The 55,990-nt window shown below is 67.3% G+C and carries 50 protein-coding genes and 1 pseudogene (2 of these 51 only partly in view); 13 read left to right on the top strand and 38 right to left on the bottom strand.

Translation table 11 applies throughout. The features are described from left to right. The 6 genes in view from CupriaWKF_RS24080 to CupriaWKF_RS24105 are tightly spaced (at most 27 nt apart) and all read right to left on the bottom strand, a layout consistent with a single transcriptional unit that may run on beyond the window. A protein-coding gene (locus tag CupriaWKF_RS24080; protein ID WP_276100966.1) for a chemotaxis response regulator protein-glutamate methylesterase crosses the window boundary here: on the bottom strand, positions 1–827 show its 5' portion. Its footprint begins 199 nt before the window's first position; 827 of the gene's 1,026 nt are visible here — the first part of the coding sequence; the start codon lies at positions 825–827; the stop codon falls past the left edge of the window. Next, a complete protein-coding gene (locus CupriaWKF_RS24085) occupies positions 824–3,100 on the bottom strand; it encodes a hybrid sensor histidine kinase/response regulator (protein WP_276100967.1) in 2,277 nt (758 codons plus the stop codon). Before CupriaWKF_RS24085 ends, CupriaWKF_RS24080 begins: the two co-directional genes overlap by 4 nt. Then, the gene (locus tag CupriaWKF_RS24090; protein WP_276100968.1) at positions 3,097–3,786 is read right to left on the bottom strand and encodes a chemotaxis protein CheW; all 690 of its coding nucleotides are present in this window, start codon (positions 3,784–3,786) and stop codon (positions 3,097–3,099) included. Before CupriaWKF_RS24090 ends, CupriaWKF_RS24085 begins: the two co-directional genes overlap by 4 nt. Positions 3,787–3,788: 2 nt before the next feature. Beyond that, the gene (locus CupriaWKF_RS24095; protein ID WP_276100969.1) at positions 3,789–5,051 is read right to left on the bottom strand and encodes a CheR family methyltransferase; all 1,263 of its coding nucleotides are present in this window, start codon (positions 5,049–5,051) and stop codon (positions 3,789–3,791) included. After that, positions 5,048–5,536, bottom strand: a complete 489-nt coding sequence (locus CupriaWKF_RS24100; protein WP_276100970.1) for a chemotaxis protein CheW — start codon at positions 5,534–5,536, stop codon at positions 5,048–5,050. Before CupriaWKF_RS24100 ends, CupriaWKF_RS24095 begins: the two co-directional genes overlap by 4 nt. Positions 5,537–5,563: 27 nt before the next feature. Next, on the bottom strand, positions 5,564–7,123 hold the full coding sequence (locus CupriaWKF_RS24105; RefSeq protein WP_276103189.1) for a methyl-accepting chemotaxis protein: 1,560 nt from the start codon (positions 7,121–7,123) through the stop codon (positions 5,564–5,566). Between the two features lie 317 nt (positions 7,124–7,440). Between CupriaWKF_RS24105 and CupriaWKF_RS24110 the strand changes: the two genes are divergently transcribed. Next, entirely contained in the window at positions 7,441–8,769 is a 1,329-nt protein-coding gene (locus CupriaWKF_RS24110; protein WP_276103190.1) for a bifunctional diguanylate cyclase/phosphodiesterase, read from the top strand. A gap of 277 nt (positions 8,770–9,046) precedes the next feature. Then, the gene (locus CupriaWKF_RS24115; RefSeq protein ID WP_276100971.1) at positions 9,047–12,028 is read left to right on the top strand and encodes a DUF6600 domain-containing protein; all 2,982 of its coding nucleotides are present in this window, start codon (positions 9,047–9,049) and stop codon (positions 12,026–12,028) included. A gap of 75 nt (positions 12,029–12,103) precedes the next feature. Here CupriaWKF_RS24115 and CupriaWKF_RS24120 read toward each other — a convergent pair whose 3' ends face one another. From CupriaWKF_RS24120 to CupriaWKF_RS24160, 9 genes are all read right to left on the bottom strand, one after another. Continuing rightward, positions 12,104–13,276: an ABC transporter substrate-binding protein gene (locus CupriaWKF_RS24120; protein ID WP_276100972.1), complete on the bottom strand. Its 1,173-nt coding sequence runs from the start codon at positions 13,274–13,276 to the stop codon at positions 12,104–12,106. Between the two features lie 58 nt (positions 13,277–13,334). After that, positions 13,335–14,042 carry an ABC transporter ATP-binding protein gene (locus CupriaWKF_RS24125; RefSeq protein ID WP_276100973.1) on the bottom strand — a complete coding sequence of 236 codons (708 nt, stop codon included), beginning with the start codon at positions 14,040–14,042 and terminating at the stop codon, positions 13,335–13,337. Continuing rightward, entirely contained in the window at positions 14,029–14,793 is a 765-nt protein-coding gene (locus CupriaWKF_RS24130; RefSeq protein WP_224079194.1) for an ABC transporter ATP-binding protein, read from the bottom strand. The genes CupriaWKF_RS24125 and CupriaWKF_RS24130 overlap by 14 nt, the downstream gene beginning before the upstream one ends. Then, a complete protein-coding gene (locus tag CupriaWKF_RS24135; RefSeq protein WP_276100974.1) occupies positions 14,786–15,808 on the bottom strand; it encodes a branched-chain amino acid ABC transporter permease in 1,023 nt (340 codons plus the stop codon). The genes CupriaWKF_RS24130 and CupriaWKF_RS24135 overlap by 8 nt, the downstream gene beginning before the upstream one ends. Positions 15,809–15,819: 11 nt before the next feature. Continuing rightward, a complete protein-coding gene (locus tag CupriaWKF_RS24140; protein ID WP_276100975.1) occupies positions 15,820–16,683 on the bottom strand; it encodes a branched-chain amino acid ABC transporter permease in 864 nt (287 codons plus the stop codon). 518 nt (positions 16,684–17,201) lie between these two features. Then, positions 17,202–17,549, bottom strand: coding sequence for a YkgJ family cysteine cluster protein (locus CupriaWKF_RS24145; protein ID WP_346348607.1), 348 nt, complete (start codon positions 17,547–17,549; stop codon positions 17,202–17,204). 57 nt (positions 17,550–17,606) lie between these two features. Further along, entirely contained in the window at positions 17,607–18,758 is a 1,152-nt protein-coding gene (locus tag CupriaWKF_RS24150) for a DUF1275 domain-containing transporter (protein WP_276100977.1), read from the bottom strand. Between the two features lie 39 nt (positions 18,759–18,797). Further along, the gene (locus tag CupriaWKF_RS24155) at positions 18,798–19,628 is read right to left on the bottom strand and encodes a fused MFS/spermidine synthase (protein WP_276100978.1); all 831 of its coding nucleotides are present in this window, start codon (positions 19,626–19,628) and stop codon (positions 18,798–18,800) included. A gap of 13 nt (positions 19,629–19,641) precedes the next feature. Then, positions 19,642–19,914: an HPr family phosphocarrier protein gene (locus CupriaWKF_RS24160; protein WP_276100979.1), complete on the bottom strand. Its 273-nt coding sequence runs from the start codon at positions 19,912–19,914 to the stop codon at positions 19,642–19,644. A gap of 186 nt (positions 19,915–20,100) precedes the next feature. Between CupriaWKF_RS24160 and CupriaWKF_RS24165 the strand changes: the two genes are divergently transcribed. Next, positions 20,101–20,301 (top strand): CopG family transcriptional regulator, encoded by a 201-nt coding sequence (locus tag CupriaWKF_RS24165; RefSeq protein ID WP_276100980.1) that lies wholly within the window; start codon positions 20,101–20,103, stop codon positions 20,299–20,301. A 30-nt stretch (positions 20,302–20,331) separates the two neighbouring features. Here CupriaWKF_RS24165 and CupriaWKF_RS24170 read toward each other — a convergent pair whose 3' ends face one another. The 7 genes and pseudogenes from CupriaWKF_RS24170 to CupriaWKF_RS34385 form a co-directional block, all read right to left on the bottom strand. Next, complete coding sequence (locus tag CupriaWKF_RS24170) at positions 20,332–20,862, bottom strand: formate hydrogenlyase (protein ID WP_276100981.1); 531 nt, start codon at positions 20,860–20,862, stop codon at positions 20,332–20,334. After that, the gene (locus CupriaWKF_RS24175) at positions 20,862–22,412 is read right to left on the bottom strand and encodes an NADH-quinone oxidoreductase subunit C (RefSeq protein ID WP_276100982.1); all 1,551 of its coding nucleotides are present in this window, start codon (positions 22,410–22,412) and stop codon (positions 20,862–20,864) included. The genes CupriaWKF_RS24170 and CupriaWKF_RS24175 overlap by 1 nt, the downstream gene beginning before the upstream one ends. 4 nt (positions 22,413–22,416) lie before the next feature. After that, positions 22,417–23,871, bottom strand: coding sequence for a hydrogenase 4 subunit F (locus tag CupriaWKF_RS24180; protein ID WP_276100983.1), 1,455 nt, complete (start codon positions 23,869–23,871; stop codon positions 22,417–22,419). A gap of 1 nt (position 23,872) precedes the next feature. Then, positions 23,873–24,532, bottom strand: coding sequence for a formate hydrogenlyase (locus CupriaWKF_RS24185; RefSeq protein WP_276100984.1), 660 nt, complete (start codon positions 24,530–24,532; stop codon positions 23,873–23,875). 10 nt (positions 24,533–24,542) lie between these two features. After that, complete coding sequence (locus CupriaWKF_RS24190; RefSeq protein WP_276100985.1) at positions 24,543–25,490, bottom strand: NADH-quinone oxidoreductase subunit H; 948 nt, start codon at positions 25,488–25,490, stop codon at positions 24,543–24,545. A 10-nt stretch (positions 25,491–25,500) separates the two neighbouring features. Next, positions 25,501–27,522: a hydrogenase 4 subunit B gene (gene hyfB / locus CupriaWKF_RS24195; protein WP_276100986.1), complete on the bottom strand. Its 2,022-nt coding sequence runs from the start codon at positions 27,520–27,522 to the stop codon at positions 25,501–25,503. A gap of 129 nt (positions 27,523–27,651) precedes the next feature. After that, positions 27,652–27,801 (bottom strand): annotated as a pseudogene (locus CupriaWKF_RS34385) (ribbon-helix-helix protein, CopG family); the annotation flags it as partial. Between the two features lie 260 nt (positions 27,802–28,061). Here CupriaWKF_RS34385 and CupriaWKF_RS24205 point away from each other — a divergent pair. The 3 genes from CupriaWKF_RS24205 (at position 28,062) to CupriaWKF_RS24215 (ending at position 30,853) form a co-directional block, all read left to right on the top strand. Next, positions 28,062–28,973 (top strand): IclR family transcriptional regulator, encoded by a 912-nt coding sequence (locus CupriaWKF_RS24205; protein ID WP_276100988.1) that lies wholly within the window; start codon positions 28,062–28,064, stop codon positions 28,971–28,973. Between the two features lie 28 nt (positions 28,974–29,001). Beyond that, positions 29,002–29,814, top strand: a complete 813-nt coding sequence (locus CupriaWKF_RS24210) for an SDR family oxidoreductase (RefSeq protein ID WP_276100989.1) — start codon at positions 29,002–29,004, stop codon at positions 29,812–29,814. Between the two features lie 64 nt (positions 29,815–29,878). Then, complete coding sequence (locus CupriaWKF_RS24215) at positions 29,879–30,853, top strand: tripartite tricarboxylate transporter substrate binding protein (protein ID WP_276100990.1); 975 nt, start codon at positions 29,879–29,881, stop codon at positions 30,851–30,853. Positions 30,854–30,884: 31 nt separating this feature from the next. On the opposite strand, the gene CupriaWKF_RS24220 is transcribed toward CupriaWKF_RS24215, so the two are convergent. The 8 genes from CupriaWKF_RS24220 to CupriaWKF_RS24255 all read right to left on the bottom strand — a co-directional run bounded on the left by CupriaWKF_RS24220 (position 30,885) and on the right by CupriaWKF_RS24255 (position 41,543). Further along, positions 30,885–31,772 carry a carbohydrate ABC transporter permease gene (locus CupriaWKF_RS24220; protein WP_276100991.1) on the bottom strand — a complete coding sequence of 296 codons (888 nt, stop codon included), beginning with the start codon at positions 31,770–31,772 and terminating at the stop codon, positions 30,885–30,887. Position 31,773: 1 nt separating this feature from the next. Next, positions 31,774–32,709, bottom strand: coding sequence for a sugar ABC transporter permease (locus CupriaWKF_RS24225; RefSeq protein WP_276100992.1), 936 nt, complete (start codon positions 32,707–32,709; stop codon positions 31,774–31,776). Next, entirely contained in the window at positions 32,706–33,737 is a 1,032-nt protein-coding gene (locus CupriaWKF_RS24230) for an ABC transporter ATP-binding protein (RefSeq protein ID WP_276100993.1), read from the bottom strand. Before CupriaWKF_RS24230 ends, CupriaWKF_RS24225 begins: the two co-directional genes overlap by 4 nt. Before the next feature lie 30 nt (positions 33,738–33,767). After that, on the bottom strand, positions 33,768–35,165 hold the full coding sequence (locus CupriaWKF_RS24235) for an extracellular solute-binding protein (protein WP_276100994.1): 1,398 nt from the start codon (positions 35,163–35,165) through the stop codon (positions 33,768–33,770). 214 nt (positions 35,166–35,379) lie between these two features. Next, positions 35,380–35,817, bottom strand: a complete 438-nt coding sequence (locus tag CupriaWKF_RS24240; RefSeq protein ID WP_276100995.1) for a universal stress protein — start codon at positions 35,815–35,817, stop codon at positions 35,380–35,382. 105 nt (positions 35,818–35,922) lie between these two features. Then, positions 35,923–37,314: an MFS transporter gene (locus CupriaWKF_RS24245; RefSeq protein WP_276100996.1), complete on the bottom strand. Its 1,392-nt coding sequence runs from the start codon at positions 37,312–37,314 to the stop codon at positions 35,923–35,925. 134 nt (positions 37,315–37,448) lie between these two features. Next, complete coding sequence (locus tag CupriaWKF_RS24250; RefSeq protein ID WP_276100997.1) at positions 37,449–40,889, bottom strand: ATP-binding protein; 3,441 nt, start codon at positions 40,887–40,889, stop codon at positions 37,449–37,451. Positions 40,890–40,895: 6 nt separating this feature from the next. Continuing rightward, complete coding sequence (locus CupriaWKF_RS24255) at positions 40,896–41,543, bottom strand: response regulator transcription factor (RefSeq protein ID WP_276100998.1); 648 nt, start codon at positions 41,541–41,543, stop codon at positions 40,896–40,898. A 442-nt stretch (positions 41,544–41,985) separates the two neighbouring features. Here CupriaWKF_RS24255 and CupriaWKF_RS24260 point away from each other — a divergent pair, with 442 nt between their 5' ends. Next, the gene (locus CupriaWKF_RS24260) at positions 41,986–42,150 is read left to right on the top strand and encodes a zinc ribbon domain-containing protein (RefSeq protein ID WP_276100999.1); all 165 of its coding nucleotides are present in this window, start codon (positions 41,986–41,988) and stop codon (positions 42,148–42,150) included. 133 nt (positions 42,151–42,283) lie between these two features. Beyond that, on the top strand, positions 42,284–42,538 hold the full coding sequence (locus tag CupriaWKF_RS24265) for a hypothetical protein (protein ID WP_276101000.1): 255 nt from the start codon (positions 42,284–42,286) through the stop codon (positions 42,536–42,538). Positions 42,539–42,631: 93 nt separating this feature from the next. Here CupriaWKF_RS24265 and CupriaWKF_RS24270 read toward each other — a convergent pair whose 3' ends face one another. Continuing rightward, positions 42,632–43,075, bottom strand: coding sequence for a BLUF domain-containing protein (locus tag CupriaWKF_RS24270; RefSeq protein WP_276101001.1), 444 nt, complete (start codon positions 43,073–43,075; stop codon positions 42,632–42,634). Positions 43,076–43,097: 22 nt separating this feature from the next. Continuing rightward, entirely contained in the window at positions 43,098–43,847 is a 750-nt protein-coding gene (gene folE, locus CupriaWKF_RS24275) for a GTP cyclohydrolase I (RefSeq protein ID WP_276101002.1), read from the bottom strand. A gap of 318 nt (positions 43,848–44,165) precedes the next feature. On the opposite strand from folE, the gene CupriaWKF_RS24280 reads away from it, so the two are divergent. Further along, positions 44,166–44,330 carry an arsenite efflux pump ArsB gene (locus CupriaWKF_RS24280; RefSeq protein WP_276101003.1) on the top strand — a complete coding sequence of 55 codons (165 nt, stop codon included), beginning with the start codon at positions 44,166–44,168 and terminating at the stop codon, positions 44,328–44,330. Between the two features lie 38 nt (positions 44,331–44,368). Here the strand turns inward: CupriaWKF_RS24280 and CupriaWKF_RS24285 are convergent, their stop codons facing one another. The 3 genes from CupriaWKF_RS24285 to CupriaWKF_RS24295 are packed head-to-tail and all read right to left on the bottom strand — an operon-like array spanning position 44,369 to position 48,621. Next, the gene (locus CupriaWKF_RS24285; RefSeq protein WP_276101004.1) at positions 44,369–45,628 is read right to left on the bottom strand and encodes an arsenic transporter; all 1,260 of its coding nucleotides are present in this window, start codon (positions 45,626–45,628) and stop codon (positions 44,369–44,371) included. A gap of 49 nt (positions 45,629–45,677) precedes the next feature. Then, positions 45,678–47,720, bottom strand: coding sequence for a PBP1A family penicillin-binding protein (locus CupriaWKF_RS24290; RefSeq protein ID WP_276101005.1), 2,043 nt, complete (start codon positions 47,718–47,720; stop codon positions 45,678–45,680). Between the two features lie 10 nt (positions 47,721–47,730). Continuing rightward, complete coding sequence (locus CupriaWKF_RS24295) at positions 47,731–48,621, bottom strand: alpha/beta hydrolase (RefSeq protein WP_276101006.1); 891 nt, start codon at positions 48,619–48,621, stop codon at positions 47,731–47,733. 173 nt (positions 48,622–48,794) lie between these two features. Between CupriaWKF_RS24295 and CupriaWKF_RS24300 the strand changes: the two genes are divergently transcribed. Both CupriaWKF_RS24300 and CupriaWKF_RS24305 read left to right on the top strand, forming a co-directional pair. Further along, on the top strand, positions 48,795–49,037 hold the full coding sequence (locus CupriaWKF_RS24300) for a hypothetical protein (protein ID WP_276101007.1): 243 nt from the start codon (positions 48,795–48,797) through the stop codon (positions 49,035–49,037). 158 nt (positions 49,038–49,195) lie between these two features. Next, entirely contained in the window at positions 49,196–51,169 is a 1,974-nt protein-coding gene (locus CupriaWKF_RS24305) for a sigma-54-dependent Fis family transcriptional regulator (RefSeq protein WP_276101008.1), read from the top strand. A gap of 7 nt (positions 51,170–51,176) precedes the next feature. Here the strand turns inward: CupriaWKF_RS24305 and CupriaWKF_RS24310 are convergent, their stop codons facing one another. The 3 genes from CupriaWKF_RS24310 to adh form a co-directional block, all read right to left on the bottom strand. Beyond that, a complete protein-coding gene (locus CupriaWKF_RS24310; protein ID WP_276101009.1) occupies positions 51,177–51,575 on the bottom strand; it encodes a DUF779 domain-containing protein in 399 nt (132 codons plus the stop codon). Positions 51,576–51,585: 10 nt separating this feature from the next. Beyond that, positions 51,586–52,614 (bottom strand): alcohol dehydrogenase AdhP, encoded by a 1,029-nt coding sequence (gene adhP / locus CupriaWKF_RS24315; RefSeq protein WP_276101010.1) that lies wholly within the window; start codon positions 52,612–52,614, stop codon positions 51,586–51,588. A gap of 114 nt (positions 52,615–52,728) precedes the next feature. Further along, positions 52,729–54,249: an aldehyde dehydrogenase gene (gene adh, locus CupriaWKF_RS24320; RefSeq protein ID WP_276101011.1), complete on the bottom strand. Its 1,521-nt coding sequence runs from the start codon at positions 54,247–54,249 to the stop codon at positions 52,729–52,731. A 394-nt stretch (positions 54,250–54,643) separates the two neighbouring features. Here adh and CupriaWKF_RS24325 point away from each other — a divergent pair, with 394 nt between their 5' ends. Together CupriaWKF_RS24325 and CupriaWKF_RS24330 are read left to right on the top strand one after the other, a co-directional pair. Further along, on the top strand, positions 54,644–55,171 hold the full coding sequence (locus tag CupriaWKF_RS24325) for a DUF3455 domain-containing protein (RefSeq protein ID WP_276101012.1): 528 nt from the start codon (positions 54,644–54,646) through the stop codon (positions 55,169–55,171). A gap of 55 nt (positions 55,172–55,226) precedes the next feature. Continuing rightward, a protein-coding gene (locus CupriaWKF_RS24330) for a lyase (protein ID WP_276103191.1) crosses the window boundary here: on the top strand, positions 55,227–55,990 show its 5' portion. It continues 190 nt past the right edge of the window; the window shows 764 of its 954 coding nt (coding positions 1–764); the start codon lies at positions 55,227–55,229; its stop codon lies beyond the right edge, outside the window.

Consider the following 55,990-nt stretch of genomic DNA (forward strand, 5'->3'; position numbering starts at 1 on the left):
CCCATGCCGGTCAGCAGCACGCCAATGGCACGTCCGCGCCAGTGCTCCACCACGCTTTCAAAGAACACGTCGATGGAGGGCCGATAAAGATAATCGCTGGGCTGCTCGGTATAGGCCATGCGGCTCGACCCTAGCAGGCGCAGATGGTTGTTGGTACCGGCGATCAGCACCGTGCCGGCCTGCGGCGCTTCGCCGGTGGCGGCCACGCGCACGGGCAGCGCGCACTGGCCATCGAGCCATTCCGCCATGCCGGGCGCAAAGGCTTCGTCGACGTGCTGCACGGCCACGACCGCCGCGCTGAAATCCGCGGGCAGGGCGCCCAGCAGCGTGGCCAGCGCCGCCGGCCCGCCGGCCGAGGCGCCGATCGCCACCAGCCGCGAGGCGGCCGGCTTGCCCTGCACCTCGGCCACGATGGGCCGTGGTGCCGCCCGTCCCGCCACCAGCCGGCCGACATTGCGCATCTTGCGCAGCAGCGGGCCCGCGGTCAGCTTGGCGTCGGATTCGGTCAGCGTGGGCGTGTCCACGGCGTCGATGGCGCCATGTCCCATGGCGTCGAACACCTGGCTGGCATTGCGGCCGAGATCGATGGTGACCACCACGATCGGGCACGGCGTGGCCGCCATGATGCGGCGCGTGGCCTCCACGCCGTCCATGACCGGCATCAGCAGGTCCATCAGGATCAGGTCGGGCGTGTGCGAGGCCGCGAGCTGTACCGCCTGTTCACCGTCGCCGGCGACCCATGCGATTTCAAACGCAGGGTCCAGCGCGATGGCACGGCGCAGTGCGGCCACGGCCAGCGCCGAATCATTGACGATGCCGACTTTCATGGTCTTGCCTCACCGATCAGGTCGTGCACCGCATCGAGCAGCGCAGCGTCATGGAAACTGCCTTTCGCAAGATAGTAATCCGCGCCGGCCTCCAGGCCGCGCTGGCGATCCTGCTCGCGGTCCTTGTACGACACCACCATGACCGGCAACTGCTGCATTCGCGGCTCTTTGCGGATCAGCGTGACAAGCTCGATCCCATCCATGCGCGGCATGTCGATATCGGTGATGACCAGGTCGAAGGGCTCCGCGCGCAGCACGTTCCAGCCGTCCATGCCATCGACCGCGACCGTGACGTCGTAGCCGCGCCCGGCCAGCAGCTTGCGCTCCAGCTCGCGCACGGTGAGGGAATCGTCCACCACAAGCACGCGCTTGCGCCGCACCTGCGCGGCGGCCGTAGCGGCCTGGCGTACGTGCTCGATGCGCCCATCGGTCACGAGCTTCTCGACCGAACGCAGGAGGTCGTCCACGTCGAAGATCAGGACCGGCGTGCCATCGTCGGTCAGCGCGCCCGCGGCGATGTCCTTGATCTTGCCAAGCGCCGGCGCCAGCGGCTGCACCACCAGCAGGCGCTCGCCCAGCATGCGGTCCACGGCAATGCCGTAGACGCGCTCCTGTTCGCCGATGATCACGACCGGAATCTCGTCCCCGTCCAGCGGGCGTTCCGGGCGCTGCAGCACCTGCGCGGCACTGACCAGGCCTACCGCGCGCCCGGCGTGGTGGAAATGCTGGTGGCTCTCGGTCTGCGCCACGTCCTGCCGGCCCACCGTGGCGGCGCGCAGCACATGGCCGAGCGGGAATGCGTAGGCTTCGCCGGCGATCTCCACCAGCAAGGCGCGCACCACCGACAGCGTCAGCGGCAGCTCCAGGCGGAACTGCAGCCCGCCACCGGGCGGCTGCGCCAGGCGCAGGTTGCCGCGCACGCGGCGCACCATTTCCTGCACCGCATCCAGGCCGACACCGCGGCCCGAGACCTCTGAAACGGTTTCGCGCATGCTGAAGCCCGGCAGCAGCAGGAACTCCAGCAGCTCGGCCTGCGACAGCCGCGCGGCAGTGTCCTCGCTGGCCAGGTGCCGCCGCACGATCGCCCGGCGCAGCGCGTCAAGATCCACGCCGGCGCCGTCGTCGCCGATCTCGATCACGAGCCGGCCGGCATTGTGCCGCGCCTGCAGCAGGATGCGCCCTTCGGCAGGCTTGCCACAGGCCAGGCGTACATCGGGCGGCTCGATACCATGATCCACGGCATTGCGCAGCAAGTGCGCCAGTGGCGCGTCCAATGCCTCGAGGATGTCGCGGTCCACCTGCGTGCCGGCGCCGACCAGTTCCAGGTGCACGGCCTTGCCGAGCGAGCGCGCAAGGTCGCGCACCATGCGTGCGTAGCCCGCAAGGCCATCGGATAGCGGCCGCATGCGGCAAGCCAGCGCGGTGTCATAGAGGCGGCGGGCCAGCCGGGCGGTGCGGTGCTCATACTGGTCCAGCTCTTCCTGCCGCTGTGACAGGTCTTGCGCGCCGTCTTCGAGCAACTGCCGGGCATCGGACAAGGCGGCCATGGCGCCGGCATCGGCGCCGCTCCCGGCGAGCGCGTCGCGCAGCGTGTCCAGCGCCTGCAGCGCACGCGCCTGTTGCCGGCGCGCCTGCAGCATGGCCTTGGCGAACGGGCGCAGCCAGTGCGATTCCACCATGGCCTCGCCCGACATGGCCAGCAACTGGTCAAGCGACTCGGCGCCGACGCGCAGCATGCGCTCATGCGAAGCCGGGGCAGGGCCCTGGGGCTGCGATTGCTCCGGCGGCGCGGGCGTGCCGGGGTCGGCCGTGCTGGCCACGGCGGGAGGTTCCGGGTGGTCCAGCGCAACTGCCGCGGCCGCGCCTTCTCCACCAGGCAGCGCCTGCAGGCGCTGCACCACGGCGATGATCTCCGCGCGACCCTGGCGGTCCGCCCAGGCGGGGTCGCCATCAGGCGGGTGGCCGATCCGCTGCAGCAGGTCGGTGCCTTGCAGCAGCGCGTCGATATGCGCGGCGCTCAGTGCCATGCCGCTTTGCGCGGCCACCAGGCAATCTTCCATGGCATGCGCCAGGTGCACGCCGCCGTCCAGCCCGACAATGCGCGCCGCGCCCTTGATGGAATGCGCCGCGCGCATGCAGGCGTCGAGCTGGCTGGCGGCAGCAGGGTCGCGTTCCAGCGCGAGCAGGCCTGCATTGAGCACCTCGGCCTGGGACTCGGCCTCGAGCGCGAACAGTTCGAGCAGCGAAGCATCGCGCAACTGGTCGGGGTTCATGCCAGGCTCCGGGTCAGCGCCTGGCGCACCAGCGCGGCGTCAAGCAGGCCGACACTGCGGCCCTGGTCGTCAAACAGCGCCTGGCTGTAACGCGTGGACGCCCGCGCCAGCGTGGCCGGCAGCGGCTGCAGCGCATTGCCGTGCAGGCGGCGCACGCCGCTCACTTCGGCGACCGGCAGGGCGATGGCGCCGCGGCCCTGGCCGAGCACCAGGAAGCGCTGCCCCTGCCGCGGGCCCGCCTTGGCATCGGGCTCCGCTTCCATGCCGAACAGCCTTGCCAGCGACAGGCAGGCCAGCAGGCTGCCGCGCACGCTTGCCAGGCCCAGCACCGCGGCGTCGCGGCGATGCGGGAGCGAATGCACGGGACAGGGCGCGGTGACCTCGCCAACGGCTTCGGTAGGAAGGGCCAGCCATTCCTCGCCGACGCGAAACACCAGGCAGGACAGGCCGGTGCCGGACGGCTCCGCATCCGGCTCGCGGTCTGCTGGCGCATCGGGCAGCCCGGTCATGGCCTGCGCATCGAGCAGGGCCTTGGCGGCCTGGGAATAGGTGGGGCAGTTGCGGCAATGGATGTGCGTGTCCAGCAGCGGGCAGCTGCCGTCGCCCCGCACGCCGATGCGGCGCCAGCAGTCGTCGACAGTTGCGTTGACAGGCGCGTTGACGGAAAGAGTCGGATGGTGAGCCATGGCTAGCCGGTACGGGTATGGCGCTGTGCGCGCTGGCGCAGGCGCGCGGCGCCGGCGTGGTCGCCCTCGGATTCGAGCAGCGCGGCCAGATGGTAGAGGGCCTCCTGGTGGCCCGGGTCCAGGTAGATCGCGCGGCGATAGGCGTCGCGCGCGCTCGCCGCGCGGCCGCTGGCGTCATGGAGCACGCCAAGCATGCAGCAGGCATCGGCGCTCGGGCCCTGGCTGGCAATCAGCGCTTCGCAGGCCGCGGTAGCCGCTTCCAGCTCGCCGCGATCGGCCAGCGTTGAAATCCTGGCGAGCGCGTCAGCCGGTTCACCGGCTGACGGCTGCGGGCGGTGGTGGCTTGGCCGTGGCGTGCGCATCGCTGGCGCAGCGGTTGCATGAAGCGCGGCCGGCCGGGGCGGCACACTGGCAGTCACCCTTGCGGGCGTGGCACTGCCCTGCATTGGCCATACAGTGCGCGCTTCACCCGGCAGCGGCTTGTGAAACGCAAAGGCCAGCGGTACCCCGGCGGACTGCAAGCCTTGCGCGCTGAGCAGGCTCGCTTCGGCAGGGCCGACGAAGATCATGCCATCGCTCGCAGCCAGCCGCACCAGGGTTTGCACGGCGCGCCGCTGCACGTCGGCATCGAAGTAGATCAGCAGGTTGCGGCAGAAGACGAAGTCATACGGCGCCTCGCCGGACAGCAGGTCGGGGTCGAGGAGGTTGCCCAGCTGCGTCTGCACCAGTTCGCGCACGCGCGCGTCAAGCGCGAAACCGCCCGCGCAGGGCTTGAAATAGCGGTCGCGGAAATCCAGCGGCGCGCCGCGGAAGGCATTGCTGCCATAGATCGCGGCGCGCGCGCGTGCCAGGGCGCGTGCGCTGATATCCAGGGCATCGATGCGCAGGCGCGCGGGCGGGATGCCTGCGTCGAGCAGTGCCATGGCGATCGAATAGGGCTCTTCGCCGCTGGCGCAGGGCAGGCTCAGCACACGGAGTTGCCGGGGGGGGTTGCCGGACACGCGCCCGGCCGCAAAGCGCCCAAGTGCGAGCAGCGCCTCGCGGTGCCGGAAGAACCATGTCTCGGGGACGACCACGGCTTCGATCAGCGCCTGGAACTCGTCCGGGTGGCTGTGCAGCAGGTTCCAGTAAGCCGCTACATCGTGCGCTTGCAAGGCGGCCTGGCGCTCGCGCAGCGCGCGTTCGAGCGCGCCGGGGCCAATCGATCTCGCATCCAGCCCGATGCGCGCCTTCAGCAATGCCTCGATATGGGTTGCCGTGCTCATGGCAAATACGCCGGGCAAGCGTCACGCGCGGCGTCGAACAGCATGGCGTGGACGTCGTCGGGCAGCAGCGCGTGGACCCGCACCCATTGCACCAGGCCACGCTGCTCGTCATGGCGCACAGGGCCCAGGTAGCGGGCGGTGCCGGCATGGATGCCAGCATCGACGAACGACTCCGGCGCACAGCGCAGGGTCTCGGTGGCATGCTCCAGACGCAGCCCGAGCAGGCGCGGCGCATCGCCTTCGCGGCGCCGGTAATCGACCAGCACGGTGCGCGTGCTGGTGCGCTGCGCCGAGGCGGCGCCCGTGGCAAGCGCGCACAGGTCGATCACCGGCACCGGCTGCCCGCGCCGCGACAGCACGCCGGCCACCCATGCGGGGGTGCCGGGAATCTGCTTGAGCGCGGTCAGCGGCAGGACCTCGGCCACTTCGGTGGCATCGAGCGCATAGTGGTCATTGCCGAGCCGGAACAGCAGGAACAGCTTCATCGGCGCACGGCCTCCCGCCCCACGACGCTATACCTTGAAGCGCGAGACGCCGCTGCGCAGCTCATTGGCCACCAGCGTCAGCTCGTCGATGGCCAGGCTCGACTGGCGCAGCGACTCGACGGTCTGCTGCGCGGCTTCGGACAGCTGCATCAGCGCCTGGTTGATCTGCTCGGCGCCGCCGGCCTGCGCCTGCATGCCTTCGTTGACCATCTGCACGCGCGGCGCGAGCGACTGCACCTGCCCGATGATCTGCGACAGCTGGTCGCCCACCTGGGTCACGTCGGACATGCCGCGGCGCACCTCTTCCGAGAACTTGTCCATGCCCATCACGCCGGCGGCCACTGCGGACTGGATCTCGCGCACCATCTGTTCGATGTCGTAGGTGGCGACCGCGGTCTGGTCGGCCAGGCGGCGGATCTCGGTGGCCACCACCGAGAAGCCGCGGCCGTATTCGCCGGCCTTCTCGGCCTCGATCGCGGCATTGAGCGACAGCAGGTTGGTCTGGTCCGCCACCTTGGCGATGGTCGTGACCACCTGGTTGATATTGCCGGCCCGTTCGTTGAGCGTGGCGAGCTTGGCATTGACCGAGCCGGCCGCGTCCATCACGTGCTGCATGGTGGCTTCCATGCGCGACAGCCCGACCTGGCCCGTGCCCGCGAGCCCGGCGGCCTGCTCGGCCGCGTTCGAGACTTCGTTGATGGTGCGGACCAGGTCGCGCGCGGTGGCGGAAATCTCGCGCGACGTGGCGCCGATCTGCGTCGTGGTGGCGGCGGTCTCGGTGGCGGTGGCCTGCTGCTGCCGCGCGGTCGCGGCAATCTCGTTGACCGAGGTGGTGACCTGGATCGCGGAGCGCTGCGCCTGGCCGACCAGCGAGGTCAGCTCGCCCGTCATCTGGTTGAAGCCTTCCTCGACGTCCTGGAACTCGTCGCCGCGCTTCAGCGCCATGCGCAGGCGCAGGTCGCCGCCGCGGATGCCGGCCAGGAGGCCGACAATGGAGCGCATCGGCACGGTAATCGCGCGCAAGAGCAGATAGCCGCAGATGGCCGCTACCGCGACCGCCACGAGCAGGGCCACCTCGATGCCTACCTTGGCCGAGCCGACCGCGTCGTTGATGCCGCGCGCCGCGCGCTCGTTGACAGCATTGTTGTCGTCCACCATGCTCTGCGCGAGCTTGCGCACCTCCGCCCATGCGTGGTTGGCGTCGCCGCGCAGCAGCGCTTCCGCAGCCTCGTTGCCCTTCCAGCTTGCCGGCTCCAGCAGCGGCAGCGCCACCTGCTCAAACCTGGCCTTGGCCGCCTTGTACTGGCCGAAGTTGGCGCGGTCATTGTCGCGGGTGATGGTGGTCTCGTACTGCTGCTCGAACCGGTCCAGCCGCTGGCGGACATCGGCGACTTGCTTCTGGTAGGCCTGGCGCTGGGAGTCGCTGGTGGCCTTGACGGTTTCCCAGGCCAGCACATAGATCTCGCCCCAGGCGCCGCGGATGCTGGTGCTGTGGTCGAGGCCCGGCAGGGCGTCCTTGAGCATCAGGGTGGTTTCCCGCTCGATCGACGACAGCCGGTTGTAGGCCACAACCCCCATCAGTGCCATGACCAGCAGGATGAAGGTAAAGCTTGCCAGGATGCGATTGCGGATGGTCCAGTGGTTCAAGGCTCGGTTCCCGTTTTCGTTCTTCTTCAGCGGCAGCCGCCGCGCCCGGCGCCGGGCCGGCTGTGCGGCGATGCGCGGTAGGGTACTGTAACGCCGGGGCGGTTTCAACGTTGCGCGCCGCTCAGGGGGCGGGCGTTGCTACGCCGCATTGGCGCGCGGGCTGGAATGCCTGAAGCGCTTGCTTTTTTCATGGTTTTCGTCACACTTCCAGAATCGCAGATCTGGTAACAATGTCGATAATTGCAAAAGAGGCAGGGATGGTGGCCAAGTCGGGGGCGAAAGCGGCTGGCGCTTCGCCAGACGGGGAGACCGATCCGCTGACCGGGGTCGGGAATCGCGGGGGATTCCTAAAGCGGCTGGAGGCGCGCCTTCATAGCGAGGCCGTGCCCCGTTGCGCGCTGCTGCTGATCGGCATCGACGATTTCCGCGCCTTCAATGATATGCATGGCCATGCCGAGGGCGATCTGATCCTGCAGGGCGTGGCACGCCGGCTGCGCGACGCATCGCCGCGCGATGCCGTGATCGGCCGCATCGGCAGCGACGAGTTCTCGGTGCTGCTGCCTTCCATTTCGGACCCGACCCTGGTGCGGCACGTCGGCGCCGCCATTCTTTCCATGCTGTCCGCCCCGCACGAGTACAGCGGGCGCCGCCACCACGTGCTCGCCAGCATCGGCGCCTGCGTGCTGCCGGCTGCCGGCGATCTCGCGTCGGACGCGCTCGCGGCGGCCAGCCTGGCGCTGGCCCGCGCCAAGCACGATGGCGGGCGCACCATCCGGTTTTTCAAGCCGCAGATGCGGCAGGACGTGACCACGCGGCTGTCGCTGGTCCAGGCGCTGCACGAGGCGTACGCGCAGCGCCAGTTCGAACTGCATTACCAGCCCCAGGTCGACCTGCGCGATGGCCGCATCCTGGGGGCCGAGGCGCTGCTGCGCTGGCGCCATCCGACGCGCGGCCTGCTCGCGCCGGCCAGCTTCATCGATGCGCTGGCGTCCAGCAGCGTGGCCAGCGACGTAGGCATGTGGCTGCTGCAGACCGCCTGCGCGCAAGCGCGGGCGTGGGCGCTGACATTGCCGCAGGCACCGCGCGTGGCCATCAACCTGTTCGCGGCGCAGCTGGCCGAAAGCCGCCTGGTGACCGAGGTGCGCCACGTATTGCGCGCCCTGGAGCTGCCGCCGACCAGCCTGGAGATCGAGATCACCGAGACCATCGCCCTGCAGCAGGGCGACGAGGTGTCCGACCAGCTCCAGGCGCTGCGGCGCGACGGCGTGACCCTGACCTGCGACGATTTCGGCACGGGCTACGCCTCGCTGAGCTTCCTCAAGTCGTTCCCGGTGGACCGGCTGAAGATCGACCAGTCCTTCGTGCGTAACGTGACTCAGGACCCGGTGGATGCCGCCATCGTCCGCTCCGTCATCAACGTCGGGCAAAGCCTGCAGATCGACGTCGTGGCCGAAGGCGTCGAAACGGTGGAGCAGCGCGACTTCCTGCTGGCCAACGGCTGCTGGGAGGCGCAGGGATACCTTTACGGCCGCCCGATGCCTGCGGAGCGCCTTTCCGAGCACTTGCGCAATCAGGAAACCCGCTGATCCATTTCCTTTCGCCTGCGGCGCGTCCCCGGGGACAGGCCACGGAGTTGTATCCAGCTTTCACCGCCTCTGGCCGGCTCCCGGCAGGATGCGCGCGCGCCATCCGCGCCAGTGGCGCCTGTTGAGGCGGTGCGGGGCCGATTGCGCTGCGGCGCGGCGAAATACCCGCTTACAAAGTCCTGTGCGCTACCGGTGCCGGTGCGCGTTGGTTGGGATATCTACACTGATAACAGGATGGTCCCGCGTGACTGGGGCCCTTCAACCATCATTTCCAGCCATGCCTCCTTTCCCTAGATTCGATGGCGCCGACCGCGGCACTCCCCGTGTGCCGGCAACCGGCCGGCTGCGCCTGCTTGCGGTGGCGGCCGGACTCGCCCTGGCGCTCGTGCAATGGCCCGCGCAGGCCCAGCCATCGCCGCTGGGCGATCCCACCGCGCAAGTCGGGCAGACGGATCCTTCGTCGCGCATCGCGACCCTGACAGACGTTCAAGGCAACCTCAGCTTCGCGCCTGCCGGATCCGACGACTGGGCCGCGGCCAGGCTGAACCGTCCAATCACAACAGGCGACCGCCTGTGGGTGGACAACGGCGGACGGGCTGAACTGCACGCCGGTTCCACGGCCATCCGCCTGGGCGGTGCGACCGCCGCCAGCGTACTGAACCTCGATGACAACGCCACCCAGGTCAAGCTGACGCAAGGCACGCTGCAGCTGCGGGTGCGGGCGCTGCCGCCCGACCAGTCGGTCGAGGTCGATACGCCCAACCTGGCCTTCGTGCCGCGCGAGCCGGGTGATTACAGGCTGGACGTAGCGCCCGACGGCAGCACCACCACCGTGACGATGCGGCATGGCCGCGCCGTCATCTATGGCGACAACCGCTCGCTGGAAATGCGGCGCGGCGAGCAGATGAGCTTTGCCGGCACCGACCTGGCCGATGCGGGTTCGGGCGGTATTCCGCCGGGCGATGCCTTTGACCGCTGGACCGCCGCGCGCGATGCGCGCGAGGACGCCTCGCGCTCGGCGCGTTATGTGCCGCGAGAGATGACTGGCTACGCCGCGCTGGATGACTACGGCGACTGGCAGGAAGACCCCGGCTATGGGGCGATCTGGTTCCCGCGCGTGGTGGACACCGGCTGGGCGCCGTACAGCACGGGCCACTGGGCCTGGATCGCGCCGTGGGGCTGGACCTGGGTTGACGACGAGCCGTGGGGGTTCGCGCCGTTCCACTATGGCCGCTGGGCGCATATCGGCAACCGCTGGGGCTGGGTGCCGGGCCCGTATGTGCCGCGGCCGTGCTATGCGCCGGCCTTGGTCGCCTTCGTCGGCGCAAGCGGCCCCAACTGGAGCGTGAGCATTGGCGGCGGGCCCGGTGTCGCCTGGTACCCGCTTGGTCCGCGCGATGTGTACCGCCCGGTCTACCGGGCCAGCCCGGCGTACATTACGCAGATCAACCAGGTGACGGTCAACAACGTCACGATCAATGAACGGCTCCGCGGCGAGCCGCGCTTTAACCGCGATGTGCCGGGCGCCATCACGGGAATGCCGGCGCGCAATTTTGTCGAGGGCCGGCCCGTGCCGCGCGACATGCATCGCGCGGAATGGCGCAATCTGCCGGCTGGCGAAGCCAGGGGGGCGCCGCCCGTGGCGCCGGTCAAGAGCAGCCTGCTTGGTGCCGCCCCGGTCCATCAGCTGCCGCCGCAGGCGCGGCAGGGGTTTGAACGGGAGGCAATCGCTGCGCGCGCGCCTGGCCGCCCGGCGCAGGATGAACTCGCCCGGCGTTTTGCCCGCGAGGGCGGCGTTGTGCCCGGAGCCGGCCCGGCATGGCGCGGCGGCGACATGCGGTCAAGGCACCCCAACGCGCCGGCCGTACCCGAGGTGCGCATGAGCCAGGCGGCAATGGCAGCTCCTGGACGCGTGCCGCAGGGCCCCGAAGGCCGCGGGCCGGGCACGCGGCCGGACCAGGCACGAGGCATGGCGCAGGCGCCGGATGCGCAGCGGCAGGGGCAGGAGATGCAACGCCAGCAACAGGCGATGCAGCGCCAGCAGATGGATCAGCAGCGGCAGATGCTGGAACAACAACGCCAGCAACAGCCGGGTCACGCCGACGGCCGGGGCCTGAGCACGCGACCAGACCAGGCGCATGGCATGGCGCAGGCGCCGGATGCGCAGCGGCAGGGGCAGGAGATGCAACGCGAGCAACAGGCAATGCAGCGCCAGCAGATGGATCAGCAGCGGCAGATGCAGGAACAACAACGACTGCAACAGGCCGGTCACGCCGATGGCCGGGGCCTGAGCACGCGACCTGACCAGGCGCGTGGCATGGCGCAGGCGCCGGATGCGCAGCGGCAGGGGCAGGAGATACAACGCCAGCAGATGGATCAGCAGCGCGCCATGCAGGAGCAGCAGCACCAGCAGCAGTCCGCGCAACGCCAGCAGATGGAACAGCAGCGTGCCGCGCAGGATCAGCAGCGCGCCATGCAGGAGCAGCAGCGCCAGCAGCAGTCCGCGCAACGCCAGCAGATGGAACAGCAGCGTGCCGCGCAGGATCAGCAGCGCGCCATGCAGGAGCAGCAGCACCAGCAGCAGTCCGCGCAACGCCAGCAGATGGAACAGCAGCGTGCCGCGCAGGATCAGCAGCGCGCCATGCAGGAGCAGCAGCGCCAGCAGCAGTCCGCGCAACGCCAGCAGATGGAGCAGCAGCGTGCCGCGCAGGATCAGCAGCGCGCCATGCAGGAGCAGCAGCGCCAGCAGCAGTCCGCACAGCGCCAGCAGATGGAGCAGCAGCGTGCCGCGCAGGAACAGCAGCGCGCCATGCAGGAGCAGCAGCGCCAGCAGCAGGCCGCGCAACGCCAGCAGATGGAGCAGCAGCGTGCCGCGCAGGAACAGCAGCGCGCGATGCAGGAGCAGCAGCGCCAGCAGCAGGCCGCACAGCGCCAGCAGATGGAGCAGCAGCGTGCCGCGCAGGAACAGCAGCGCGCGATGCAGGAGCAGCAGCGCCAGCAGCAGGCCGCACAGCGCCAGCAGATGGAGCAGCAGCGTGCCGCGCAGGAACAGCAGCGCGCGATGCAGGAACAGCAGCGTGCCATGCAGGAGCAGCAGCGCCATCAGCAGGACCAGCAGCGGCAGATGCAGGAACGCCAGCGGCAACAGCAGCAACAGCAACAGCAGCAGATGGACCAGCAGCGCCAGCAGCAGCGCGCGCAACAGGATCGCGGGCACATGGAGGCCCGCAACGGCCAGCGGGACGGCGACGGCCGCTAGCCGGTCCGCAACCGGGCAAAGCAACACGGGCCGTCAGGGTGTCCCCTGACGGCCCGTGTTGCTATGTCCGCCGGCTTACTTGGCCAGTTCCGACAGGCGGACCGGCGAGATCTTGCCGTTCTGCACCCAGCCTACCACGGTGTCGGCGACCGAACCGCCCTTGGCATCGATGCCTTCCACCTCGTTCGGGTTGGCGTCCTTCGGCAGCGCCTTGACGGCATCCGGCATCTTCGCGCGGATCGCCGCGGCATCGCTGGTGGTGCCGGCCAGCTTCATCGCACCGGCCAACGCATACACCATGGTGTAGTTCAGCGACATCTCGGTCGTGGCATCGCGCCCGTCGTGCAGCTTCTTGTACCTGGCATTGAAGCTCTGCGCGGCCGGGCGGCCGTCGTTGACCAGCGGCAGCACGCCGATCGAGCCTTCCAGCATGGCCAGGCCGTTGGTGACCTTGGCCATCTCGTCCATCTTGGCCTGGTCCATGATGATGAAGCCGCCCTTGAAGCCGAGCTCGCGCGCCTGCTTGACTACCAGCGCGGTCGGCTCGGACGGGCCGCCGATGAACATCACGTCGGGCTTGTCGGTGATGGCGCGCGACACGCCGCTGTAGAAGTCGGTGGCCTTGGTATAGGACATCGGGTTGTTGCCGACGACCTTGCCGCCCGCGCCTTCCCAGGCCGGGACGAAGGCCTGCACCCAGGCCTTGGCGTAGTCGTGGTCGGCCGGCGTCAGCGCCACGTTCTTGCCGTAGCGCTTCATCTGCGCCTTGACGAAGGGCTCGATGTAGCCGGTGTAGGCGGGCGGGATGCGGATGGTCAGCTTGTTGCCGGCATCGGTGATGCGCGGCACGCTCGAATAGGCCATGACCAGGAACTTCTCCTGCTCGTTGAAGGCCTGCAGCGCGAAGATGCCGCCCGAGTGCGGCACGAACACGGCGGTGGTCTTGTGCTGCTGCACCAGGCGGCGCGCGTTGATCGCGGCCTCGGCGGGCGAGTACTTGTCATCGAGCGCCACGACTTCGAGCTTCACCTTCTTGCCCTTGACCTCGAGGCCGGCGGCGTTGATCTCGTCCACGGCCATCTGCACGCCCGACAACACGTTCTTGCCATACAGCGCGGCGCCGCCCGACAGCGGGCCGGTGTAGCCGATCTTGACGACCTCCTGGGCCAGTGCCGCGCCCGAGGCCAGCATGGCGGCGACGGCGGTGGCCGCGAGCGGGAAGAGTCGGCGGAAGGTGTTGCTCTGCATGTCTGTCTCCTTTATGGATGCTTACTGCGCTGGTCCAGCTTGATAGAAGCGCGGCTTCCTAGCCGCCGATATATGCCTTGCGAATGCCCTCGTCCTTCAACAGCGAATCGCGGTCCCCCTCCATCACGATGCGCCCGCTTTCGATCACATAGGCCCGATGCGCGATGCCCAGCGCCGCATAGGCATTCTGTTCCGCCAGCAGCACCGTGGTGCCGGCGCGGTTGATGCGCTGGATGATTTCGAACATCTGCTTGACCACCAGCGGTGCCAGGCCCAGCGAAGGCTCGTCGAGCAGCAGCGCTCGCGGACGGCTCATCAGCGCGCGGCCGAGCGCGACCATCTGCTGCTGACCGCCGGACAGCGAACCCGCGGGGTCGTCCTGCTTCTGGCGCAGGATCGGGAACATCTCGTACACCTCTTCGAGCGTCTTGCGCATGCCGGCGGCATCGCGGCGATGCACGTAGGCGCCGAGCGTCAGGTTCTTCTCCACGCTCATGGCCGGGAACAGCTTGCGGCCTTCCGGGCAATGCACGAGCCCCGCCTGCACGATCTGCGACGGCTTCATGCCCGACAGCTCGCGGCCGTCGAAGCGCATGCTGCCGCTGCTGATGCGGTGGATCGCGCTCAGCGCCAGGAAGATCGAGCTCTTGCCGGCACCGTTGGCGCCGAGCAGCACCACCAGCTCGCCGGCGCCTGCATGCAGGGTGATGTTGTCCAGGGCACGGAAGCTGCCATACGACAGCGAGACGCGTTCAAGCTGCAACATGGTCGGCTCCCAGGTAGGCTTCGATGACATGCGGATCCTGCTGGATCTGCGCGGGCGTGCCCTCGGCAATCTTCTCGCCGTAGTTCAGCACCATGATCTTGTCGGCCAGGCGCATGATCATGTCCATCTTGTGTTCGATCAGGCAGACCGTCTTGCCGTGGCGGACCATCTTGCGGATCAGTTCGGCCAGGCCCACGGTTTCCTCCGGGTTGACGCCGCCGGCCGGTTCGTCGAGCAGCAGCAGTTCGGGGTCGGTGGCCAGCGCCAGTGCAAAGGCCACGCGCTTGCGCGCTTCCTGCGTGATGTCGGCGGCGATCTCGTGGGCCAGGTGCGTGAGGCCTACGAAGTCGAGCGCCGCTTCCGCCTTCTCTCGGCACAGCCGCTCCTCCTCGCGCAGGCGGCGCGTGTTGAACAGGACGTCGCCAAGGCCTGAGCGCGTGCGCAGGCGGTGGCCGACGATCAGGTTGTCCAGCACTGTGGCGCGGTCGAACAGCGCGGTCGCCTGGAACGTGCGCGCCACGCCGAGCCGCGCGATCTGGTCGGCGCGCAGGCCGGCCACGTCCTGCCCCTTGAACAGGACCTGGCCCGAACTCGGCGCATGCGTGCCGGCGATCAGGTTGAAGAAGGTGGTCTTGCCGGCCCCGTTGGGGCCGATGATGGCGTTGATATGTCCCTGCTCGAAGGTCACGGACACATCGTTGACCGCGGTCAGGCCGCCGAATTTCTTGGTCAGGTTGCGGATCTCAAGCACGGTCGGCTCCAGCGGGGGTGGCTACGGGGGAGGCAGCGGGGGAGGCAGGCTGGCGGTTGCCGCGGCGCGCGGCCGCGGCCTTGCGCGCCTGCTTCTTCAGCCAGGAGCCGACGATGCCGTCCGGGAAGAAGATGATCAGCAGGATCAGCACCGGGCCGAACACCAGCATGCGGTAGTCCTGCAGGAACTGCAGCGTCTGCGTGACCCACGGCACCAGCACCGCGCCCAGCAGCGGCCCGAACAGCGTGCCGGTGCCGCCGACCAGCATTGCCATCACCATGTCGAAGGTCAGGTCGGTGCGCGCGATATCGGGGCCGAGGAAGCGCACCTGGCCCGCGTAGAGCGCGCCCGCGAAGCCGGCGTAGCCGACCGACAGCACGAACGACAGCACCTTGGTGCGCATCAGGTTGATGCCGAGCGCCTCGGCCAGCGCGTCGCTGTTGCGCACGGCCATGAAGCTGCGGCCCAGCAGCGAGGTGACGATGCGGTGCATCAGGAAGGTGCCGGTCACCAGGAAGGCCAGCACCAGGTAGTACTGCGCCGGCACGCTGTCGAACGTGACGGGGCCGATCGCCGCCGGCACCGGGATGCCGATCAGGCCCACCGTGCCGTGCGTCAGGCTTTCCCACTTCTCGATCAGCAGATAGATGATGTAGCCGATGCACATCGTGAAGATAGAGAAGTAGTGTCCCTTCAGTCGCAGCGATACCAGGCCCACCACATAGCCGACCGCCATGCTGACCACGCCCGACAGCGCGAAAGCCAGCCAGAACGGCATCTGGTGGTCGACCGTCAGGATGCCCAGCGTGTAGGCGCCGATGGCCATGAAGCCGCCATGCGCGAGATTGAGCTGGCCGGTGTAGCCGGTGATCAGGTTCAGCCCGAGTGTGGCGATGGCGTAGATGAAGGCCAGCGTCATCACGGTCAGGTAGTAGCTGTTGGGCGCGATCAGGGGGAACGCAATCGCCAGCGCCAGCAGCAGGGTCCAGCCGGTCTTTCCTTGCAGTGCTTTCATGGTCGTATTCCTCAGGCCGCCTTGCCGGCGAACAGGCCTTGCGGCCGGATCGACAGGATCACCACCAGCAGCACGAAGGCGATGATGTCCTTGTAGTCGGTCGATACATAGAAGCCGCCGAAGCTTTCGGCCATGCCGATGATCAGCCCGCCGGCAATGGCCCCGGGAATGCTGCCCATGCCGCCCAGGATGATGATGACGAAGGCCTTGGTGATGACCAGGTTGCCCATGCTCGGGTAGACCAGGTTGATCGGCGCGTAGAGCGTGGCGGCGATGGCGGCGAGCGCGCCGGAGATGGCGAACACCAGCAGCGTCACGCGCGTCGCGTCGATGCCGACCAGCGCGGCGCCTTCGCGGTTCTGCGCCATGGCCATGATGGTAGCGCCGGTCATGGTGCGCGTGAGGAACAGGTGCAGCAGCACCATCAGCGCGAACGCGGCGGCAATGATCAGCAGGCGCTGCAGCGGCGCGGTCAGGCCGAACAGGTCCACGACCTGCCCGTAAGGCGTCGGCATGCGGTGGAAATCCGCGCCCCACAGTGCCTGCGCGCCGGCTTCCAGGAACAGCAGGATGCCGATGGCCGCGATCATGTCGTGCAGCTCGGGCGCGTTGCGCAGCGGATGGAACACCAGCCGGTCGGCCAGCATCGACAGCATCGCGACCACCACCGCCGCGCCGAGCATCGCCAGCCAGTAGTTCATGCCGAGCGACGTCATCAGGTAGTACGAGACGTAGGCGCCGGCCATGTAGAACGCGCCGTGCGCAAAGTTCGGCACGTGCAGGATGCCGTAGACCAGCGTCAGGCCAAGCGCCACCAGGCTGTACACGCCGCCCAGCGTCAGGCCGTTCAGGATCTGTTGAAGGAACAATGCCACAGGCTCACCTCGTGCGGTTCACGAAACAGGGCACGCGCCGGCCGCAAGCGGGCGCGCGGATTCATGGCGGCAGCCTTGGGCCGACGCGCATGCGGAAGTGGGGATCAGTCGAGGGCTCGGGCCGCCGCAAGCGATGCCGGGTCCGGATTGGCGCGGTGCGCCGATCGAGTGCCGTGCTCGCGGACAGGTGCGTACTGCTGATGCTGCATGGTTTGTCTCCTATGCGATGCGGTCTGCGCTGTTGCGCCGCGGTGCCGGTCGTGGCCGGCGACGCCGTTGCGTGGAAGCGATAATTCCCGCACGGTCGTTCGTTTTCAACGACTTTTGCATAGGGCCAAAGGGCCAGTCAAGGAAACCGGCCTAGTATTCCGCAGGGCGAAATAGCGGGCTGCTGCGGGGCCTGCGGGCAGCATTTGACATAGAGGAAATCCCTGACTGGGGTGCGGGATGCAGGGGCCGCATTGGTCAGGTCACGGGGCAGGGCACGCATCGTCCATGGCGGACCGCTGGCTCCTGCTTCAGACCAGCACGTGACGTGTCTCTGCAAAGAAGCGCTGAATCTCTTGTTCGATGTCCGGGTCGATCATTTTGTCCGGCCTGTTTCCGTTCGGACAGGCAAGCCTTGGGGTGGTGCCAAACAAGCGACAAATCAGCGGACGCTCCGCATACACGCTGCAACCCCTGGCATCAAGATGAGGGCAGCTCAGGTTTGCTAGCGCAGCCTCGTGCTCGGCCTCACTCTTGACGGGAAGCCTTGACATCTCTTCCGACGACGTTGTCACGGGACCACAACAGTCATGACATCCAGGGGTGCACTCGAATGTGGGAATTCGCGAGCGAAGAAATCTGATTTTTTGACTATTCATTGGCGCAGGTTCAGGCAGCCGGTCATCAGAAGCGGGGGCCGATCTCTTGCAGGTACATCAACGGCCGGGCAGATGCCGCACGAGCCAGATCGACGCCGACATTGCGGCAATAATCCAGAGCGCTACGATCAACATCGCCGCAGCGTAGCTGACGGGGCGATTTGCGGCCTCTGCCGCGGCTGCACGATGCTGGCGCATCACGTCAACCGGAATCCATCGTATTGCCAGCAGCAAGGCGAGAGGCACCAACACCATGTCGTCCAGATGGCCAAGCACCGGAATGTAATCAGGAATCAGGTCAATGGGTGACAAGGCATAGGCGGAGACCGGCAAGGCAATCGCCTTCGCATACCATGGTGTGCGGGGATCCTGGGCGGCCAGCCATACCGCATGCACATCCTGCCTGACTGCATGCGCCCAGCGCCGGGACCGTGCGAGCAGATGAGGCAGAAGATCACGGCGCCACAAGTGCAGACGCACATCGTCCAGGACCGGGACGGCAGCGAGCGCGACCAGCAGGGCTGCCAGCGCAAGCGTGGCGCTGAACCCGACGTGCTTGAACCCCAGCGCGCCAATCACGCCACCGGCAAAGAACAATGCGACCAGTGTGATGAGTACCCGCAGCTTGTGCCGATTGGCGAGCACCAGTGGCTTGCCAGGATCGGCTCTGGACAGGTTGCAATAGAACAGCTTGCCGAGCTCGATGCCGATGTCGGTGACCATGCCGGTCACGTGCGTGGTGCGGATCTCGGCGTTCGACAGCTTGGTGACCATGGCATTTTGCAAGCCCATGATGAAACAGAGCACCATGACCGTTGCTGGTACAAACAACCATTCGTGGTGCTCGAGATTGCCGCCGAGCAGGCCAAAACACACCAGCAGCGCGGCCTCCAGCATGAGCGGCAATGCATATTCGCTATGCAGCCTCTCGCGCCGGGCCCAGTTGATCAGCACCGCCGAGCAGGCCGCGCCCGCCAGGAACGACAGCAGGGCCCCCAGGCCATCCAGCATCAGCCAGAAACTGCCAAGCGCCAGGTTGTCGGCCATGGCGGACACGATGCCCGACATGTGCGAGGTGTACTGCTGCACAGCCAGGAACCCGCCCGCGTTGGTCGCCCCGGCGACAAAGGCCAGGTAGCAGGCCAGTTGCCGATTGATTCCGGGATTGCGCTCCTTCCCGGTGAGCCTGCGCAAGTACAGGATTGGCATGGTCGCGTTGATCAGGGGGCTGTGCGCGAGAGGGGGAGGTCAGGACAGAATCTGCGGCCTTGCCAGCTTATGCCAGGCGGCGCGATCCGACGCAAGCTGCTCGCCGCGCTTCAGGCGGCGGGCAGCCGTAGTGAGTTTCAGTGAATGCGCCGTTTCCAGGATGCGCGCCCGCGCCATCAGCGTGTCCAGGGAGGGCAGCCTGTGCGCGCCCTTCCAGGCAAACAGCGTGTAGTTGGCGCTGTCCTCCGAAAGGGAAATTGACATCGAATTGCCGAACGCGGTGCTGACTTCCTCCAGATAGAGCGGGATATCGGGATCGCTTTCGAGGAAATTGGCGACCAGCACGCCCGTATCGCTCAAGCGTGCATGACAGGCCGCATAGAAGTCAGCCGTGCCCAACTGCACTGGCATGCCGTCGGCCAGGAACCCGTCCACCAGGATCACGTCCGGCCGCGCATTCTGGTTCGCGACATATTCGGCGCCATCCGCGCAGACCACCTCGAGTCGTTCGTCGTCCGGCGGGATCTGGAACTGCTCGCGCAGGGCAATGACCGCCGGGTTGATTTCGATCGCCACAATCGTGGTGTTGGGCAGATGCCGGTAGCAATATTTGGCAAGAGAACCGCCACCCAGGCCGATCATCGAGATTCTGGCTGGAGTCGGGTGCAACAGCAGGAATCCCATCATCGTCCGGGTATATCCCAGCACGAGCTTGTCGGGGTCCTTGCGCGACATGAAGCTTTGGGTAGCCAGCGCGTCGAAATGCAGCGACAGGGCGTGCTGGGTTTCCAGCACCTGCGGCGTGCCGTCGTTGGTCGCCTCGGCAAGAAATTTCAGATAAGCCTCAAACGAGGAGCGGTCGGCGAGCATCTGTCGGTTTCCATTAGCGCGGTCTGGGGAGCGCTTCCCCCCTGAGCAAGGCGGCGATGGTGACGATCGCGGCGGCCTCGTCCACGCCGTCCGCCTGGATGCACAGGTGTGTTCCCACGCGGGCGGACAGGCGCATGACCTCAAGCACGTTCTTGGCGTTCGCGATCCAGGGGCCGTTGGTGAGTCGGATCTCGCACTCGAACTGATTGGCCGTGAAAGCCAGTCGCGCCGAATTGCGTCCTTGAAATCCGTCCCTGGCAGTTGCCTCTAACGTCACCTCTACCACTGTGTCCTCATTGAAGAATAGTGAACTCCAGGACGCCTACGTGCTGGCTTCGCCTGTGTATTACTCGGCACGCGTCTAATGATTGGACTCTCAGAGGCATGGCGGTATGGCATCGGGTGAGCGTGGCGGGCGTCGTAGTTGTATGTAATGATAATGCAGTTATCACACAATGACACTCCAGCACGTATGGAATCCAAGACTGCCCGCCTGACCGTACTAATCGATCCGGTGAAGAAACAGGCCCTTGAGACGCTGTGTGCCGCCCAGGACCAGACACCGTCTCAAGTTGTTCGCCAGCTGATTCGCGACTATTTGCAGGAGCACGAGGTGGACTACGCCACCAGGCCGAGGGTCGGCACGCCCAGGATGGCGAAGGAAGGCGGCTGACACTGATACGTAGTAGAACGGGCAATCGCGCTAGCGCCGTGCGGAACCGGTCTGCCGCCGTCGCACGGCGTTCAGAATTCCGCGCAGGATCTCGATGGGGGGCGGTGGACAGCCTGGCACGGCTAAGTCGACCGGGATGACGTTGGCGACGCGGCCGCAGCTCGCATAGCTTTCCCCGTAGATCCCGCCGGTACAGGCGCAATCGCCTGTCGCCACCACCAGTCTTGGTTCGGGCGTCGCCGCGTAGGTGCGCCGCAGGGCCTCTTCCATATGACGCGAGACGGGTCCGGTCACCAGCAGCATGTCGGCATGGCGCGGGCTGGCGACGAACTTGATGCCCAGGCCTTCGATGTTGTAGTAGGGGTTGCCGAGTGCATGGATCTCCAGCTCGCAGCCATTGCACGAGCCGGCGTCGACCTGGCGGATCGTCAATGCCCGGCCGAGAATGTCGAGCAGTTCCTGGTGGATGTGTTGAACAGAGGCAGCCTCACCCTCCGCGCAAGGCGGCGCAGGCTCGGTGACGATGCCGGTGCGGACGATCTGCTTGAGGATTTGCCACATCAGAGGTCGTGCCCCGAATAGCTGAGGTTGAATGATTTGTTGATGAGCGGGAAGTCCGGCACGATATTGCCGATGATGGCGTGCTCGAGCACCGGCCAGTTCTGCCACGACGGGTCGTGGCAATGGCAGCGCAGGATACGGCCGTCATCGGCAAGTTCGAGCGAGACGAAGACCTCCCCACGCCAGCCCTCCACCCATCCCGCCCCGATCGTGGCGGTGCCGGGCGCCTGCGGCACGATTCGCGCGGCGCCCTCCGGCATGTCTGTACAGATGGCCCGGATCAGGCGCAGCGACTCCAACACTTCGTCGAATCGCACCGCCACGCGGGCGGCGACATCGCCGGCACTGTGGGTGGCCATTTTCACTGCCAACGCGTCGTAGGGCAGCCAGGCGTAGTCGCAGCGCAGGTCCGCCGCGCGGCCGCTGGCACGCCCTGCCAGGCCGGTAAGCCCAAGCTCGGCAGCAAGCTGCGGCGACACGCGGCCCGCCCCAAGAAAACGGTCCTGCAGTCCGGCATGCTCGTCGTACACCGCGCGCAGGGTACGGACTTCCTGCTCGATACGGTCGCACTGCTGCCGCAGGCGCTCAAGCATGGCGGGCGTCAAGTCCTGCGCAACGCCGCCTGGTACCACGGCATCCATCATCAGCCGATGGCCGAAAGCCTCTGCGGACAGCCGCTGCCAGTCTTCGCGCAGGCGCGAGAATTGCGCCAGGCCGAAGGCCAGCCCCGCGTCGTTGCCCAGCGCCCCCAGGTCGCCCAGGTGATTGGCCACCCGCTCGCGCTCTAGCATCAGGGCGCGCAGCCAGCTTGCCCGCGGCGCGGGCGCGCAGTCCCAGGCGGACTCCAGCGCCATGCAGTAGGCCCAGGCATAAGCCACGGTGGAATCGCCCGAGACCCTTCCGGCCAGCCGGCAGCCCTCGAGCGGTGCCAGTTCGGTGAAACGCCGCTCGATGCCCTTGTGCGTGTAGCCCAGGTGTTCTTCCAGCCGCAGCACCTTCTCGCCGACCACGGAAAAGCGGAAGTGACCGGGTTCGATGATGCCGGCATGTACCGGGCCGACCGCAATCTCGTGCACCCCATCTCCCTCCACACGCACGAAAGGATAGTCGGCAGGCAGTTTGCCGGCCGTGGCCACACCCGCCTGCGCGCCGCTTTGCAGCGGCCGCGGCCCAGGCGGCCACAGGCCGTGGTCCAGCCAGGGCCGGACATCACGGCTGCCCTGCACGGCGATACCCACCAGGTCGGTCATGGCACGCTGCATCCGGTCCGCGCTTGGGAATACGCCGCTGAGATCCGGCACTACGGGCGCGGCACCATCAAGGCGTAATTCGAGCCATATCAGTCCTCGCGGCACGGCGTACGCTGCACATGCCGCCAAGGTACCGCCGATGGCAAGCCGGTCGACGCCCCATAGCGCGACCAGGCGCCCGCCAGCGTCAGCCACCGCGCGGGCCGTTGCGGACCAGTCATCCTGCCCGACCAGGCCATGCCAGAGCGGCAGCGGCGCGGGCAACTGCTCCAGATCGAGGCTGAGATCTGCTGGTGTCATCGGCTCAGCTCCCCAGCATTGCGGCGGCCTGCCGGTACCAGGTGTTGAGATACGGCGGGACATAGAGACCCAGCATCAGCCCCAGGGCGAGGTGTGTGAACACCGGGACCAGGGCTGGCGGATGCGCCAGCGGCTTGAGCGTGGTGTCGCCGAAGACCATTGGCTGCACCCGGCTGAACACCGCCGCGAACGCCAACCCGAGTGCGATCAGCAGGAAGGGCGTAGCCCACGGCTGCTCGCGCATGGCGGTGGTGACGATCAGGAACTCGCTGGCGAAGACGCCAAACGGCGGCATGCCCAGGATGGCGAGCGCCCCCAGCATCAGGCCCCAACCCACCGTGGGGCTGACGCGGATCAGTCCGCGGATGTCGTCCATGACTTGCGTGCCCGCTTTCTGCGCGGCGTGGCCGACGGCGAAGAAGATCGCAGACTTGACCAGCGAATGCACCGTCATGTGCAGCAGGCCGGCATAGCTGGCGATCGGTCCGCCCATGCCGAAGGCGAAGGTCATCATCCCCATGTGCTCGATGGATGAATACGCAAACATGCGCTTGATGTCGCGCTGCCGGATCAGGAAGAAGACGGCTGCCACCACCGATACCAGGCCGAATCCCATCATCAGGCGGCCGGTGAGATGGTTGCCCAGTGCCGCATCGGTCAGCACCTTGCAGCGCAGCACGGCATAGAGCGCCACATTGAGCAGCAGGCCGGAGAGCACGGCCGACACGGGGGTAGGGCCTTCCGCGTGCGCGTCCGGCAGCCAGTTGTGCAGCGGGACCAGCCCGACCTTGGTGCCATAGCCGATAAACAGGAAGGCGAACGCCAGCGTGATGATGTTGGGATCGAGCTGGTGCTTGACCGCGTCCAGATTGGTCCACAGCAACGCGCCACCCTCCGCGCCGATGACTTTCTCGGCGGCCATGTAGAGCAGCACCGTGCCGAACAGCGCCTGGGCAATGCCCACCCCGCACAGGATGAAGTACTTCCATGCCGCCTCCAGGCTGGCCGCAGTGCGGTAGACGCTTACCAGCAGCACCGTCGTCAGCGTGGCAGCTTCCATCGCGACCCAGATGATGCCCATATTGTTGGTCGTCAGCGCCAGCAGCATGGTGAAGGTGAAGAGCTGGTACATGCTGTGGTACAGGCGCAGCCGCGGCGGCGTCATCTTGCCGTGGTCGTGCTCCACCCGCATGTACGGCCGCGAAAAGATCGAGGTGGTCAGGCCCACGAATGCGGTCAGCGCTACGAGGAATACGTTCAGCGGGTCAATGTAGAACTCCCGGCTCCAGACCAGCATCGGGCCGTCGGCGACGATTTGCGCCGTCAGGACACAGGAGGCGAGGAACGTCCCCAGGCTGAAGGCGACATTGATGTCGCGTGCGCGCTCGCGATGCCCCACCAGAGCCAGTACCAGCCCGCCGGCGAGCGGACATGCGAGCAACAGGGCAAGCGCAATCAACTCAATCCTCCTTCAGTTTTTCAAGATGGCGGATATCCAGGCTGTCGAACTGCTCACGGATCTGGAACATGAACACACCTAGGATCAGCACGCCGATCAGCACATCCAGCGCGATGCCCAGCTCGACCACCATCGGCATGCCGTAGGTCGCGGCGGTGGCCGCGAAGAAGAGGCCATTCTCCATTGCCAGGAAGCCGATGACCTGCGGCACCGCCTTGGAGCGCGTGATCATCATCAGGAAGGACAACAGCACGCAGGCCAGCGCAATGCCCAGCGTGCCGCTGGCGAGCTTCAGCGACAGCCGCGCGATTGGCATGGTGAGATTGAAGGCGAAGATCACCACCAGGATGCCGATCAGCATCGTGGTGGGAATGTTGATCAGCGTCTCGACATCGCGGCGGATCTGGAGACGATCGATAACGCGGTGCAGCAGGTAGGGGATGAGCAGCACCTTGAGCATGGCGGTCAGGCCGGCCGACAGGTAAAGGTGCGGCTGGCCCGTCACGTAGCCGACGACGGCGGTGGCCACTGCCAGCGTCGCGCCCTGTAGCGTGAACAGGTTGATCAGCGACAGGATTCGTCGCTGCGAGATCATGGCGAAGGCGAGGATCAGGAGCACCGCACCAAGGAGGTTGACGAACTGGGTGAGGAGCGCAGTCATTGCCGGGTGCTCAGTGAGCCAGCAGCAGGTGGACCAGCATGCCGATCACCGCCAGCAGAAAAGCGGTGGCCAGAAATTCCGGCACGCGGAAGATGCGCATCTTGGCGCTCACCGTTTCCAGCGCCGCCAGCAGGATTCCACCCACGATGAGCTTGAACAGCAGCGCGGGCAGCGCCAGCAGCATGGCCAGGGGAGCCTGCGCTTCCGCGACTCCCCACGGAAAGAACAGCGCCAGGCCGATGCAGGAATAGGCAAACAGCTTCAGGCTTGCCGCCCACTCCAGAAGCGCCAGGTGCCGGCCCGAGTATTCCAGGATCAGCGCCTCGTGGATCATCGTGAGCTCGAGGTGGGTGGCGGGGTTGTCGACCGGCACGCGGGCGTTCTCGGCCAGCGATACCATGGTGAACGCCACGCCGGCAAACGCCAGTCCCGGATAGATGGCCAGGTCCCGGTGCGCAATCGTCTCGACAATGGTGGTGAGCGAGGTTGACTTGGAGACCAGCGAGGCGGAGAACAGCACCATCAGCAGCGCCGGTTCCGCCAGGAAGCCGACCAGCATTTCGCGCCGCGCACCGAGGGTTCCGAAAGCGGTGCCGACGTCCATTGCCGCCAGCGAGATGAAGACCCGCGCCAGCGCGAACAGGCCGACCAGGGCGATCGCGTCCGCGGCCGGAGCCAGCGGCAGGTCCGTGGACACTGTAGGGACGATCGAGCAGGCCAGCGCCATGCAGCCGAACACCACATAAGGCGTGGCGCGAAACAATGGCGACGCGTTATCTGCAATCACCGATTCCTTGTTAAACAGCTTGTGCAGCATTCGGTACGGCTGCCAGATGCTGGGCGCCGACTTGTTCTGCAGCCAGGCCCGCCACTGATTGACCCAGCCGGTCAGCAGGGGCGCAAGCGTAATCGAGATCACGATCTCGATCAGCTGTGACAGAATCCCCGTCAGGCTCATGTAGCCCTCATCACATCACGGCCAGCAGCGTGGCGGCCAGGGTCAGGAAGCTGTACAGCAGGTACGCCGAGATGCGTCCCTGCTGCATCAGGCCAATCAGCCGGGCCAGATACGACGCCAGATCGATCACCGGGACGTACAGCCAGCGCCAGAAATGGTCCGCCACCGTGACCCGGTAGCGCGGCTGTTCATCGAATGGCGTCGGCAAGTCACGGCGCATCAGGAAAAACGGTTCAAAGATCTGGCGGATCGGCTGACCGAAACCCTCGGCCGTGTCCTGCATGCGCGCGGTGCCCCATGGGAAGCCGCAAGCCCACGGCGGGCTGCGGCGAAGCCGGCCGTGGTAGAAGCGGCGCACCAGCAGAAAGGCGAGCGCAAAACTGGCCAGAATGCCGAGCAGGAAAATGACCGGCCCGTAGCTGGCCTGGGCCTGCCCATTGGGTGCCAGCAACCAGTCACTGGCCGCGGTCCGGGCGCCCAGTCCGCTTGCCACCAGCTGCTGCGTCACCGGATCGATCAGCTGGACGAATTGCGTCGGCAGCAGGCCAAGCGCGATACAGCCCAGCGCCAGCCACAGCATGCCCGCCCGCTCCCAGCGGCCGGTGTCGTGCGCGTGGACCAGCTTGGGCTCGCGGGGCTGGCCGAGGAAGATCACGCCGAAGAACTTGACCATGGTGTAGCCGGCCAGCGCCGCCACCAGCGCGATCAGCGCGGCAACCACCGGGATCAGCATGGTCAGTATCGGTTCGGGAAGACCCGGCGTGAACAGGAAGCTTTGCAGCAGCAGCCACTCCGAGACGAAGCCGCCGAGCGGCGGCAGCCCCGCGCTGGCCAGCACGCCCAGCAGCGTCAGCCAGCCCACCCAGGGCATATAGCGAATCAATCCACCCAGCTTGCCGAGGCTTCTCTCCTCGGTGGCGTGCAGCACGCTGCCGGTTCCCAGAAAGAGCAGGCTCTTGAAGAAGGCATGGCTGGCGACATGATAGAGCGCAGCCGTCAGCGCCAGGGCGGCCATTGGCCTCATGCCGTAGGCCGAAAACAGCAGCGTCAGGCCCATGGCAACGAAGAGCAGGCCCATGTTCTCGACTGACGAATAGGCCAGCAGCCGCTTCATGTCGGTCTGCACCGCGGCGAAGACCACGCCGAACAGCGCGGTGGCCAGCCCAACCGCGAGCAGCAATCCGCCCCACCACCACAGACGCATCTGCAGCAAGTCGAAGCACACGCGCAACAAGCCGTAGATTGCCGTGTTGAGCATGACGCCACTCATCATTGCCGATACCGGCGAGGGCGCAGCCGGATGCGCCTCCGGCAGCCAGACGTGCAGCGGTAGGATGCCAGCCTTGGCGCCGAACCCGAACAGGGCGAGCAGGAAGCCGGCGGAGGCCCAGAACGGCGTCAGCGCCTGGGCGCGCATATTGGCAAACGTGTAGTCGCCGGTGTTGGCCTGCAGCACGCCAAAGCACAGCAGGATCGCGATCGCCCCGATGCGGGCCATCGTGATGTAGAGATAGCCTGCGGCGCGCACTTCGGCGATGCGGTGGTTGGCGGTTACCAGGAAGAATGAAGACAACGCCATGGTTTCCCACATCACCATGAACGAGTACGCGTCGTCTGCCAGGATCACCCCGGCCATACTGGCGAGAAACAGATGGTATTCAAGGCAAAGCAGGCCCGGCGGCGTGCCTTCCCCCTTGCGGAAGTAGCCTGCCGCAAACGTCGAAATGCCAGCCGCTGCGCCCCCCATGACCATCAGGAAGTAGGCCGACAGGCTGTCGAGCCGGACGTGGAACGGCAGCGCGGGCAGGCCGATCGGCAGCACGGCAGCTTCAGGCGTGCCGAACACAGCGTGCAGCGCAAGACCGGACAGGGCCAGTCCCAATGCTCCCCCGATGGGGAATAGCACGCGGGATACCAGGGCAAACCGATGCAGCACCAGGATTCCTGCCACGCCGACAAGCAGCCAGGCGCCAACCACGATCAGGATCCAGTCGAGATGGAGCCATTGCGCGAGAGGGGGCACGCTGCTCATGGCTCAGGCTCCGCGACGGGCTGCCCGGCGCTTGGCGGGGGGCGCCGCACCGCGCCGCGACGGCAGCTCCATCGGTGGCCTCTCGTTGCCATTGGCTTCCGCTTTGGCCGTGTCCACGCCGCTAGGGACATATTGGACGCCATGCTGGACCAGGTAGTCGCGGATGAGGCGCCGGATCACCTGCGAGGCGGTCAGATCCTGCTGTGCGCAAAGGTGCTCGAAGGCAGCCTTCTTGTCGGGATCGATGAGCAGCGTAAGCCGAGCGGTCTTTTGCTCCATGGGAGCCTCAAGATGGCAATACGATGATGACGTGAATCACATCATAGATGATAAGCATGCGAATCCAAAGGGGCGGCCGTTGCCATTCGCTGCTGCTCGAATTGACAGCATGATCCCGCGCGATGGGGTGAGAATTGGGCTAACCCATTGATTCGGCTATATATAGATGGCGTTTCTGGCGCACATGTTTTCCCTACATAGCCAGGGGCGGGGGCCGCCGGAACTGGTATCTAGTCAGGCAGGACAATACTCAGCCCTGCATGAAGCGCTCGACCTCCATCCCGGCACCGCCGCCCGACGCCGCCCACGTCATGCCCGCCATGCCCTGCGGCGCGGCGGAGCCGGCCGAAGACCGCAACTTTGTCACCGCGCTCGCGCGCGGCATGGAACTGCTGCGTGCGTTCGGGCCGCATGACGACTACCTGGGCAATGCCGAGCTGTCACGCCGCACCGGCATTCCGCGGCCCACCGTGTCGCGCCTCACCTACACGCTGGCCTCGCTGGGCTACCTCACCTATATCGAGTCGATGGAGAAGTACCGGTTGGGGCAGGGTGCAATGGTGCTGGGGCATCGCTACATCTCGGGCGCGGGCATCCGCGAGATCGCGCAGCCGCTGATGCAGTCGCTCGCGTTCACGACCGACTGCACCGTTGCGCTGGCCATGCCTGACCGCCATGCGATGGTCTACCTGGAATCGTGCCAGCCGCGCGGCGCGCTGGTGATCCGGCTTGCGCCCGGCGCGCGGCTGCCGATGGCCACCTCGGCCATGGGGCGCGCGTGGCTGGCCGGGCTGGACAGCGCGCACCGCGAAGCCGCGCTCGCCGAGCTGGAGCGTCACTACGGCGCGCGCTGGGCGCCGGTGCGCAGCAAGATCGAGCGCTCGCTGCGCGACCATGCGCGGTGCGGCTTCTGCGTGGCCCACGCCGAGTGGGACCGCACCGTCAGCGGGGCCGCGGCGCCGCTGCGGCTCGAAGGCAGCGGCGAGGTGCTGGCGCTGAACATCGGCGGCGCCGCGACGCGGCTCTCGCCGGAAATCCTGGAAAGCAACCTGGGCCCGCGTATCCGCGAACTGGCCCAGGCGCTGCAGGCGCGGCTGTGGCAGGCCGGTGCCGGGCGGCAAGGATCGACACGTACGGCGCCGGCAGCGTCCGGCGCGCGCGAAGCCAACTGAAAGCAGACTCAGACGAGGAGACAAAAGCATGCAAGTCAAAGACAAGACCGTCGTCGTGACCGGCGCCGCCACGGGCATTGGCCGGGCGCTGGCCCTGGCATTTGCCCGGGCCGGCGCGCGCGGCGTGGCCATCGCCGACCTCAACGCAGCCGGGGCTGCCACGGTGGCGGCAGAAGTGCAGGCGGCCGCGCCGGACTGCAAGGTGTTCGGGCAGGCGGTGGATGTCGCCGATGCCGCCGCGGTGCAGGCGCTGACGGACGAGGCGACGCGCCGCTTCGGCCAGGTCGATGTGTTCTGTTCCAACGCCGGGATCATCCTGCGCAAGGGGCTCGACGCCAGCGCCGAGGAGTGGCAGCGCATCTGGGACATCAACGTCATGGCGCACATCCATGCGGCCAAGGCCGTGCTGCCGCAGATGCTGGAGCGTGGCGATGGCTATTTCGTCAATACCGTGTCGGCAGCGGGCCTGCTGTCGCAGATCGGTTCGGCGCCGTATGCGGTGACCAAACATGCGGCCATTGGCTTCGCGGAATGGCTGTCGATCACCTATGGCGACCGCGGCATCAAGGTGAGCTGCATCTGCCCGCAGGGCGTGCAGACCAATATGCTGTTCGGCGAGAACGGCGAGCGCAAGGGCTTCCTGCAGGAAGGATCGGTCACGCCCGAGCACGTGGCCGGCGCCACGATCGAAGGCATGGTCGACGAACGATTTCTGATCCTGCCGCATCCGGAGGTATTGGAATACTATCGCCGCAAGGGGCAGGACTATGATCGGTGGCTGCGTGGCATGCGGCGCCTGCACGAGAAGGTCATGCAGGAGTTTGGCGGTATCGCGGTGTAGTCCCGGATTTTCCGACCAGAACAGCCGGCGCCCACGCAGGTGCCGGCCAGCCAGGAGACCATCGATGCGAGTCAGTTCCCTTGCCGCGGCGGCGCTCGCCGCGGCCGTTGTGTTCAGTGCGCCCGCCGCGCAGGCGCAGGCCTATCCGAGCAAGCCGATCCGGATGGTGGTCGGCTTTCCCAGCGGTGGCGCGCCGGACACGCTGGCGCGCATTGTCTCCGAGAAGATTTCGCCCGCATGGGGGCAGCCGGTCGTGGTCGACAACAAGCCCGGCGCCGGTGGCAATATCGGCGCCGAGGCCGTGGCCCATGCGCCGGCCGATGGCTACACGCTGGCGATGGGCACGGTGGGCACGCACTCGATCAACGGTGCGCTCTACAGCAAGATGCCGTACGACATGGTCAAGGATTTCACGCCCGTGGTCCTGGTCGCGACGACACCCAATGTGCTGGTCGTGCATCCGGACGTGCCGGCGAAGAACATAGCCGAGCTGATCGCGCTGGCCAAGGCGAAGCCCGGTGGCCTGACCTTCGGCACTCCGGGCGTCGGGACCTCTCTGCACGTCGCGGGGGAGCTGTTCAATTCCATGGCCGGCGTGAAGATCGTCCATGTCCCGTACAAGGGTCGGGCCATGGCGATTCCGGACCTGCTCGGCGGCCATATCACGATGATGTTCGACAACCTGCCGTCGGCGCTGCCGGTGGTGAAGGAGGGCAAGCTGCGCGCGCTCGGCGTCACCAGCGCGAAGCGCTCGCCGTCGGCACCGGACATTCCCACGCTGGCCGAGCAGGGCCTGCCCGGCTTCGAGGCGGATTCCTGGTTCGCGATCTTCGCGCCGGCCAATACGCCGAAGGACGTGGTGGCAAGGCTCAACGCCGAATTCAACCGCATCTACTCGCTGCCGGACGTGCAGGCAAAGCTCAGGACGCTGGGGCTTGAACCGGTCCTTGGTACGCCCGAGAAGCTTGCCAGCTACCAGCGCGCGGAAATCGCCAAGTGGGCGAAGGTGGTGAAGGAGTCGGGCGCGAAGGCCGAGTGAGCCGGCTGCCACGCCTTGCCAGCGGGCGCGGCTATTTGATTGCGCCCACGGTGAAGCCGGTCACGAAGCGGTCAAGGAACAGGTTGTAGAGCAAGGCCACCGGCACACTGACAATCAGGCACGCCCCCATCAGCGATCCCCAGAAATAGACATCGCCGCGCACCAGGAACGTCGGCACGCCCACGCTGACCGTGTACTGCGAAGAGCTGGTGATGAAGGTGAGCGCGTAGACGAATTCCTGCATCACCAGCGTCAGCGTGAAGATGACCACGGTCAGGATGCCCGCCGAGGACAGCGGCACCACCACTTTCAGGAAGGCGCCGAAGCGGCTCAGGCCATCCATCATCGCTGCCTCTTCGATGTCGCGTGGGACGGCCTTGAAGAAGCCCATCATCAGCCAGGTGCAGAACGGCACGGTGAAGCTGGGATACACCAGCACCAGCGACCACAGCGAGTCCTGCAGCCCGAGCGCGCCGACGATGCGGGAGAACGGGATGAACAGGATCGTCGGCGGAATCAGGTAGGTCAGGAAGATGGCGATCGCCAGTTGGCGTCCATGCCTGCCAGACAGGCGTGCCAGGCTGTAGCCGGCCGGCACCGCCAGTGCCAGCGTGATGAGCACCACCAGTACGCCCACCAGCAAGGTATTGAGCAGCCAGCGCAGGTACTGCGTGTCGTGGAACAGTACGCGCAGGTTTTCCAGCGTAGGAGGCTGGTTGAACAGGAAGGGATTGTTGGCGGTGTTGATCAGGTCGTGGACGTCCTTGAAGGTCGTCACCAACATCCAGTAAAAGGGGAAGGCGCAGAACATGGCAAATGCGGCCAGCGTCACGAACACGAGCACGCGTGCGCCGCGCGCGCGCCAGCGCGGCGCGAACCATTTGCCCGGCTTGCCGCCGGTCGCGATGACGGCGGCCATGTCAGGTCACCTCGGTGCGGTGGGCCACGGTCAGCAGCAGGACCACGGCCGCCACCAGCAGCGGGAAAAGGAATAGCGAGATGGCCGCGCCCTCGGCCAGGTCGCCACCCTGGATCCCCGTGAAGAAGGCCAGGCTCGCCAGCACCTGCGTGGTGTCGTAGGGGCCGCCCCGCGTGAGCACGTAGATGATGATCATGTCGGTCAGCGTGAAGACGATGCCGAACAACAGGGCCACCAGCATGACGGGCATCAGCAGCGGCAGGTCGATGCGGAACAGGCGCCGCCAGAAGCCGGCGCCATCCATGGCGGCGGCGTCATGCAGGTCTTGCGGGATGCCCTGCATGCCGGCCAGGATGATCACCGTGGCCAGAGGCAGCAGGCGCCAGACATCGACCAGAATCACCGATGCCATGGCCAGCGTGGGCTGCCCCAGCCACACCGGCCAGACGCCGGGGCCGAATACGCCGAGCGCCTGCAAGGTCCAGTTGATGATGCTGTAGACCGGGTCGAAGATCCACAGCCAGCCGATCGACCCCAGCGAGATCGGCGCCACCCACGGCAGCAGGATCAGCAGGCGCACCAGCCATTTGCCGGGAAAGTCATGCGCCAGGGCCAGCGCGAGGACCTTCGCCAGCACGACCACCAGCACCTGCGATACCAGCGTGAAGACCAGCGCATTGCGCAGCGAGCGCCAGAACGTCGCGTTGTGCACGACGCGACGGAAATTCTCCAGGCCGACAAATTGCAGGGCGTGGCTGCCGACGGTGGCATCGGACAGGCTGTACCAGATCGACAGCAGGAACGGGAAGGCCAGCAGCAGTGCAATGTACAGCAGCGCCGGCGCCAGCATCAGAGTACCCAGCCAGCGTTCTTCCCATGGGGCGCGGGCGGCGCCGCCATGGCTGGCTTCCAGCGACGCGGGCAGATGGACGTTCATGGCGCAGCGGGATCGAGGCTCGCGCCGGAGCCGGCATTGAAGTGGTGCAGGTCGGCGTGCCGCACGGCAAAGCGGTGGCGCGTGCCGGCCTGCAGTGCCACGCTGACCGTGCAGGGGATGCGCGAGATGACCTTCACTGGCGGTTGTGGCGGTTCCAGCAGCCCATACACCAGGCGGTCGGAGCCCAGGTTCTCGATGCGGATGATGTTCAGCGGGTAGTCCTCCAGCGGCTCGCCTGCGGCGAAGACCTCGCGCGGCAGGAAATGCTCGGGCCGGAATCCTGTCTCCACCTTGCCCGCTGCAAGCAGGTTCATTGGCGGAGAGCCGATGAACGTCGCAACAAAGCGGTCCGCCGGCCGTTGGTAAACCTGGCCCGGCGTGCCGATCTGATGCATGCGCCCGCGGTCGAGCACGGCGATGCGGTCGCCCAGCGCCAGAGCTTCGACCTGGTCATGGGTGACGTAGATCGTGGTGGTGGCCAGGCGGCGCTGGATCTGCTGCAGTTCCTCGCGCGCCGAGGTGCGCAGCTTGGCGTCGAGGTTGGACAGCGGCTCATCCAGCAGGAAGGCCACGGGGTCGCGCACCACGGCCCGCGCCAGGGCCACGCGCTGCCGCTCGCCGCCGGACAGCTGGCGCGGCTTGCGTGCCAGCAACGGTTCGATGCCGAACAGTGCGGCCGCCCACCTGACTTTCTCGTCCACGGCCTGGCGCGGCATGTGCCGGGCCTCGAGCGGGAAGGCGATGTTGGCGGCCACCGTGAGGTGCGGGTAGAGCGCGTAGCTCTGGAACACCATGGCCATGTTGTGCAGGCGCGGCGGCAGGCCGGTGACGATGCTGCCGTTCACCAGCACGTCGCCGGAGGTAGGCGTCTCCAGGCCGGCGATCATGCGCAGCAGGGTGGTCTTGCCGGAGCCGGACGGGCCCAGCAGCACCAGGAACTCGCCTTCGCGCACGGCCAGGTCGATGCCGTCGACGGCATTGCCGCCGTCAAAGCGCTTGGTGAGGGCGTGTGTTTCGACCGTGGCCATGGTGCGCAGGCGCAGAGGCGGCGCTGGCGTTCATACCAGCCCCCTGGCCCGCCATTTGGCAAAGATCCGCTTGCAGGCGGCTTCGGCATCGCGGATGGCGTCCTCCGGCGAGGCGTCGCCGGTCGCGGCCCTTGCGAACATGGTGTTGAGTACCCAGGTGTTGAAGATCTCGTCGATGGCGGCGTTCGCATGGCCGGGATAGCCGACATTGGTGGCCTGCGCCATCAGGTTGCCAAGTACCCGGTACTTGGTCCCCGGCTTGGCCTTGGGGTCTTCATCGATCAGCTTCTTCAGGTCCGGCACGGTGCTGGCGAAGCACGGGAAATTGTAGAACTCGCTGGCCAGGAAGGCCTTGCGGAAGTTGTCGATGTAGTCCACCAGGAACTGCTTCGCGCCTGCGATGTTCTCGGCGAATTTCCAGATGACGTAGCAGTCCATCACGTGTTCCAGGCAAATGCGCTGCGCCGGGCCGCGCAGGGCCTGCGTCAGCCAGATGTCCGGCGTGACGGGCAGGTTCTTGTTCTCGCCCTCGCGCGTGATGGAGATGGCATTCAGGCATAGCGAGATCTTGCCCGCCAGCATGGCGCGGTTGTTCGAGGAGGGATCCCAGGCAAGTACCTCCGGCGTCATGGTGTCGCGGTACAGCGCTCGCACGTACTTGACGGCTTCGAGCGTATTGCGCGAGTTCAGCACGACATTGCCGCGCTCGTCCTGTTCCGAGCCGCCATACGCAAAGAGGATGGTCCGCATGGCCATGGCCGTGTCCAGTTCGGCGGACAGTCCGATGCCGACCGGGATGCCTTTCGACTGCTTGATCTTGCGCCCGGCCGTCAGCACATCGTCCCAGCTGTCAGGTGCTGCCATGCCGGCTTCATCCCAAAGATCCTTGCGGTAGTTGACCGGATCGGGCACGAAGCTGTCGGAGAAGGCGAAGTACTTGCGCGTCTTGGGGTTGAGCGTGCTGCGGACCGCCAGTTCTACCGGCTTGCCATGCTTGCGCTGGCATTCCTCATAGATCTCGCGGTGGTCGATGACCTGCTCCTCATACACAGGCGGCGGCGACAGGAACATGAAGAGGTCGTGCCCTTTCTGGGCCGAGACCTCGGCCGCGGCGCGCGTAGCCAGCGCCGGGATGCCGACATGGTCGACGATGACCTCGGTGTCGTGGCGCTGCCCCCATTCCTTGACATAGGTGCCGTCGAACCAGGTGTCGTAGCCCGGCACGAAATGGTTCCACTGCAGGATCTTCAGCGTCCGTCTGGCGGCGGCATGTACGGGACGCGGGCTGGCCAGCGTGCCAAGCTCGGCGGCCAGGGCAGCCGCTGCCGCCGCGTGCAGCACGCGGCGGCGCGCCGGGCTGGCGAGCGGGACCGTGGACGCGGGCCGGCGCAGATAGCGGGTTGTGGCAAGGCGTGTCTCGTTTTTCATGGCTGCCTCCGTGTAACGGAAAACAGGACGCGTGCGTCGGGTCCGTTCGGCTGCCCCCGGACAATGCAAGCGCCTGCCAGCCTGACTCGGTCAGGATGGAGACTGACGGGGCCGGCGCAATCCGTCGGTCCGGGGCTCGCGCATGGCAGGGAAGGCCACATACCGCTGCATGCTGCCGCGCATCGGAACGGCCCCCTCCGCGCTGCCGGTATCGTCAGCGGTACACCAGCACAGGGATGCGGCTGTGCGTGAGTACCTTCTGCGTCTCGCTGCCGATCAGCACCCCTTGCAGGCCGCGCCGCCCGTGCGATGCCATCACGATCAGGTCGCAGCCCTTTTCCACCGCGGTGTTGATGATGGCCTCGTAGGGATGGTCGTGGATGACCGCTACGGTGTCGCAGGCGACTTCCGCCGCCGCAGCCTCGGCGGCCATCGTGTCGAGGTAGTCCTCGACAGCCTTGGTGGCATCGCGCGCGTACTGGTCGCGCGTGCTGGCCAGCATTTCGACCTGGTAGGTGTAGGTGTGGAAATCGGGGATCACCTGGAGCGCCGTGACACGGGCCCCGGCGTCGCGGGCGAAGGCAATGCCCTGGCGGAACGCGGATTCGGAAAGGGGCGAACCGTCAACAGGGAGCAGCAGGTGCTGGAACATAGCAGCCTCCAGTCAAGCAAGGCGGCACTCCCCCCGGTCAGGTGCCGGGCGCCGACGTGACATAACCGGCGCCCTTGATCCAGTATAGGGCACGTACCGGGGACGTCAGGCGTCAGGTTCGGCGGTTGCCTGCGTGCGCCGGGCAGGTCCGGCATCGCGCAGCCGGCTCAGGCTGATTACCGCGCCCAGCGCAGCCATGCCCACCGCCACATAGAGCGCGGAGCGCGCGCCGCCGGTTTCATCCAGGCTGAACAGCAGTGCCACCACGGCCGTGCCGGTGGTCTGCCCGAGCAGCCGCGTGGTTGCCTGCGCCCCGCTGGCGCCGCCGCTGCGCGCGGGCGGCGTGGCACCGATCATGGCGCGGTTGTTCGGCGACTGGAACAGGCCGAAGCCAAGCCCGCACATCGCCATGCGCCAGGCGATGTCGAGGCTGCCGGCATCACGCCCGAGCAACGCCAGGCCGAGCAGGCCGGCCGCAAGCAGCGCCAGCCCGAGGCCCGCCAGGATGCTGGCGGGATAGCGGTCCGACAGCCGTCCCGACAGCGCCGCCATCAGCGCCACCGTCAACGGCCAGGGCGTGATCAGCAGCCCGGTTTCATGCAGCGACCGGCCCAGCTGGTATTCGAGAAAGAACGGAAGGGCCACGAAGGACAGCATCTGCGTCATGAATGAGCAGAACGAAGTGCCGACCGCCAGGGTGAAGGCCCGGCTGGCGAACAGGTCTACGGGCACGAGCGGTGCCGGACGGCCGTGCTGGCGCCGTACCAGGAGCCAGCCCAGCACGAACGTGACGCCTACGGCGGCCGCACCGGCGGCACGCAGGCCGGCATGGCCGAGGCCATCGACGCCCAGGATGAACAGCCCGAAGACCACTGCCGACAGCACGGCGCTTGGATAGTCGAACTCGCGCGGCTGGGGCGCCGTTTCGGGCAGCGCGCTGCGGCTGAGCGCCAGCGCGAAGATCGCCACCGGCACGTTCACCGCGAACAGCCATTGCCAGCTCGCCAGCGACAGGATCAGTGCCCCGAGCGAGGGGCCCACCGCCGTGGTCACGCCGACCACCAGCGCGTTCAGGCCGATGCCGCGGCCCAGGCGCGTGGGCGGATAGATGTAGCGCACCAGCGCCGTATTCACGCTCATGATGCCGGCACCGCCCAGGCCCTGCAGCACGCGCGCCGCCACCAGCATGGGCAGGTTGACCGCCAGCGCGCACAGCAGCGACCCGACGAGGAAGGTGGCCAGTCCGGCGCGGTACACACGCTTGTATCCCAGGATATCGCCCAGCGATGACAGCGGCAGCAGGCATACCGTGACGGTAAGCTGATAGGCGTTCACCACCCAGATGGTGTTCGACGGCTCGGCCTGCAGCTGGCGCGAGATCGAGGGCAGCGCGATATTGGCGATCGAACCGTCCAGCACGGCCATGATCAGCCCGCAGAAAACGGTGAGGATGGCCCAGGTGCGCTGCGGCTGGGGAAGGCCTTGATGTGGCGACATGCGGAAGACAGGAGCGGCAAACAAGGGCGGCAAGGCCGCGCCCGCGAGGCCGGGCACGGCCCCGCCATTATCGGCGCCTGGGGCGTTGCCCGCAAATGCGCGGAATGTGGTAAGCGCTTGTCAGCCGGCTGGAATCAGGGGCGGTCCTGCGCGCTTGCCGACGGGGCATGGCCGGTGTAGCGCTGCGCCAGCGTCTGCAATGCTTCGCCTGCGGCGGCAATGGCCGGAGTCCAGCGGTGCTCTCCGAGGCAGATCCGCTCGACTTCGCGGCAGTGCCCTTGCAGCGCGCGCTGCCGGACGATCCTGAATCCGCCCGCGGCGCGATGCGCCCATCGCTGCAGTGCCCGCACGTCCCTCTCGGCCAGGATTTGCGCAAGCTCGGGCAAGTCGGTCTGCAGTTGTTCGCGCAGCAGGCCCGTGTAGTGTTCCTGGTCGGCACTGGCGGCCTGCACCTCGTGTGCCTGCGTGGTGGGCAAGTCGCGCAGCGCCTGGCCAAGCTCGCGCAACGACGCGGGCTTGGTGATGTAGCCGCTGAAGCCGCGCTGCTGCCAGTCCTCGCCCTGCTCCTGTTGGGCAAGGGCGCTGAACGCGAGTACCGGCAGGCCGGGATGCAAGGCGCGCAGGGCATCCAGCAGGGCGTAGCCGTTCATGAACGGCATGTGGATGTCGGTCAGGACGGCATCCACATGGGTCGTTTCCGCGACCGCCAGTGCCTGCTTGCCGTTACCGGTGACGATGGGCCGGCAACCCAGGGCGCGCAGTTGTTCGCCGATCAGCGCCTGGTTCAGCGGATTGTCCTCGGCGACGAGGATGGTCAGCCCGGCGGAATCGGGCAAGGGCAACGACGCGTGCGCCGTGGGCGGCTCCGCGTCACCGGCCGCGGGCGACGATGCGGTTCCGTCCGGCGGGCCCGGCAGCGCGGATGCCACGCAGGCGAGCAGGGCGCTGTGGCTGAAGCTCGTCACTTCGAGGATGCCGGGTGCGCGTTGCCGGGGCCGGTGGGGGCCTTCCGGCGTCAGCCAGACCATGGGCGCGGAACTCAGCGCATGCAGTGCCGCGAACGCGTCCGGATGGTATTCCTCGGTGGCGACAATCACCTGCGGATGGTGGCTTTCCAGGTGTTCGCGGGCGGCGGCCAGCGATGCCAGCACGTGGGTTCGCCAACCCGCAGTGGCCAGCCAGGCTTCCAGGCATTTGCCGGTCCCGGTGTCATGGCACAGCACCATGACATTGCCGCGACGGGCGGGCATGACGCCGGGTCCGTTGCCAGCCGCCGCATCGTCGCCGGCTGGCGGCAATGGCACGGTAATGGTGAAGGCACTGCCCACGTCCTGCACGCTCTGCACGCCGATGCTGCCGCCCATCAGCTCGCACAGGCGCGCGCAGATCGACAAACCGAGACCGGTGCCGCCGTAGCGGCTGGCGGCGACGGCATCGCCTTGCACGAAGGGCTGGAAGACGCGTTCGCTCAGCGCGGGCGGCATGCCGATGCCCGAGTCGCTGACGCGGCAGGTCAGCGTATGCCGGCCCTGCGCGTCCGTTCCGTAGCTGCCGCTGAGCGTGATGCGGCCGCTCGTGGTGAACTTGAAGGCGTTGTTCAGCAGGTTATTGACGACCTGCGTCAGACGCATGCAGTCCCCGCACACTTCGCGGTCCAGTTCGGGGGCCAGTTGCAGGCTGAGCCGGATGCCGCGTTCCGTGGCCATGGGCGCGTAAGTCAGCGCCAGGCCTTCCAGCGCGTGGGCCAGCTGGAATGGCTTGCTCTCCAGTTGCAGCTTGCCGGCATCGATCTTCGAGAAGTCCAGGATGTCGTTGACGATGCGCCGCAGGCCGTCCGCCGCGGTGCCCAGCGCCTGCAGCCGCTGGGCGTGGCTTTCCAGCCCAGGGCTGCGCGCGAGCAGTTCGAGGTTGCCAATCAGGGCATTGAGCGGCGTGCGGATTTCGTGGCTCATGGCCGCGAAGAAGCGCGATCGCGCACGCATCATGGCCTCGGTGGCCTGCTGTGCCGAGCGCAACTGCTGTTCCAGCGCCTGCTGGGTGGTGACGTCCTGCACGGCACAGAACAGGACCTTGTCGTCGCGGTAGCGCGCGGGCGCATACGTGACCTGCAGGTAGCGCTGCGTGTCGCCGTCACCGCTGTCCTCATCGCTGTCGTCGCCGCGGCAGCCTGGCGCAGCGACGGTGAAGCGTGCGATCGGTGCGAGCTGCCCGGTTTCGGTGGACGGTGGCTGGCGTTCGAAGGCCTCCGTCACCGGCGCGGGCAAGGTGTCGACCCGGTCCAGCCGCAGCAGTGACTGCGCAAGCTGGTTTGATGTCAGCACCACGTAGTCGCGCTGCCGGACGATGCACAGGCCGACAGGCGTGGCGCTGACGAGGATCTGGTTCAGGATCTCGTTCTCCAGCGCGCGCGCCGCCTCCGAATGGGTCCGGCGCAGCAGCTGGCGGTCCCAGTAGCGCGCACTCAGAACGATGGCACCGATCAGCAGCAGCGCCACGCCGAGGATCACGGCCAGCGCGGGGGCAAGCGCCGGCACCAGCAGCGCGTACGGCAGGAAACAGACCAGCGTGCCGAACGCGGGCTTCAGTGGCTGCACCATCAACACGCCGCGGCGCGTGTAGTGCGACAGATTGCGCGGCTGGCGCCGCGCCTGCGACAGGATGACGCTGACCACCAGGCCTTCGGCCGGCAAGGCCGGGGCGGCAACGTCGATGGCCTCGCCGGCTGGATTGAGCAGGGCGAGCTGCGCCGGTTCTCCGGGGCCTTCGATCAGTGTCAGGAAGTCGCCGACCGGCACGCATGCGACAAGCAGTACGGTCGGTGTATCCCCCGAATATGCCGCCCCGACGCTCAGCATGACCATCGTGCCGGTCAGCGGATCCCGCACCGGACCGGCCCAGACCTGCTCGCTGCCATGCGGTAGCGCATGGCCGGTTCGGTCCAGCATCGCTTGCGTGATGGTGTCGCGCAGCGTGTCGATCAGCGCGGGACGGACCGACACCGTGGCTTGCGCGGCAGGTGGCTCCCGCATGAGGATGACCGCACTGTCGTTCTCAAGCGAAAGGACGTAGACCCGGTGGTCAAGGCCAAAGGCTTGCTGCGTCGCGAGCGTGCCCAGCGCAATCTGCTGCAGGCGTGCAAGCTGCGCGGGCAGGGAAGTGCCCCAGGCCCGCCGGGTCGCGGCCGCTGCCATCAGGTAGTAGTCATGTCCGGCGAGCGTGTCGGCAATGCGGGCAACGCCGGTCGCGCGGACGGCGGCTACCGTGGCCGGGTCCGGCATCTGTGCCAGACCCGCTTCACGGTAGCGACGCACGCCAAGGACGCTGCGCTTCAGGAAGGCGGCCTCGCTTTCCAGGCGCTCCGAGAGGGAGGCGGCATACCGGGCAACCTGGCTTTGCTGCAGGCTCAGGTGCTGGTCTGTTTCGAGCGCCGCGAGCACGATGCCGGCGAATACCACCAGCGCGATCAGCACGGCGATGGTCGCCGAGTACAGATGCTGTTGCCGGCGGGCATTGTCCGCGAGCGTGTCGAAGGCGCTCGCCAGCGACACGCGGGTACTGTCGAGGAGCTGCTGCATGGGCGCTCAGATCAGTCCGTTCTCGTAGGCGTAGCGGATCAGGCCGGTATTGGTATGCACGCCGAGCTTGCGCATGGCAACGGTCTTCTGGCTCGATATGGTGCTGACCGAACGCCCGAGCTTGGCCGCGATTTCAATGAGCTGCATGCCCTGCGCATAGAGCCTGACGACTTCCAGCTCGCGCGGCGTGAGATCGGTAGCGGGGGCATCCGCCATGGCCGCGTTGTCGAGAATCCTGCGTACGTAGGGCGAGTAGTAGGGGCTGTCGCTGCCCATGACATGGAGGCAGGCGCGCAAGGTCTCTTCGAGTTCATCCTCCTTGCTGACGAAGGCGCGCGCGCCTAGCTTGACGGCGCGCCGGATGATGGCCGCGTTCGACTGCGCGCTGACCACGACGATGCGCGTGCCGCGATGGCGCCGTGCCAGCCGGTTGAGCAGGTTGAAGCCATCCAGCGTGGCATCGCCGTGGCCCATGCAGAAGTCGGTGATGGCGATGTCGGCCGCTTGCGCGTCGAGCGCCTGGACCAGCCCGGAGCCGCTATTGCATTCGCAGGCGACCTGGAAACGTGCGGACCGCTGCAGGCAGTCGCGCAGGGCGGTGACGACCAGCGGGTGGTCATCGGCAATGGCCACACGTATGAGCGGTTCATTCATGGCCGACCTCCGGCCGTTGCGCGCGGATGGTGGTGCGCGCGCTTCGGTTCAAGGGGGAGGGCGGGGCGGCGGGGACGGGTACTGCGTTGCGACCGGCAGACGGGCGCCGGAAGATGCCTACAGGCAAGACACATTTGACAATGACCTCGGTAATTGTGGACGTCAACCGGCAAGGGCCGATTGAGACGAGCTATTGCATCACCACAATCCCCGAGATTCTGGCTATCTTATGTGCGCCGTTGAATCGTATTTCGGCTAGTTTCCTTGACGCTTTGAGGGTCGTCCAGCCTTGGGTTACACGAAAGCTGAGGCAGCGCAATCCTGAAGTGGCGTGGCGGGCGCTGCCGTGGTATCGGACTTGCCACCTTGCCGCGTACGCCTAGAATGAATTCGGCAACACGAACGATGCCTGTCGGCAAGTGTTGCCGCCCGGAGGTGCACCATGCCTGTCTACCAGTACCGTTGTGAAAAGTGCGGGCACATGTTCGAGCATACCGAGCATGTGGCCGAGCATGCGAGCGCACACCCCAGTTGTCCGAAGTGCGGCAGCCAGACGGTACAGCATGCACCCACGCCGTTCGTGGCGAAGACCGGGCGCAAGAGCTGAACCCCCGAAACAACAACTTACAGTGGGTCGATGCATGCCACCGGCATGCACTTCTTTTTTGCGTCGCGCCTCCTGCGTGACGCACGCTCCCGCTGCGCGCATGCGGCGATCTCATGACCTGACGGAGGATGCCATGGCTACGAGACCGTTTTCCGAATTTTCCGCTGAGGAACAGCAACAGTTCGCGCAGGTATGCAGGCAGATGGGAATGGTCCCCGACGACTTCGACATTACCGACGAGGTGAACGGCAACGCGCTGCGCCGCATCCGCGTGCGCCGGCTGAGCACCGAGGCCAGCAGCGCCTATGAAGCCGGCGCAGGCGGCGAATGGGTCGAGGAATTCGAGAGCGATCTCGAATGCGGCCTGTTCGGCCGGGTGACCGTATAGCGGAACGCGCCGACGCTCAGGCGGCGGCGCCCGCCGGCCGATAGCCGCGGCAAGATCCGACCTTCTGTGAACAGTGCGGTACGGAGCCGGAACTCAGGGCCGGCCCCGTTCGGCCGCGCGGGCCACGACCGATGCGCCGGCGCTCAATTCCCGGAGCAGCGCCAGCGAGGCCTGTCCGGACGTACAGAACGGGTCCAGTTCCGCGCGCGCGGAAAATCGCAGCAAGGTGGCGGTGTTGATGCGTGCGGCATTGACCTGGCCCATGGACCAGCCGGAGAAGTCGCGCTCGCAGATGTCTTCCAGGTGCAGCAGCACCACGTCATGGTGGCGCGGATCGCGCGCGATCGCCTGGAACAGGCGGGACACTTCCTGGCGCTCGCCTTCCAGCGCCTGCAGGAAGACGCCGTTGCCGTGGCATAGCACGCCGGTGATGCCGTGGCGCGGATTGCGTTCCAGGCTGGTGGCCAGGATGGCGTCGAGCATGGCGGCGTCGATCGCCTGGCGGGCACGGCTGGCATAGAGCAGGCGGACGAGCATGCTGGGGCTCCGGATGACGGCGCTATTTGCCGTTGCGGTTGAGCAGCGCGAGGAATTCGCGGCGCAGGCTGCCGTCCTTCAGGAAGGAGCCGCGCATCACGCTGTTGGTCATCTTGGCGTCGGTGTCGCGCACGCCGCGCCAGTGCATGCAGAAGTGCTCGGCCTCCATCACGATGGCCAGGCCATCGGGCTTCATCTTCTCCTGCAGCAGGTCGGCCACCTGGGCCACGGCTTCTTCCTGGATCTGTGGCCGGCACATGATCCATTCGGCCAGGCGCGCGTACTTGGACAGGCCGATCAGGTTGGAATGCTGGTTCGGCATCACGCCCACCCATAGTTTGCCGATGATCGGGCACAGGTGGTGCGAACAGGCGCTGCGCACGCGGATGGGCCCGACGATCATCAGCTCGCTGAGCTGCTCCACGTTGGGAAACTCCGTCACCGCAGGAGGCTTGGCGTAGCGCCCCGCGAAGATCTCCTTCAGGTACATCTTGGCCACGCGGCGCGCGGTTTCGCGCGTGTTGTGGTCCTGGTCCACGTCGATCACCAGCGCGCGCAGCACGTCTTCCAGGCGTGCCTGCACTTCTTCCTGGAGCGCGTCGAGCTCGCCCGGCTCGATATAGCGGGCGATATTGTCATTGGCATGGAAGCGTTCCCGGGCGGCCAGCAGGCGGGAGCGGATACGGTCCGATACGCCTGGCTCGCCGCGCCCCGGACCGGCGTCGCCGGGTGCCTTCTTTGCGCCGTGATGCGCCGCATCCTTGTCTGTCATGGGAAGCCGCTTCAATAGAAAAAGGGGCGGATGGCGCCGCCCGCCTTGCCCGCCGGCGTGGTGCACCGTGCTCCACTATATGGCAGATGGCCGGCCCCCACAACCTGCGGCGCGGCGCGCAAGCGATGTGCGGTGCACACGGCGCGAGGCCTTCATGAATTGTTGATGACAACTCTCAAGTCCGTCACGCAAGCCGCCGACAAGCGCACATAATTCCCGAACCGCGGCGCCAGACAGGCAGCGGTTCTTCCCCCCGACGGGCCATCTTCCAGGGACCAGCCAGTGATCTTGCCGATTGCGTTTCCGTGCAGCAGCCTGATGTTGCTATATGTCGCCACGGTGCCGCTGCCCCAGCCCACGATGGAAGCGGACGTCGTGGAACATCATGGGCGCGCCGTGCGCGTGAGCGCGCCGCGCCTGCGCTGGCAGGGGGCGCTGTCGCAGCGCGCTGGCAGCCCGGTCCAGATTGACGCTCAGGGCTGAAGCCGCGCACCGCCGGAGCGCCGGAGCGCCGGCAGCGCTCAGCGTACCAGTGCCAGGATCGCGAGCGTCGGCACCATGGCTGCCGGCATGACAATCGCGCCGAGCCGCAGGAACTGGCCGGCGCTGACCATATGTCCGTCCCGCCGCAGGGCAGTCAGCCAAAGCAGCGTGGCCAGGGATCCGGTCGCCGACAGGTTCGGCCCCAGGTCGATGCCCACCAGCACCGCGCCAGTCACCGCGTTGGACGCATGACCCGCCGCCAGCGCCGATGAGGCGATCAGCCCCGCCGGAAGGTTGTTGGCGACGTTGCCGCCCAGTGCCACTGCCGCGCCGATGCCCGCAAGCCCGGCCAGGCTGTCGTGTTGCGAGGCTGCCTGCACGATGCCGGCGAGCCAGTGGATGACGCCGGTAAGTTCCAGCGCCGCCACCAGCACGAACAGCCCGGCCACCATGGGCAGCACGCCCCAGGAAATCTCGCGCAAGGCCGGCCCCAGCAGGTCGCGCCGCGTCGCGCACACCAGCAGCAGCGTGGCCGCGCCTGCCGCGCACGTGGGCCAGCCCAGGTCGCTGCCGCGCAGCGAGGCGATCAGCAGCGCCAGCCCGGTCAGCACAATGCCAATCGCCGTCAGCCACGCCTGCAGGCTCAGCGGCGGTACCGGCACGTCGCAGTCGATGCGCTCGGCCAGCGCCGTGCGCTGCGTCCAGTACAGCGCCGCCAGCGTGGCCACCACGGCCACCAGCGATGGCAGTGCAAAGTGGGCCAGCCAGCCGGCCAGCGGCGGCATGCGCGTGCCGAAGATCACGAGGTTGGCCGGATTGGAAATCGGTAGCACGAAGCTGGCCGCGTTGGCGATGAAGGCGCAGGCGAACAGGTGTGGCAGCGGGTTTTTCACCCTGGCCGCACGCGTGGCGGCCAGCACCGCGGGCGTCAGCACCACGGCGGTGGCGTCGTTGGACATGAACGCGGTGACCAGCGTGCCGAAGCCATAGACCAGCAGGAACAAGCTGCGCGCCGAACCGCGCGCGCGCCGCACAGCCAGTGCCGCCACATGGTCGAACAGTCCCGTCTTGCGCGCCAGTTCGGAGATCACCATCATGCCGGCCAGGAACAGGTAGACATCCAGGCCGCGCGCGACGGCGGCCAGTGCGTCGGGCACGGCCAGCAAGCCGCTCAGGCAAAGCAGCACGGCGCCGGCAACGGCCCAGAACGCCTCGGGCAGGCGCAGCGGCCGCATCAGCACGCCGGCCGTAGTGAAGGCGGCGATCGACCAGATCCATATCGCGTTGACGCTCGACATTGTGGTTCTTGTTGTTGGGGGATGAGTGGAAGGCGATCTGGCGCGCCGGCTACAGGCTGGTCCGGTCGTCGCGCACGCCGGGCGTGGCGGCCTGGCCGGGCAGGCCCACGGCTTCGCTGGTGACGGGGGCGGCGGAAGTGTCCTGTGCCGACGCCGGCGCGGGCGGCGGTGCCGGGAATCCCAGCGAGGCAATCCCCTGATTGCCTTCGGCGTACTCGGCATACATCCAGTCACCCGCGCTGCGCACGACACCGGACGGCGCAGCGGCATCGCGCGCAGGGATGCCTGCGAGCCGGCCTTCCATATACGACGCCCAGATCGGCAGCGCCGTGGTCGCGCCGAATTCGCGGGCACCCAGGCTGTGGTTATCGTCAAAGCCCATCCAGGCCACCGTGACCACGTTGCCGGCATAGCCGGCGAACCAGCCGTCGGCAGCGTCGTTGGTGGTGCCGGTCTTGCCCGCGACATCTTCCCGGTGCAGGTAGCGTCGAACGCCCGTGCCGGTGCCGTCATCCACCACGCTGCGCAGCAGGCTGTCCATCACGAAGGCATTGCGTTCGCTGATGACGCGCGGCGGCTGCGCACCGGTGTCGGCGGCAAACAGCACATTGCCCTCGCTGTCGGTAATGCGCGAGATCAGGTATGGCTCGACGCGATGGCCCTGGTTGGCGAACACCGAGTAGGCCGCCGCCAGCCGCAGCGGCGACGTCGTGCCGGTGCCCAGCGCCAGCGGCAGGTAGCGCGGCAGCCGCTTGGGCGAAAAGCCGAAGCGGCTGGCGAATTCCACCGCGTACGGAATGCCGATGGTCTGTAGCGTGCGGATGGCCGGCAGGTTGCGCGAGTCGGCCAGGGCCTGGCGCACCGTGACCGCGCCCAGGAAGCGGCCGTCGTCGTTGGACGGCTGCCAGCGCGAGCCGTTGCCCAGCGGCGCATCGTTGATCAGCGTGCCCGGCGACACGCCGCGTTCCAGCGCCGCCGCATAGATAAAGGGTTTGAAGGTCGAGCCCGGCTGTCGCAGCGCCTGCGTGGCATGGTTGAAGCGATTGGTGGCAAAGTCGGCGCCGCCGACCATGGCCTCGATGGCACCCGTGTCGCCATCCAGCGAAACCAGGGCTGCCTGCGGCCCGCTGTCCGGACCGGCGAGTCGATGGCGCCGCCCGTATCCGTCCAGGCCGCGCCGCACGGCGTCGTGGGCCATGGTCTGCCGCACCGACGACACCGTGGTGTAGACGTTCAGGCCGCGCGTGTAGGCTTCATCGCCGAACCGGTCGCGTGCCAGCTGGCGCGCGAGTTCCGCGACATATTCCGCGTGGCCGGCGAACTGGCCGGCACTGTCGGGGGCAATCTCCAGCCGGGCGGAGCGTGCTTCGCGGTACTGGTCCTGGCTGATCATGCCGAGCGCCAGCATGCGCCCGAGCACGTATTCCTGGCGGCGCTTGGCGCGCGTGAAGTTCGCCACCGGGTTGATGGTGGAGGGCGCCTTGGGCAGCCCTGCCAGCATGGCGGTTTCGGCCAGCGAAAGCCGGTCCAGCGGCTTGCCGAAATAGGCGTGGGCCGCGCTGCCAAAGCCGTAGGCATGCTCGCCCAGGTAGACCTGGTTCATGTACACCTCGAGGATGCGGTCCTTCGAAAGCGTACGGTCGATCTTCCAGGCCAGCAGGATCTCGTACCACTTGCGCGCGAGCGTCTTCTCGCGCGACAGGTAGAAGTTGCGCGCCACCTGCATCGTGATCGTGGAGGCGCCCTGCGCATAGCCTCGGCCCAGGTTGGCCAGCGCGGCGCGGAAGATTCCCGGGACGTCGATGCCGTCGTGCTCGTAGAACTGGTCGTCCTCGGCGGCAAGCAGCGCCTGCGTCATCTGGCGCGGCATCTTCTCGAACGGGATGAATTCGCGGTGCTCGCTGCCGAACTCGCCGATCTGCACGTTGTCGCTGGTGAAGATCCGCAGCGGCACGTCCGGGCGGTACTCGCGCAGCGCATCGACGGGGGGAAGCTGCCGCAGGCTGACGACCGCGGCGAAACCGGCGAGCAGCACGCCGGCCGCAGCCAGCGCCAGCGCGGCGCCGCCTGCCTTGACTGCAAATTTTTTCATGCGCGCAATTCTAGCGGAACCGGGCCAGCGGAAGCGGCACACCTGACTCGTCGTGGTCCGGCGGCGGGGTGCGCGGGGTGTCGGGGAGGGGATCGTGCTGCACCTGGCGCGCGAACTCGCACAATGCCAGCCAGGTTTCCCGCCGCTCGACAATGGTGAAGTGATCCGTGCCGGGCATGGTCTGCAGCGTTACCGGACCCGGCCAGGCGGCGACCAGCCGTTCCGAGCAGGCATGCGGCACCACGTCATCGACCTCGGCCAGCAGCACCTTGGTGCTTTGCACCACTTTCTTGCAATGTGAAATGGAATCGAAATGGTGGCGCATCAGCTGCCGCAGCGGGACCAGCGGAAAGCGCTGGCGCACCAGTTCCAGCATCGAGTCATAGGGCGTGATGAGCTGCAGGCTTTCAAAGTCCTGCAGGTCGGCAAGCTGGATCGCCACGCCAGTGCCCAGGCTGCGGCCCACGACATGGGCCCGCGTGCCGGGGAAGATGCGGCGCAGGTGCAGCAGGAACTGGCTGGCGTCGGCGACGGCGGCGGCCTCGGTGGGCTGGCCGTCGGAATGTCCGAGTCCGCGGTAGTCGAAGGTTGCGAAGCCCATGCCGGGCGGCAGCCAGCAAGCATATTGCAGCGTTTCGAGCACATCTTCGCCACGGCCTGGCAGGTAGAACAGGAGGTCACGGACCGTGTCGCCTGGCGCGTGGTAGATGTAGCCGCGCAGTACACCGCCCGGCACCAGGTGCGAATAGCTGATGATACCGTCGGGCAGGTCCCGCGGAGGGCGGCGGCGTGCATCGAACAGCAGGCGCCCCTGGTTGACGCTGAGGTAGGTCCAGTAGCAGGCAAAGCCGCTCGCGGTCACCAGCGTGGCGGCCAGCGCGCGGCGCATGAGGGATGACATGTCTGGGTCCGGAATCCGTGGCGCTCTGGGAGCACAGCGGACTTGGCCCCCTGGGTGGAGCCTAACCGATTTTCGCGCCAGTCGGGATGAGTTCCCATGCCCGCCGGTTCAGTTCTTGTACGATACGGCTCAGAAGGCCGCGCCACCCCAGTGCGCAGGCAGGAGCCCCAGGCATGAGTGAACAGAAGCACGAACAACTGCGCGCCGAAGAGGCGCAGGCCATGCAACGCGTGGTCGACGCGACCCGCCAGGTCCAGGTCGCCTTTGCGGCGCTGCAGTCCCAATATCCCCCGCAAGGCAGCGGCAAGCCCTCCAAACTTGCGCTGCAGACGTTCGACGCTGCGCTGCAGGCGTTGGAAGATGCTCAGGCGACATTCGACGAAATCCTGAACGACCTGCTCGACGAGGCACGGTAACGCCGCGCCGGGCAGGCGCAATCCCGGGGCAGCGTGTGATATGGTTGCCGGACAAAACGCCGCCGCGGCCGCCGCCGGTTCTTCCGGCCATGCGCGAGCCTCGGGACGGCGTGGCCCCGGCTGCACGGCACGGGTGCCGCTACCGGAGACCCGTTGCCATGCCTCGTGCCGACAGCCAGGGCGCTGCCCGTTTTGCCCTTTCCCATGCCGCATCGCTGGCCGATGCCGGCGCAACGGACAGCGACCGCCCCGGACTGATCGCACGCGCGCACGCCCGCTCGGCGGAATTCGGCCTGGACGAGCGCCTGCTGCCCGAATACCAGCCACTCGGCGCGCGCGCGCTGCACGCGCTGGTTGACAGCAATCGCGCCCTGTACTGCCACGCCTTGCCGGTCATGGAGACGCTGCACGCACAGATTGCCAATACCGACAGCATGGTGCTGCTCACGGACCGCGCGGGGGTGATCCTGCATAGCCTGGGTGACAGCGAGTTCGCCGCCCGGGCCCGGCGCGTGGCGCTGGCGCCGGGCGAATCGTGGTCCGAACTGAGCAAGGGCACCAATGCCATCGGGACGGCGCTGGCCGAGGCCCGGCCCACGGTGATCCATGCCGGCGAGCATTTCCTGCGTGCCAACCACCAGCTCACCTGCTCGTGCACGCCGATCATCGGGCCCGGCGGCGAGACCCTGGGCGCGCTTGACGTGAGCGGTGACCAGCGCGGCTTCCACAAGCACACCATGGCGCTCGTGCGCATGTCCGCGCAGATGATCGAGAACCACCTGTTCGCCAACCACTACACCGATGCCGTGCTGGTGCGTTTCCATGCGCGCCCGGAATTCGTCGGCACGCTGTTCGAGGGGATGGCGGCCTTCGCGCCGGATGGCAGCTTCCTTGGCGCCAACCGCAGTGCGCTGTTCCAGTTCGGCCTGCCTCCCGACCAGCTGATGGCTGGCGGCTTTGGCGGGCTGTTCGGGCAGCCGGTGGCGCGTGCCATGCAGGCGCGCGGCCAGGCCGCAGGGCACCTGCAGACCCTGGCGCTGCCGAGCCGCGTGCAGGTGTTCGCCCGTATCGAATACCTGCCGTCGGCCGCGCCCGCGCCTTCCGCGTCGGCACCGGACACCCCGGCCGCATTGCCGCCTGCGCTGGCGAGGCTCGACACCGGCGATGCGCGCGTGGCCGCCGTCCTGCGCCGCGTGCACAAGGTCAGCGGACGCGATATCCCGATCCTCGTGCACGGCCGCACCGGGACCGGCAAGGAGTGGCTCGCGCGGGCCATTCATGCGGTATCGCCGCGCAGCGGCGGCCCGTTCGTGGCGGTGAACTGCGCGGCGATCCCGGAATCGCTGATCGAGGCCGAGCTGTTCGGCTACGAGGACGGCGCCTTTACCGGCGCGCGCCGTCACGGCAGCACGGGCAAGGTGACGCAGGCCGACGGCGGCACGCTGTTCCTGGATGAAATCGGCGACATGCCGCTGGCGCAGCAGGTGCGCCTGATGCGCGTGCTGCAGGAACGCGCGGTCACGCCGCTCGGCGGCTCGCGTGCGGTCGCGGTGGATGTCCGCATCGTATGTGCCACGCACCGCGACCTGCGCGCGATGATCGCGGCAGGCACCTTCCGCGAAGACCTCTACTACCGCATCAACGCGCTCATGGTCACGCTGCCGGCCCTGAGCGAGCGCAGCGACCTGCAGGTGCTGGTGGCGCGCACCCTGTCGATGCAGCAGGCCGAAGCCGGGCCGCAGTGTCCGCAGCGCGTGTCCGACGCGGTCATGGCGCGCCTGCGCGCGCATGCATGGCCAGGCAACCTGCGCCAGATGGCCAACGTGCTGCGCACGGCGGCGATCATGGCGGAGGGCGAGGATGAGATCCGCTGCGAGCACCTGCCCGAGGAATTCGCCGACGAGATCGCCAACGAGATTGACGACGAGATTGCCAACGAGATCGCGGCACCCGTGCCGGCCACGGACGCGGTTGCGTTGCCACGGCCGTCCGCGCAAGGACGCATGCGCGACTGGGAGGCCGGCCTGATCCGCCAGGCGCTGGCGCGCCATGGCGGCAACGTCAGCCTGGTAGCGCGCGAGCTGGGCGTGTCGCGCAATACCATCTACCGGCGCCTGCGCGGCGCGCCGTAGCGCAGCGCTACAAGGCAGGCTGCATGGCAAGCCGCGCGGCCTCTTCGTCGCTGAACAGTTCCGAGCGCGTCAGGAAACGCTGACCGGTCCCGCTTTCCAGCGAGAACATGCCGCCCGCGCCCGCCACGACATCGATCACCAGTCGCGTGTGCTGCCAGTACTCGAACTGCGCGCGCGTCATGTAGAACGGCGCGCCGCCGATCTCGCCAAGGCGGACGTCGGCTTCGCCGACGATCAGGTCGCCAGCGGCGAAGCACATCGGCGCGCTGCCGTCGCAGCAGCCGCCGGACTGGTGGAACATCAGCGGACCATGCCGCGCGCGCAGCGCGTCGATCAGCGCCAGCGCGGCCGGGGTGGCGACGACGCGGGGCACGGGATCCGCAGTGTCGGCGTGGGCTCGCGGCATGGTCGCTGCCTCAGCCCGCCAGGTCGAGCACCACGCGGCCCTCGACCCTGCCTTCGCGCAGCCGGTTGAGCACATCGTTGACGTCTTCCAGCTTCGCCGTCGAGACCGTGGCCTTCACGTCGCCGTGCGCGGCGAAATCGAGCGATTCCTGCAGGTCGCTGCGCGTGCCGACAATCGAGCCCCGGATGGTGATGCCCTTGAGCACCACGTCAAAGATCGGCGTGCCGAAATCGCCGGGAGGCAACCCGTTGAGCGCGATGGTGCCGCCACGCCGCACCATGCCGATCGCCTGCGAGAATGCCTTGGGCGAGACCGCCGTGACCAGCACGCCATGCGCGCCGCCGATTTCCTTCTGCAGCCACGCGGCCGGGTCCGTGTCGCGCGCGTTGACCGCCACCTCCGCGCCCAGCCTGCGGGCCAGCTCGAGCTTGGTATCGTCGATATCGACCGCGGCCACGCGCAGGCCCATGGCCCTGGCATACTGCACCGCCACATGGCCCAGGCCGCCGATGCCCGAGATCACCACCCACTGGCCGGGACGCGTGTCGGTGACCTTGAGGCCCTTGTACACGGTGACGCCGGCGCACAGGATCGGCGCGATCTCGACGAAGCCCACCTTGTCGGGCAGCAGGCCCACGTAGTTGGGATCGGCCACGACATACTCGCCATAGCCGCCGTTGACGGAATAGCCGGTGTTCTGCTGCTTTTCGCACAAGGTTTCCCAGCCCTGCAGGCAGTGCTCGCAGTAGCCGCAGGCGCTGTACAACCACGGAATGCCGACGCGGTCGCCTTCCTTCACGCGGCTGACGCCGCTGCCCACGGCAGATACGTAGCCGACGCCTTCATGGCCGGGAATAAAGGGCAGCGTAGGTTTGACCGGCCAGTCGCCGTCGGCGGCGTGCAGGTCGGTGTGGCAGACGCCGGAGGCCTCGATCTTTACCTGGACCTGGCCCGGGCCCGGTTGCGGCACGGGTACTTCATCGATCGTGAGCGGCGCGCCGAATGCGCGCACCACCGCAGCTTTCATCATCGCTGGCATATCGACTCCTGGTTGGATGCGGTGCCCGGGGAGGGGGCACCGCTACGATCATGGCACGCGCTTCGCGGCACGGGGCTGTAAATTCACCAGCAAAGCGCGATGCCTTGAGCATCGTCAGAAGAAGCCGAGGGCGTTCGGGCTGTAGCTGACCAGCAGGTTCTTGGTCTGCTGGTAGTGGTCGAGCATCATGCGATGGTTCTCGCGGCCAATGCCGGACTGCTTGTATCCCCCGAATGCGGCATGCGCCGGATAGGCGTGGTAGCAGTTGGTCCACACGCGGCCGGCCTGGATGCCGCGGCCCATGCGGAACGCGCGTGCGCCATCGCGCGTCCATACGCCCGCGCCCAGACCATAGAGCGTGTCGTTGGCAATGGCCAGCGCTTCCTCTTCATCCTTGAAGGTGGTGACCGACACCACCGGGCCGAAGATTTCCTCCTGGAAGATGCGCATCTTGTTGTGGCCCTTGAACACGGTCGGCTTCACGTAGTAGCCGCCCGCCAGGTCGCCGTCGAACTGGTTGCGCTCGCCGCCGGCCAGGCATTGCGCGCCTTCCTTGCGGCCCAGGTCGATGTACGACAGGATCTTCTCGAGCTGCTCGGCCGATGCCTGCGCGCCAATCATGGTGCCCTTGTCGAGCGGATGGCCCTGGCGGATCGCTGCCACGCGCTTGAGCGCGCGTTCCATGAAGCGGTCGTAGATCGATTCCTGGATCAGCGCGCGCGACGGGCACGTGCAGACCTCGCCCTGGTTCAGCGCGAACATGGCAAAGCCTTCCAGCGCCTTGTCGAAGTAGGCGTCGTCAGCGGCCAGCACGTCTTCGAAGAAGATGTTGGGCGACTTGCCGCCCAGCTCCAGCGTGACCGGGATCAGGTTCTGCGAGGCGTACTGCATGATCAGCCGGCCCGTGGTGGTCTCGCCGGTGAAGGCGACCTTGCTGATGCGCGGGCTCGAGGCCAGCGGCTTGCCCGCTTCCAGGCCAAAGCCGTTGATGACGTTGATGACGCCCGGCGGCAGCAGGTCGCCGATCACCTCCATCAGCACGAGGATGGACGCGGGCGTCTGTTCGGCGGGCTTGAGCACCACGCAGTTGCCCGCGGCGAGGGCCGGCGCGAGCTTCCAGGTGGCCATCAGCAGCGGGAAGTTCCAGGGAATGATCTGCCCGACCACGCCAAGCGGCTCATGGAAGTGGTAGGCGATGGTCTCGGCGTCGATCTCGGAGATGCCGCCTTCCTGCGCGCGGATGCAGCCGGCAAAGTAGCGGAAGTGGTCGACGGCGAGCGGCAGGTCCGCGGCCATGGTCTCGCGCACCGGCTTGCCGTTGTCGATGGTTTCGGCCACGGCCAGCAACGCCAGGTTGGCTTCGATGCGGTCGGCAATCCGGTTCAGGATATTGGCGCGTTCGGTGGTCGAGGTGCGGCCCCAGGCCGCCTTCGCGGCATGCGCGGCGTCGAGCGCGCCATCGACGTCTTCCTGCTTCGAACGCGGCACGCGCGTGAACGGCTTGCCGGTGATCGGCGTGATGGCCTCGAAATATTCACCGCCCGCCGGCGGCACCCAGGCGCCGCCGATGTAGTTCTCGTATTGCTGCTTGTAGGGGTTGCTGACGCCCAGCTGGGCAATCTCGGCCATGTTCATGTCTCGCTCCGTCTTGTGAAGTCGTTGGTCGGCACGGCGGTGCGCCGCGCGCCTGGCAGACATCGCAAGAGGTGTGCCGGAGACCGGGACCGGCAGCGAGACTGGCGTGGAATCGGGGTTTCGGGTCTTTCAGGCGCCGATGCTGCGGCGCCGGCTGTGCCAGTGTGGTGGCGCAGTTGTTCCGCACTGGCGCAACTGTGGCAAAACGGAACAGTGGTGCCGTGGCCGCGTTGCGTCAGGCAGAGGCTGTGAGAGATTCGCCACTCCGGCGCGGGAACCTGCACGCGCGGGGGAGCCGGCACCCTGCTCGCTGCAACCGTCTGGCCGTCCTTGGCCTATGCTTGGATCGAAGCGGGGCCGGCGCTCCCGCGCAGGTTCGGACAAGGAGGCAATCATGTCGGTGAATGCACGGGCCGCACACCCATTGGCCATCTCCATGCTCGTTGTTGCGTGCCTGCTGGCTTCCTGTGCAACAGGCCGCGACGCGCCACCGCCCGAGCTGCAGCCCGCCGACGCGGGCCGCGTCATTGCAACACTGCGCGCGACCGGCGTGCAGGTCTATCAATGCAAGCGTGACCAGGGCGGCCGGCTGGTGTGGACGTTCAGGGCACCCGAGGCCAATTTGTACGATGCGTATGGCAAGCCCGCCGGCAAGCATTACGCCGGGCCGACCTGGGAAGCGACCGATGGCAGCAAGGTGACAGGCAAGGTCCTGCGGCAGGCGGCCAACGCGCGCGAGGCGGACAGCATTCCGCTGTTGCTGCTGCAAGCGACCAGCACCGGCGCCCCCGGCCTGCTTTCGACCGCACGCTATGTCCAGCGACTCAATACGCAAGGTGGCGTGGCATTGCCGCAGGCGTGCAGTCAGGAAGGCATCGAGAATCGCATGCCTTACCGGGCCGATTACGTCTTTATCGACTGACGAGGAGACCGTGATGCGCCTGCCTTTGCTCGGGGCGGTACTGGCTGCCGGCGTCATGGCGGCCGCTGCCTCCGTAGTCTGTGCCCAGGGCACGATGCCGCCGCGCATCCAAAGCTACCCGGTCCCGGCGGGGTCGCATCCCCACGATGTCGCGGCCGCGCCCGACGGCACGGTGTGGTACACGGCCCAGTCCGTCGGCGAACTCGGGCGGCTGGATCCGGCAACGGGCAAAACCACCAGGGTACCGCTCGGTCCGGGCGCTGCGCCGCATGGCGTGATCGTCGGGCCGGATGGCGCCGCGTGGGTCACGGACGGCGGCCAGAATGCCATCCTGCGGGTCGACCCCGCGACGCATGAGGCGAAGCGTTTCCCACTCCCGTCCGGGCAGGCCAATGCCAACCTGAATACCGCCGTGTTCGATACGCGGGGACACCTCTGGTTCACCGGACAGAACGGCGTCTATGGCGAACTCGATCCGGCCAGCGGGCGCATGCGCATGTTCGACGCGCCCCACGGGCGAGGACCATACGGCATTGCCGTGACGCCGGGTGGCGATATCTATTTTGCTTCGCTGGCCGGTGATTACATTGCCCGCATCGATGCGGCCTCCGGTGCCGCGCATGTCATTGCGCCTCCCGCGGCAAGGTCGGGGCCACGCCGCATCTGGTCGGACTCGAAGGGGGTGCTCTGGGTCAGCGAATGGACCGCCGGCAAGCTGGCGGCCTATGATCCCCGCACCGGCCGCTGGCGGGAATGGACCCTGCCGGGAGGGAGTCCTCATGCCTACGCGATATACGTGGATGAGCAGGACAAGGTATG

The organism is Cupriavidus sp. WKF15, assembly GCF_029278605.1.
Taxonomy (GTDB): Bacteria; Pseudomonadota; Gammaproteobacteria; order Burkholderiales; family Burkholderiaceae; genus Cupriavidus.

Bases quoted from the DNA above. Each gene is read 5' to 3' on its own strand.
- CupriaWKF_RS24085 (WP_276100967.1), bottom strand. From the start codon at position 3,100: ATGAACCCCGACCAGTTGCGCGATGCTTCGCTGCTCGAACTGTTCGCG.
- CupriaWKF_RS24090 (WP_276100968.1), bottom strand. From the start codon at position 3,786: ATGGCTCACCATCCGACTCTTTCCGTCAACGCGCCTGTCAACGCAACT.
- CupriaWKF_RS24095 (WP_276100969.1), bottom strand. From the start codon at position 5,051: ATGAGCACGGCAACCCATATCGAGGCATTGCTGAAGGCGCGCATCGGG.
- CupriaWKF_RS24100 (WP_276100970.1), bottom strand. From the start codon at position 5,536: ATGAAGCTGTTCCTGCTGTTCCGGCTCGGCAATGACCACTATGCGCTC.
- CupriaWKF_RS24105 (WP_276103189.1), bottom strand. From the start codon at position 7,123: ATGGCACTGATGGGGGTTGTGGCCTACAACCGGCTGTCGTCGATCGAG.
- CupriaWKF_RS24110 (WP_276103190.1), top strand. From the start codon at position 7,441: ATGGTGGCCAAGTCGGGGGCGAAAGCGGCTGGCGCTTCGCCAGACGGG.
- CupriaWKF_RS24115 (WP_276100971.1), top strand. From the start codon at position 9,047: ATGCCTCCTTTCCCTAGATTCGATGGCGCCGACCGCGGCACTCCCCGT.
- CupriaWKF_RS24120 (WP_276100972.1), bottom strand. From the start codon at position 13,276: ATGCAGAGCAACACCTTCCGCCGACTCTTCCCGCTCGCGGCCACCGCC.
- CupriaWKF_RS24125 (WP_276100973.1), bottom strand. From the start codon at position 14,042: ATGTTGCAGCTTGAACGCGTCTCGCTGTCGTATGGCAGCTTCCGTGCC.
- CupriaWKF_RS24135 (WP_276100974.1), bottom strand. From the start codon at position 15,808: ATGAAAGCACTGCAAGGAAAGACCGGCTGGACCCTGCTGCTGGCGCTG.
- CupriaWKF_RS24145 (WP_346348607.1), bottom strand. From the start codon at position 17,549: ATGAATAGTCAAAAAATCAGATTTCTTCGCTCGCGAATTCCCACATTC.
- CupriaWKF_RS24150 (WP_276100977.1), bottom strand. From the start codon at position 18,758: ATGCCAATCCTGTACTTGCGCAGGCTCACCGGGAAGGAGCGCAATCCC.
- CupriaWKF_RS24155 (WP_276100978.1), bottom strand. From the start codon at position 19,628: ATGCTCGCCGACCGCTCCTCGTTTGAGGCTTATCTGAAATTTCTTGCC.
- CupriaWKF_RS24165 (WP_276100980.1), top strand. From the start codon at position 20,101: ATGGAATCCAAGACTGCCCGCCTGACCGTACTAATCGATCCGGTGAAG.
- CupriaWKF_RS24170 (WP_276100981.1), bottom strand. From the start codon at position 20,862: ATGTGGCAAATCCTCAAGCAGATCGTCCGCACCGGCATCGTCACCGAG.
- CupriaWKF_RS24175 (WP_276100982.1), bottom strand. From the start codon at position 22,412: ATGACACCAGCAGATCTCAGCCTCGATCTGGAGCAGTTGCCCGCGCCG.
- CupriaWKF_RS24185 (WP_276100984.1), bottom strand. From the start codon at position 24,532: ATGACTGCGCTCCTCACCCAGTTCGTCAACCTCCTTGGTGCGGTGCTC.
- CupriaWKF_RS24190 (WP_276100985.1), bottom strand. From the start codon at position 25,490: ATGAGCCTGACGGGGATTCTGTCACAGCTGATCGAGATCGTGATCTCG.
- hyfB (WP_276100986.1), bottom strand. From the start codon at position 27,522: ATGAGCAGCGTGCCCCCTCTCGCGCAATGGCTCCATCTCGACTGGATC.
- CupriaWKF_RS24205 (WP_276100988.1), top strand. From the start codon at position 28,062: ATGAAGCGCTCGACCTCCATCCCGGCACCGCCGCCCGACGCCGCCCAC.
- CupriaWKF_RS24210 (WP_276100989.1), top strand. From the start codon at position 29,002: ATGCAAGTCAAAGACAAGACCGTCGTCGTGACCGGCGCCGCCACGGGC.
- CupriaWKF_RS24215 (WP_276100990.1), top strand. From the start codon at position 29,879: ATGCGAGTCAGTTCCCTTGCCGCGGCGGCGCTCGCCGCGGCCGTTGTG.
- CupriaWKF_RS24220 (WP_276100991.1), bottom strand. From the start codon at position 31,772: ATGGCCGCCGTCATCGCGACCGGCGGCAAGCCGGGCAAATGGTTCGCG.
- CupriaWKF_RS24225 (WP_276100992.1), bottom strand. From the start codon at position 32,709: ATGAACGTCCATCTGCCCGCGTCGCTGGAAGCCAGCCATGGCGGCGCC.
- CupriaWKF_RS24230 (WP_276100993.1), bottom strand. From the start codon at position 33,737: ATGGCCACGGTCGAAACACACGCCCTCACCAAGCGCTTTGACGGCGGC.
- CupriaWKF_RS24235 (WP_276100994.1), bottom strand. From the start codon at position 35,165: ATGAAAAACGAGACACGCCTTGCCACAACCCGCTATCTGCGCCGGCCC.
- CupriaWKF_RS24240 (WP_276100995.1), bottom strand. From the start codon at position 35,817: ATGTTCCAGCACCTGCTGCTCCCTGTTGACGGTTCGCCCCTTTCCGAA.
- CupriaWKF_RS24245 (WP_276100996.1), bottom strand. From the start codon at position 37,314: ATGTCGCCACATCAAGGCCTTCCCCAGCCGCAGCGCACCTGGGCCATC.
- CupriaWKF_RS24250 (WP_276100997.1), bottom strand. From the start codon at position 40,889: ATGCAGCAGCTCCTCGACAGTACCCGCGTGTCGCTGGCGAGCGCCTTC.
- CupriaWKF_RS24255 (WP_276100998.1), bottom strand. From the start codon at position 41,543: ATGAATGAACCGCTCATACGTGTGGCCATTGCCGATGACCACCCGCTG.
- CupriaWKF_RS24260 (WP_276100999.1), top strand. From the start codon at position 41,986: ATGCCTGTCTACCAGTACCGTTGTGAAAAGTGCGGGCACATGTTCGAG.
- CupriaWKF_RS24265 (WP_276101000.1), top strand. From the start codon at position 42,284: ATGGCTACGAGACCGTTTTCCGAATTTTCCGCTGAGGAACAGCAACAG.
- CupriaWKF_RS24270 (WP_276101001.1), bottom strand. From the start codon at position 43,075: ATGCTCGTCCGCCTGCTCTATGCCAGCCGTGCCCGCCAGGCGATCGAC.
- folE (WP_276101002.1), bottom strand. From the start codon at position 43,847: ATGACAGACAAGGATGCGGCGCATCACGGCGCAAAGAAGGCACCCGGC.
- CupriaWKF_RS24280 (WP_276101003.1), top strand. From the start codon at position 44,166: ATGTTGCTATATGTCGCCACGGTGCCGCTGCCCCAGCCCACGATGGAA.
- CupriaWKF_RS24285 (WP_276101004.1), bottom strand. From the start codon at position 45,628: ATGTCGAGCGTCAACGCGATATGGATCTGGTCGATCGCCGCCTTCACT.
- CupriaWKF_RS24290 (WP_276101005.1), bottom strand. From the start codon at position 47,720: ATGAAAAAATTTGCAGTCAAGGCAGGCGGCGCCGCGCTGGCGCTGGCT.
- CupriaWKF_RS24295 (WP_276101006.1), bottom strand. From the start codon at position 48,621: ATGTCATCCCTCATGCGCCGCGCGCTGGCCGCCACGCTGGTGACCGCG.
- CupriaWKF_RS24300 (WP_276101007.1), top strand. From the start codon at position 48,795: ATGAGTGAACAGAAGCACGAACAACTGCGCGCCGAAGAGGCGCAGGCC.
- CupriaWKF_RS24305 (WP_276101008.1), top strand. From the start codon at position 49,196: ATGCCTCGTGCCGACAGCCAGGGCGCTGCCCGTTTTGCCCTTTCCCAT.
- CupriaWKF_RS24310 (WP_276101009.1), bottom strand. From the start codon at position 51,575: ATGCCGCGAGCCCACGCCGACACTGCGGATCCCGTGCCCCGCGTCGTC.
- adhP (WP_276101010.1), bottom strand. From the start codon at position 52,614: ATGCCAGCGATGATGAAAGCTGCGGTGGTGCGCGCATTCGGCGCGCCG.
- adh (WP_276101011.1), bottom strand. From the start codon at position 54,249: ATGAACATGGCCGAGATTGCCCAGCTGGGCGTCAGCAACCCCTACAAG.
- CupriaWKF_RS24325 (WP_276101012.1), top strand. From the start codon at position 54,644: ATGTCGGTGAATGCACGGGCCGCACACCCATTGGCCATCTCCATGCTC.